We start from the raw sequence: 57,671 nt of genomic DNA on the forward strand, positions 1-57,671 counted from the left end.
TTAAAACGAAGCGCCCCAAATGAGACGCTTCCATTCCCGACTAAATTCCATTTTGGAAATCCAATGAGTGGAACTAATTCCCATATACACAAACCGTCTCCTTATGAAGCAACTGAATACAATAATCGGTATGGGATTCTTCTTCCCCATTATAATAGGTTTTTTTCGTTTTATCCAAAACGATTACATTCATTATAATTCCTAAGATCAAAAAGGCAAAAGAACCTATGATATATATAAACCGAATATCATATAACTCTGCAAGAACACCAATTGCGACTGTGAACATTATTATTAGCAATGATTTGTCTTAGGTATGAGTTTTGTCATATAAACCATAGATGTGGGACCGAATATTGAACTTGCAATATTAGTGATAAATACCCATAGGTAAATTAAAATCAGTGAATTCATAAATGGAAGTAAAAAATATAAGAAACGCTCTGATTAAGTCGACATTCAAACTCGATGCTCGTGAACTCTTCTGCGAAAAATGAGAACTCTATCCAGGTTAGAAATAGCGCTTGGCTATTTTTCACCCGCTATTTTAATCAACGGCGCTAATGTGTCGGAAAGCAAGTGAAGTTCATGCATTGGCCTTGTCATCGCAACATATAACAGCTTTCGATCAATCGGATGGTCACGGAATGGTTCATCAAAAGCGGCAATGATGACGGCGTCAAATTCAAGTCCTTTGGATAAATGACTTGGCACGATTAGCAAGCAATTCCCGTTGATATCGGAGTTCTCGCCAAGCAGTTGGACAGGCATACCTGACTTTTCGAGTTGCTTGTGGATAGCTGCCGCTTCTTTCCGTGTTTTGCAAATCAATGCTATCGATCGGTGCCCTCTGCCGAGGATGGACTTATAGATTTCATTCACATCGGAAGCATTAAGGCGTGGCATCTCATAAAACTCTGGCTCCCTGCCATGACGGACAACCGGCTCGACCAATGGTAAGTCTTCATCCATCTGTGCAAGGACTTTATTCGCGAGTTGCATGATTTCGATTGTCGTTCGGTAGCTTTTTTGCAACGTCGTATACGTGGCTCGCGGGAACATTTCCTGTACCGGCTCCCATGACTTCAACGCCCGGTAGCTATGAATCCCTTGGGCCAGATCCCCGACCATCGTGAACATATCCGTTTCCAAACCGTCTTGAAGGGCCGCCAGCTGGAATTCGCTGTAATCTTGCACTTCATCGATGAAGACGACACGCATTTTCCATTCATCCGCCACACCTTTCAGCTTTGCGTGAAGATAATAAAGGGCTGCCAAGTCCTCCGTTTCCCATAATTCACTAGCGTGCGCGGCAAAAAAAGCATCCCTTTCCGATTCGGACCAGTGGCATGCGAGTTCTATATGTAATTGCGGATTTGTTAGCCAATCCCTATACAAACTTTTAATATTGAACTTTTTGAATCTCTTCATATAAGAAGAAACGGTCTTCTTCCCTTCCTTTTCAATAGAAGGAAGTCGTTCGTCACGCTCATCCATGACCCTTGTAATGCGCGCCCTCCGCTTCTCATCGTCTCGGATACCATACAACGCTTTATCGAGAGCTTCCTCGTATTTATCTGACAGGATTTTATAAAGCTGTTTCCGTTTTCGGTTCACTTCGCTCTGCATAATGAGCTTGATGCGTTCAATCCGTTTTTCAAGCGGCATATAGTTGAAGTCTTCTAGGAATAATTTCTTCAGACGTGATGCGCGCATGATCCGGTATTTTTCGATATAGACATCTTCAAAGAGCGCAGCTGTTTCCTGTTCGAGCTTTTCTACGTATCTTTGCATGATTTCACGGTAGCGAAGCGTCCCTTTCATGCGTGCAATGAAAAGCTGATCTTCATTCACGGAATCCGCTGCCGTTAACAGCTCCAGCTTTTTATTCGGATCAGCCAGTTTCAGCTTAAGACCTGTGGCGTCCAGTACGTATTCCGCGAAAGTCGTTTGGCAAATGCGGCCGACTCCTAGTTCCGGAAGCACGTCTCCGATATATTCCATGAACAGTTTGCTTGGCGCTAAGATCATCAGTTTCTCCGAAGGGAAATCGGTGCCCATCGTATAGAGGAAATAGGAAATCCGGTGAAGGGCGATCGTCGTCTTTCCACTGCCCGCGGCCCCTTGGACGATGATTGGCTGTTTCAGATTTGCGCGGATGATCTCATTCTGCTCCGCTTGGATTGTCGAAACAATTTCCGTTAAACGGACATCTGCTTTTCCAGCGAGCGCATCCTGAAGCAGTTCATCATTCGTCGTTAAGTCAATATCCAGGACGTCCAGCAATTCTCCTTCTTCGATTTTGTACTGTCTCTTCGAGAAAAGATGTCCGCTAATTTCTTCGTCCCGCACTTTATACGTCAAGTCTCCTAATCTTCCATCATAGTAGACATTTGCAACGGGCGAACGCCAATCGACGATGATCGGTTCTTGTGTTTCCTGGTGGAAGACGGACGTTTTTCCGATATAAAGGAATTCGTCCTTTTCCCCTTCTGTTTGAAAATGGATACGGGCGAAATAGGGTTTTTGCTGGATTGCTTCGAGCCCTTCCTTTTGGGTTCGGGCCATTTCAAAAAATCGGGTGTTCGTTAAAATATTGATGTAGCTCAAACTCGAATCTAAATAATCCAAGTCAGCCATCGCATGCCGGATTTCATCTTGCGAGGATTGCACGTCACGCATCGACTCTTCAAGGAGTCTTTGCATGTAATGCTTCGTGTAGTCAAGGCGCTGCAATTCAAACTCAAAATCGGGATGTTTCTGCATAGACAGTCCTCCATTTTGCGTATTTTGCGTCCTGCTTTTAGTGAGAGATGTTGGGAGAAAAATGAAACAGAAATTGATTGTACCATTAGGGAATCATTTAAGCAATATGGTTTATTCAGAATCATTGAAATGAAATAAAATCCTCCATGCCACTCACCCGGCATGGAGGATTTTTTCATACTGTAAAACGTCCCATATCATTTTGCAGTTTTTCTGCGACTTCCGATAGCGTTTGTGCGCTTGCAGCAATTTCTTCGTTTGAAGCCAATTGCTCTTCCGTCGCCGCGCTTGTGGATTGTGCTTCGGCTGAAGCTTGGATCGCAAGTTCTTGCACTTTTTCAGAGCCTTCCGTCACTTGCTCACTCATTGTTCGAATTTGCTCGATAGCTGTGGAAACTGTCTGAACTTTATTGCTCACATCATTCGATGCCAACTCAATTTCAGTGAAGACTTTGTTAGTTCTTTCAGTAATCTTCAATCCTTCTTTGACACGGTCAGTACCAGCTTCCGTGCTGTCCACTGCCAAAGAGACGTTTTGAATAATGGCATCGATCATACGACCGATCTCTTCAGCGGATGTTTTCGATTGTTCGGCTAGGTTCCGTACTTCATTCGCCACTACTGCAAAGCCTTTGCCTTGCTCTCCTGCACGAGCCGCTTCAATTGCTGCATTCAATGCCAATAGATTCGTCTGCTCAGCAATGCCAGTAATAAGTCCCGTTACATTCCGGATATTTTCCGAGTGGATCGACAAATCGGTAATAATATCCGCGGACTGCTGGATGGATGACGATATGCTGGACATCTGATCTGATACGTCCTTCATGAGGTCCGCGCCTTCTCCCACAAGACGGGATACCGCATCCGTAGAAGCAAGCATCATTTCATTGTCATTCGTGATTTGAGTGATGCCGATTGCCATTTCGCCCATCGCCCTGGAAGCATCGTTGACGAGTGTCACTTGCATATCACTCGCAAGTAAATTCTTTTCAGCAATTCCAGCTACCATTTCAGAAGCTGCAAGGCTTTCTTCGGAACTCGCCGTCAATTGTTCAGCTTGGGCAGCCAATTGATGAGATGAATCCCTTGTGTTCATAATGATTCCCCGTAAATCGGAAGTCATTTCGTTAAATGCTGTCGCCATTTCGCCAATTTCATCTCGATTTTTAATATGCAATGGCTCCATTGCAAAATCCCCTTGAGCAAGCTGCTTCAGAGCATCCGTCATTTTGCCGACAGGTCGAGTAATAATTTTGCTGATGACATACGCAATAATGACACTCAAAATTGTTATGAGGGCGAGAACTCCAAGAATGAAAATAGCGGTAGATTGTAATCTATGTTCTAATTCAGATTCGGCTTTTTGCACCTGTTCACGCTGAATTTCGATTAATTTAGTCGCATTTTTCGTTATGAGCGTTTGAAATGGTTCTGCTTCTTCTGCATATTTTAGAGCTTCTTCATCTTGAGCATTTGTAAAGCTGGCAACCGCCGATTCGGTGAGCGAACGGTATTGCTCAGATGCGTCTTTTAATTCATCGAGCAAAGCCCTGCTATCCTCAGATTGAAGAGTCGCATCCAGCTCTTGAACTTTTGCATCGAATGATTCCAGCAATTCACGTCGATCTTTCAAGTAATACACTTGCTTATATAGTAAATAGCCACGCAGTTCATTTGAAAGCATATTTTGATTGGTTGAGAGCTGTTCGAGCAAGATCACTTTTTCCAAACGTTCGTCAATTAATGACTTATATCTATCACTGATGTCCGGTATTGTTAAATAGTTCATGATTCCAGCCACGATCATTAGAACGACTAAAGAAAGAAAACCTGTCCACAACTTTTTTCTCACTGAATACTTCATCATTTCCCTCCTAAACAATAAGCCTGTTTCATTATAAACTACTAACTTATATACGTATAGGTCATAGGAAGATAGAATCCGGGAAACAGTTGATAGGACCTGTAAGACATTTACTTAAATAAACACAATTTAATTCGATAGGTATTTATCACTATTATGATTGTTTCTCATTTCTGAATTCCACTTTCCATAATCCATTCTCTTGTTTCATATTTATACCTACCCAGCCTTCATTCAGTAAAGATTGCTGCCGCGTACTGTCAGACATATCTACAAGGACAGTGTCGTTTCCTGTACTACTTTTCATTGAAAGATCTTTCAACATCGTGTAACGCAGCAGATCGCCATATTTATTTTTCAAAGAAATGATATGCATACCTAATGCAAATTTATCTTTCAAGCTGGCAATGTTGAACGGGGCGACTGTTGTGCAAATATAGCGGTGCCGGCTTACGTCGACGTTTTCGACCAAGATTTTGCCAAGAATTTGCTGCAACCCATTCCCTCTGAAGTCAGGATCGACATTCGACACTTCCGAATAGAGGACACGTGGCAATTCGGATTCTTCCAACCCCGCATCCAATCCTAAATGTTCTTCGTCGATTTCCGGCTCCAACATTGCTCTGAATGCGATTAATAAATCATCGTGGAATGCCCCTATCATGGAACCGTTACCTGCTAAAATGAACAGGAATTCTTCTTTTGACAATGGTTGGAGGAATGAAACGTCTGCCAATGAAGCAATGACTTTCTCTTGTAACTTCATAATTGCCCCAAGGTCACTCAGAGCTAATTCTCTAATCGTCACCTCTTGACCATTTCTTAAGGCTAATCCTTTTTTCATCCGATTACCTTCTCCGAGAATACAGTCAGTTTCTGCAAGACGGCTTCATCCACGTCGACGCCAAGACCCGGTTTTTCCGTCAAGCGAATAAACGGAACGTCATATTTCAGGTTTCCAATATCTTCACTGAATTTTAAAGGCCCCGTTAACTCTACGCTCGTCATGATTTTTTTAGAGAAAGCAACATGGAAGCCTGCCGCCGAACCGATGGACGATTCCACCATTGAGCCTACCTGACATTCGATTCCCGCCATTTCCGCCATATGAGCAAGCTTCATTGCTGGATAAATGCCCCCGCATTTCATCAATTTGATATTCACTTTGTCCGCAGCACGTTTGGCAATGATTTCTCTCATTTCACGGAAGCCGCGCAAGCCTTCGTCAATCATGACAGGCACGGTAGTTTTCGATTTGATTTCCACCATTGCATCGATGTCATCTGCTTTTACTGGTTGCTCGAGCCAGTCGAGTGAGCAATCTTCAAGTTTTTTTAGCGCCTGCAATGTTGTGGAGCTGTTCACCCAGCCTTGATTGACATCGATGCGAATGGCAATCGACTCTCCAATACGTTCGCGGACAGCCTGAATTCGTTTCACGTCCTCGGATACTTCGGTGCCGACTTTCATTTTCAATGAACGATAGCCTTCCTTAACGCGTTGTTCCGCCTCCTCCGCCATATGTGCAGGCGTGCCGATGCTCAGTACATGCGTGATCGGGAATTCATCGTGGTATCTTCCACCTAACAGATCATAGACGGGAACGCCTAATGCTTTTCCGGCGGCATCATAGCAAGCGATGTCAATGGCGGCTTTCGCTGAAGGTACGCCATAGATTTCAGCGTCCATGCGCTCATGGATTTTTTCCATTTGAGCTGGATTCATACCGATGAGCTTCGGCGCAAGTGTATTTTTCAAAACAGCATATGTACTTTCCCAACTTTCACCCGTGACGTGTTCGTCTGCCACAGCCTCTCCGTATCCAACTACACCAGTGTCTGTCGTCAATTTGACGATGATCGATGGCATCGTGTCATATCTGGCGTAGCTAATGATGAAGGGGTCGTGTAAGGGCAAGTTGATGGCGTAGATTTCGATTTCTTTAATTTTCATCTTGATCTTTCCTTTCGGTATGGCAAATGTCTTTTATTATTGTAGCATTGTCGGGAATGCGGGGGAAGAATGGACCTTGAAGCAGGAAGAATGGGCCCTTGTCAGAAAGACAAAAAAAACGGCGGGAATCAATCCTCTGCCGTTTCGTATTTTCTATCACGCTTCGTGGCTAATTTGCCATTCGATGCCGAATTGGTCCTTCAATGAGCCATAGCTTTTACTCCAAAACGTCTCCTGCAAGTCCATCTTCACTGTTCCGCCTTGCTTCAACTTATCGAACACTTTCGTGATAAGATCCATATCCTTGTTTACAAAAGCTAGGGTGACGTTATTCCCTTCGACAAATGGAAAGCCCGGAAAGGTATCGGAGAACATGACTCTGCTTCCGTCGATATCCAACCGTGCATGCATGACTAAGTCCTTCGCCTCTTCTGGCAACTGATAATCAGGACTCTGTGGTGCTTCGCCGAATGTCATGATTTGCGAAATTTCCGTGTTGAATACCTCCGCATAAAACTCCACTACTTGCCTGCAGTTCCCATTGAAATTCAAATATACTTCTACTGCCATTGCTGCAACCCCCCCTCATTTTTCGTTCAATTCAGTCTATCATGGAAATGCCGTCATGCAAATCAGAACGGAAATACGATTGGAATGGCGATCATCATGACGATGAGCATGATGAATTGCAATGGTACGCCGATTTTGACAAAATCTTTGAATTGATAGCCTCCCGCTGTCATAACGAGGGCGTTGGTCGGTGATGCAACAGGCGTCGAGAATGCCATACTTGCACCGACCGCAACAGCCATCAAAAACGGATACGGACTGACGCCGATACTGATAGCTGCGCTTAATCCAATTGGCGCAAACAAGACGGCCGTCGCTGTATTGCTAATAAATTGGCCAAATGTCATCGTCAATAGGAAGATGCCCCCTAACACGCCCAACGGACCAAAGCCCCCGAGCAATTGGATGATCCCTTTCGAAAGCAACACCATCCCGCCCGTGTTTTCAAGTGCCGTGGCCATTGGAAGCATCGCCCCAATGAGAACGATGCTTTCCCAGTTGATCTGCCCGTATGCGTCATCCATATTTCGCACGCAGCCGGTCAAAATCATCAGTGCTGCGCCAATCAATACCGAAATGACTGCCGGGAACACTTCAAACACCATTAGGAGAACCATAAGAATCATGATCGCTCCTGCAATGGACGCCTTCCCGCTCGCGGCTGCCATACTTGCATGTTCTTTCGGCTGTCCGATGACAACGACATTTCCGGTTTCCCTGGAAAGCAATTCAATCGACTCCCATGAGCCTTGTACGAGAAGCGCATCCCCGAATCGGAGCCGTTGCTTTGACATGTCCTTATCGACATACTCCCCTTGGCGGTTGATGCCTAAAATATTCAAATTGTATTTCTCACGGAAGTTAATCGTGCGTAGTGTCTCATTTATAAGCTTTGAATGGGGAGTGAGCAAAACTTCCGCGATGCCAAGTTGCTTCGATACAAGCTCATCTGCCTCAGACGTTCCTTTTTCAATGGATAACCCATACGCTTCAACAAACTTCTCCATGTTTTCGGCTGAGCCTTGTACATAAAGTCTGTCCTTCGGCTGGATGATACTGTTCGGCCCAGCCATCTCCTGATAAGTCATCGGCAATAAATTCAGACCTTCAGTCGATTTTCTGCTTATTTTTAAAATACATAACTGGTATGTCGCAGGTATTTTCAATTGAGCAAGCCGCTTCCCAATCATTTCCGACCCTACCGGCACTTTCACCAAATACAAATTTCCTCCAAGCTGATAATCGAGCGCCAATTGCTTCGTTGCCAGCTTTTGAATCTGATTTGAATTGGATGCCTTCTTCCCTTTTGGCAAAAGTAAATTTCGGACTGAATACAAATAGATGAGGCCAACGATAACTCCGATGATGCCGATTGGTGTGATCTGGAAAAAGCCAAGTTTTTCATATCCATTATCGACAAGCATTTGACTGATGATCAAGTTCGGCGGCGAAGCAATCAACGTAAGCAACCCTGAAAAACTGGCCATATAGGAAAGCGGTATTAAATACTTTGAGGGGCTGCTGTTTATGCTAATCGCGATGCTGACGACAATCGGCAGCATGAGTGCTACCGTTCCCGTATTGCTCATAAATGCGCCAACTGAAGCAACTATGATCAGTAGGAGAATGAACAGCCTTTTCTCACTATCGCCCGAATACCGCAATAATAATGTACCTGCCATCTGGGCAAGCCCTGTCCTTAAAATTCCAGCGCCTATTACGAAAAGCGCGGCAATCATAATGACGACAGAGTTGGAAAAACCGGATAGCGCTTCAACGGGCGTAAGGATTCCCGTCAGCACGAAAGCAAGCAAGGCGAGAATCGCGACGAGATCTGCACGTATTTTATTGGTCATGAATAATACGACCGTAATTCCTAAAATGATGAATGTGAGTGTGAGTTGCACTGGCATCTCGTTCCTTTCTTCATATCATTATATCCATTGTATTATAGATAGAAAAAAAGAACCCGCATGTTACGTACATTTACGTGAACATTCCAACTGTCCCAACTGAAAAACGGCAGATCATGATCGATCCACCGCTTCATTCTTACGCCGGCTTAAAATTAACGAGTGAAATCCCCGTAATCCTGATTTTTTGCCCCTCTGTCAACTCTACACGGCTCTTTGATCCCATCTCATTGCCGCCTATTACTTCATAGAGGACGGGATCTTTCCCCTCTTCGTGAAGTTCCAAATATCCAAGCCCATACTCACTGCCAAATGTATATTCACCAGCTTCAATGTCCAGTCCGACCTCCCAAACACCTGCGTTCAAGTCAGTAGACAGCTGTGTCGGCATCGGTACGAAACTCACGTGATCATATCCGCCGTCCGCAAAAACGGTATACGTATCTTCAATGTCGACTGTTAGACTACCAACACCTCCTGCATACCCTACAATTTCACGGATAATAAGATCGCCGTTTTTATCATATATGAAAATATTTCCCACAGGAGATCCCGAGATTGAATATCTTCCCGACTGAAGCGTTACCTTGACTCCGTCTTGCGTAAATACTTCATTTTCAACCTGCTCGGCGTTTTCATTACTCCGATCTGCTGTATTGAAAATTGCCGGATTCACCTTTCCGATCAATACATCCTTTTCAGAACCGATAACTTCAAAATTCTCTTCATACGGATCAACCTTTACCAAATCCGATTTCTGCATTGGATGACAGCCTGCCAGGATCAACAAACATGAGGCGATTAAAATGGATGAACCTCCTTTTCGGATGTATAGAAGTTTGTTCCGCCCGTATAGAATAGCTGCAGCTATCAGATTGAGTCCGACTAACCAACTATACGAATGCTTGAAATCCATTTTTTCATTCCCAAATTCCAAAGCTGCCTCTCCACTCAACACGGAGCTGATATCGATAAATTTCAATGGATAAAGCCAATTGAATTTCATACCTGCAACACTTATGAGATCAGGCAGTAGCAAAATGACTATCATCGTCAAAATTGTCGCGTATAAATTCTTCGTCACAACATTGATGAGAACAAATACGAGCAAAAGGAATAACGCAATTAACGCAAATGCGATAAACATATACGTAATATACCTTATAGTCGACACTGCAACAAAATCCATATCTTGATAAATAAGGACTGGCGCGATGAAATTTCCCCATTCCGTTTTTTGAGCGACATAATAACCGCCGATAAGTACGCCAAGACCAAGGAACAGCAGGACTTGTACCAAATGGATGGCTACTTTGGCGCTTACCTTTGGCATGAAGGATATTGGGAAGCCCCCTACAACAGACCGATGCTGCTGATCATTTAACAACATGCTGCTACCGATGATTAAGACAAAAAGACAAAATAGCAGACCGCTGATCATGTTCAATGCAACCGGCAAGTAATTGCTTGCTACGAAGGGATCTGGGACAAGTGGCAATTTATGTACTTTGTTATAGCGTAAAATTGCCATTTCTTTTTGAATGACATCCTTTGGAATCACATAATTCGGATGGATTCCTTTATTGCCCAATTCATGCAGTTCAAGCCGCAACTCGTTCAATTTAATACCATCTTCAATATATTTGTCATAATCCTCTTTCTTCCATAAGTAAAACCTTTGCATATTGATCAAAGAAGATTGTTCGGTTAAATTCGTGTACACTGCTTCGCCTTCAGCCGTCTCCCGCAGCTCTTCGGGAAACGCATAGAATACTGTATGGAAATGCTGTGCTTCCTCGTTTTTCAGTTTTTGCATATCTTTAATGTCTATTTGGCTGTATTGGGAATAATACAAAGGGAAAAACAGGATAAGGGCAATTCCGAGCAACCAGTTTTTCCGATTTTGAAGCAATAATTTTGTCTCAAATAATAAATACTTCCAAAACATAATCGTATCCTTCCTCGTTACCTATTTACACAAAATAGAAACCTCGTTTATTAATGATCTTCGAAAGAATGAATAGCATTAGTTCAATCACGGCAATTGTGACGAACAACACGACAATCCCTTTCATATAAGTAATCGTCTCTGTGTTCAATAGAAAGCTCTTATCCCCGTTTACAATCTTCCCGAAATCAAAATACGTTTGAGGAAAGAAACTAATATCTTTTCCAAATATCTCCCTTGTTGTCCTTGAAACGAATAGGCGATCCGAGAAGAGGAGTAAACTGCTGACGAGCAGAACAAGCCATTCATTTTTAAACAGTAGACCTAAAATGACATTCAATCGGATAAAGAGGTAGACTACTAGGGGAACGGCTATCAATGTTTTCCCTAGAAAAGAAGCAATTGACATGACATCGTAATCCTCTAATGTGAACGTCTCTTGTGCAATCATGATTGGCACATGTAAATCGAAATAGCCAAAACCAAATTGCAGGCTCATTACAATTACCCCTACAATCAGTATTCCGATTATAACGAGCAATGAATAGAAGAATGCGGATAGCGATTTCAAATTCAATTGACGATACCAGGATAATGGAACGCCTTGCAGGACTGACTTATTTTTGCGGTCTCTCGATAATATATCACTGCTGAAAAAGATGGCGCAAAATAAGATGAATAGAATTCCATTCGTCTGCAGGAACTTTTGCAACGCTTGCAACCCAGTCTTTTCATACATCAAACCATATGTAATTGGGTAATCATTCGTTAAATAATCCTCATATCGCATCATCGTCTGCTTATATAAATGGGATCGATCCTTCCCGGGGAAAGGAGATAATGCGAATAGATTCTCGTCTGATGTATATTCATATTCATTTCCTAAAAGGGAAAAGTTTCTTAAGTATAAAAAACGTGGATAGTTCTTGTCTTCATACGCTGTAAGCAATGCATGATTCAATCTATAATAGTAAGCGTTCATGGCGTGGACGGGCATACCTGTCATGATATTAATGCCCGTATTCCCCTTTGCCTCCCTAAACTCCTGCTCCACTTCGAGATTGGCTAAATACTCCTTTACCTCTTCGGGATGATATGTTTCTTTTGTTTCTTCGTTTGGCAATAAGATCAGACAATAACTTAGCAGCAATACACTGATGAATAAAATAAAAGGTATGTTACGTCTGCTTCTTGATGTAATGAGAAATTCGTGTTTGAAATAATTTCGATTCATCCAAGCTTCCCCTTTTAATAGTAAAGAAATGATTCTTTACTTTTTTCTCTATGCTTCAAGCATTTTTCGAATAGTATTTATCATAGTATTCCACTGTCCCTAATGGACCTACTGTCATTTCTTTTTCATTGTAGTCTAGCAATCGCTCAATCCACTTCGTTTGTTCCGACTCATTCATCCCGTTAAGCGGAATGCATAGTAAGTGTTTCGCCAAGTAGATGTAACCTTGCGGCAATGCCATCTTTTCTTTCAGTTTTTCGTATTGTTCCGTAGACATTTCTATCTTCAGGAATATATCATTTTCGCTCGTAAACCTATGTTCATGCACAAATTTGCCGTCTTTCAGGAAAAGGACCCGATCGGCGTATAAATCCAAGTTTGATAGTAAATGAGAGGCGACGAAAATGAGCTTATCTTTTTTCATTTCCATTAAGCATTCTGATAATAGAGCCACATTGTCCACATCGAGACCGTTCATCACTTCATCCATAAGCATGACTGGTGTATCTGCGGCCATCATCATCGCAAAGCACAGACGCTGCCGCATTCCTAACGAATATGTGCGAACCTTCCTTTTTACATAATTGCCCATATGAAGGCGCTCGATGACTTCCGGGACCTGCTTTGCCGACCCCTTCCACATATTTGCATAGAGTTTCAGGTGATCCACTCCAGATAGCTCCTCAAAAAGGTCTTGCTGTTCAGGAAAAGAACATAACTGCTTATGAATCAATAACTCTTCCTTTTCATTTCGATATGCATATTTTCCGTCGAATAGCACATGTCCGGAATCGGGTTTTACAAAGTTCGCCATGACATTGAACATTGTCGATTTCCCCGTTCCGTTAGGAGCAGCTACACCGATAATTTCTCCTATATTTGCAGTTAAATCCAGATTATCGAGAACCGCTTTATCATTATACGTAATGGATACATTTGATAATTTCAGCATCTTTCTTTCCGCCTTTCAGTTTGATTTCTATTGAACTTCTTCCCAGCTTCCCAGTTGATCTTTAACTGTTCATTTTCTCTCCATTTTAAATTTATTGATATATCCTACTATAGGCATAAAAACCAGTTAATTCAATAGTATAAACAATTATTATTTTTAAATAGATACACAAAAAAAGCTGCCGCGGAAGTCAAAGCGACCTCCACGACAGCTTTTATTATGAAGCAACTGCTACTTTGTCTTGATCATCTTTCCCTTTTGTTTTCAATTGAATTGCCCAAAGGATAACGAATAATGCCAGTCCGACAATATCTGTAATTGTTTCTGGGAAAATGAGCAATAACCCAGTTCCCACTATAATAATTCGCTCAATCCAATTACACTTCCGATACCAAAAGCCAATCATTCCTGCACCGATCGCAATCATACCCACAATCGCGGTGATGACGACCCATATGATTTCCAAGAATGATGAATCAATCATGAGCAAGGCCGGATTGAAGACGAACATATACGGAATGATGAACGCCGCAATCGCAAGTTTAGCTGACACGACACCCGTTTTGATCGGGTCTCCTCCGGATATGCCTGAGGCAGCAAATGCAGCAAGTGCAACAGGCGGCGTAATATCCGCGATGATACCGAAGTAGAACACGAATAAGTGAGCTGAAATCGCTACAACAAGCGGAACTGTCGTGCCTGGTCCCATCTCACCGCCCATAAGCAATAGGATGATGGCAGGAGCCGCAATCGTAGATGTAATAACATAGTTTGCCGTTGTTGGAGAGCCCATCCCCAAAATTAATGCAGCAAACATTGTAAAGATAAGTGTTAATAAAATATTTCCACCAGCAGCCGAAACGAGTCCATTCGCAAGGCTAAGCCCTAATCCTGTTTTCACAACGACCCCAACGATGATACCAGCACATGCAGTTGCCGCCGCAACGGCCAATGCAGTACGCGCACCATCGACAAGCGCCATAATAATATCTTTGAATCCTAGACGAGTAGATTTATCGAAGAAGCTGACGACTAAAGTAAGAACAATCCCTAGTAACGCCGCTTTCATCGTTGGAATTCCGAGCAATAGGAAAAGGATGATCCCTAAAATCGGCAAAAGTAAGTAAATCTTTTTAAGCGTCGCTTTCCGGTCCGGCATCTGATCTTCGGACATGCCTTGGAGACCGACCCGTTTCGCTTCAAAATGCGTCATAATCCAAATCCCAGTGAAATAGAGCAAGGCTGGAATTGCCGCAGCTTTGGCGATTTCCCAATACGTGACACCGCCGATAAATTCAACCATCAGGAAGGCGGCAGCCCCCATGATTGGCGGCATAATCTGTCCGCCGGTAGAAGCGGCTGCTTCAACACCGCCGGCAAATTCCTTTCGATAGCCGAGCTTTTTCATCATCGGGATTGTATAAGAACCTGATCCGACAACGTTTGCAACAGAACTTCCAGAAATCGTACCTTGCAAGGCACTGGAGAAAATTGCAACTTTCGCAGGTCCGCCAGTCAAGCGGCCGGCAAGAACTACAGCTAAATCATTGAAATAGTTCCCAACCCCGGTTTTTACGAGGAAGGCTCCAAATAGCAGGAACACAAAGATGAATGTTGCGGAAACGCTGATTGGCGTTCCTAGAATGCCGTCTGTCGTGTAAAACATCAGTTGCACAAGACTTTTCACGTCTTGGCCACGGTGCGCAAGGAACCCTGGGAAATACGGTCCGAAAAATGCATACACTAAGAAGATACTAGAAATAATTGTAATCGGTAAACCAACGGCCCGGCGCGCAGCCTCCAATGTTAAAACGATTGCTACGATTCCGATGAACAAATCCATTTCGGAAACCCGTCCAACGCGACCGATAAGATCACCATAGAATAATGGCCAATACAATCCGACAGCAATTGAAAGCAAGGATAAAATAACGTCGTAGAAAGGCACCTTATCTCTCTTAATACCTGGTTTCTTAACTGCTGGGAATAAAATGAAAATTAATGCTAAAGCGAACCCTAAGTGAATAGAACGCTGAATGTAAGCTGTGAATGGTGTTCCAATGGATGTGTATAATTGGAAGAGGGAGAATGCCAGCAGTCCAACGAAAACAATAATCTTGAAAATCCCTTTTACATTACGGGTATTTGACTCCGGATCGTACTTTTGAAGAATTTCTAACTGTTGTTCTTCTGTTAACATTTCATTGTCTTCCAATTTAATTTCCGCTTCTTCTTCCCGTTTTTTATTTTTAGCCATTCATATTTACTCCTTTCATCATTTGATAGAGTGATAGACTTTGCACACTGAACGTGTATGAATTGCCTCTTGTTAAATACTTCTTTAAATCTATTTCACGCCCGCTATACCGAAAGGCTAGATCTGCATTTACATCGCCTACAAAAATGACGAAAGATTGGATAATAGTATGCTTATACGTAAGTGTATATACGCCGTCCTTGACGGATAACGTTTCACCTTCCTCCGCATAGCCAGGTAAACCGATTCCAACATCCTCATATTGCATAGATAATAACCGTATTGTATTTTCTCCAGTGACTCGATATGACTCAAGGACATCAGTCAGAAAGATGGAGTGAACATAACGTATCTGAAAATCCTGTTCGTCTTTCATCTTAATATAGTAGGTTTTCGGATGATCAGTTCGATAGTCAGTAAAAATGAACACCTTATGTATCGGTAGGAAAATGTAAACGAGGACAATTAGCAGTGTAAGAAGCAGAATGACTGGCGGAATTGCTTTCTTCTTTCCCATCCGCCTCTTCCTTTCTCAGTAGCAATGAAGAATGGGACGGATGAAGCACTTTGCTTCACCGCCCCGATTCCCTATTAGCTTCATTCAATTATTACTGTTCGTCGAAATATTTTTGTGCACCTGGGTGTACCGGAATGCCGATACCGTCAAGGCCAGTTTCAGCCTTGATCAACGCCCCTTTAGGATGCGTCAATTTAGATGCATTGTCATAGATCGCTTTCGTAATTTCATATGCCAGATCTTCAGGAACTTCGTTTTGGATGATCAACATTGCACCAACAGAAACTGTCGGAGTGTCTTCTGTGATTCCATAAGTTCCTGCAGGAATAACTTCTTTAGCATAATATTGATACTTAGCAATTAACTCATCAGCTTTGTCATCTTCAACCGGTACGATAAATACTTTTGCAACAGCGTTCAATCCTTCAACAGCACCTGTTGGCGTACCAGCAGTGATAAATGCTGCATCGATTTGGCCGGATTGCAAGCTCTCTTGAGACTCACCGAAGTCCAAATCTTGTGGTTGAATATCGTCCATTGCCAATCCGTGGATTTCAAGAAGTTGCTCGGCATTTGCATACGTACCTGAACCAGGTGCCCCTACAGATACCTTTTTACCTTTAAGATCAGCAAAAGTTTTGATGCCATTCTTTTCAAGTGTAACCAATTGAACTGTTTCCGGGTAAAGTGCCCCGATAGCGGAAACGTTGTCAATAATTTCGCCGTCAAACATCATTTCACCTTTAGAAGCATAATAAGCGATGTCCGTCTGTACGAAAGCGATTTCAGCATTGCCGTCTTTTAGAGCTGTCATGTTTGCAGCAGACGCCTGTGAAACTTCAGCAGTCGTTTTGATATCTGTTTCTTGTCCAATGATATCGGCAAGTGCTCCACCAAGCGCATAATACGTTCCTTGTGTCCCACCAGTCAATATGCTTAGATAATCGTAATCTTCTTTAGTTTTGCCTGAATCAGAACCTGATCCTTTACCTGAGTCCGAGTTACATGCCGATAGGACTAGCAATGCAAACATCGAGATCAATGCAAGAATGCGGGTTACTCTCTTATTCATACAATCTCTCCCCTTTTTGTATAGTTTTAGTTTTGCAACTTATCACCCATTCTAACATGAAAGGTGATTCGCTTGTCAATCCTTCTTTCGAATAATCTGGAAGTTGCAAGCGATTTCATATTAAAAAAATAAAAAAAGGAAGAGAAGAATGTTTATTCATCATCTTCCACCAATCCTTTATTCGCTTTGACTTTCTTCCTTTTCTTTTGCATTTACATCCAAGTATGTGATGCCTGCCTCATCCAAATCCCTTTTTCGGTGCGCAAGTCTGGATGCTGCGCAAGATGCGATGCTTGCAACGAGATCATCGAGAAATGTGTGTACACCTATCCCTTTTTTCGTATCCAAATCATTAATGATTCCAATCTTATTTTTATCCAAATGGCCGAATGTCGTTACCGCGATGGATCCATAAGTGAAAACCGCGCCTAATGCAATTGTTTCATCCACACCGAAGAGACCTTCGTCAGAATCGACAATTTGCTGGAGAGGGGCTGATAGCTTCCCTTGTTCCGCCAGTTCATCCAGCTCGATGCCGACAAGAATCGCATGCTGCAATTCCCTTTTGCGAAGAACTCTTTCTACGGAGTCTACACATTCAGCAAGGTCAAGTCCTTCATTATAAGGCACCTGCATTTCATAAACGATTTTAGCTACATCCTCTAACGTAACCCCTCTGCGAATGAGCGCTTCTTTAGTTGCTTTCGTGACTACGTCGGAATGGACAATGTTTTTACCAGTGAACATAAATCTTTTCCTCCTCACTCTATCCTTTGCCTGTCACGTATAATATGACAGCCGCCTGTCGGATGATTTCATTACCATGATCATTTTATGTCTTCTGAATTAAACAGGCTATCTGTGCATTATACCTGTACAAGCCCTTATGTTACAATCTTCATACATGAACAACAAGGAGTGACCTATCGATGGAATATGGAAAGATAGAAGAAGTCAACTTTTACAGCAAAGCGCTTGATGAGGAAATGCAGCTCCTCATCCATTTGCCACATCAATATTCACCGCTTTACAAGTACTCCGTTCTGATCGCATCCGACGGCAAAGACTATTTCCAGTACGGGCGAATCGGACGCGTGGCAGACGAATTAGTGCATGAAGGCGATATTAATAACATGATCGTCGTTGGCGTGCCGTATAAAAGTGTCAAAGAACGAAGAAGGATGTATCATCCCGACGGCGACCGCCATAAAGATTACATCCGATTCCTTGCACATGAGCTTGTCCCTTATATCGATGAAAATTATCCGACATACCAAGTTGGCGCCGGCAGAGGATTGATTGGCGATTCATTGGCCGCGACGATTTCATTGCTGACGGCTTTGAAATATCCGAACTGTTTCGGCAAAGTGATCCTCCATTCCCCTTATGTTGATGATTATGTGATGAAGCAAGTGGCTTCGGCAGAAGATACGTCCTCATTTTCCATTTATCACGTAATTGGTGAAGAAGAAACCGAAGTGAAAACGACGGTAGATGGAATACAGGATTTCTTAACACCGAACAGGGAATTAAATAATTTAATCAAAAGAAAAGGGTTTTCCTACTTCTATGAAGAATTTAAAGGGAACCATACATGGAAGTATTGGCAAAAGGACGTTCCACGCGCTATCAAAGAATCTTTTCAAAACGACTGATGACAATAAAGGCAAAATACTGTCCACTCTGCTATAATTAGCTATATGGTGTATGTATCAAACATTTTACGAGGAGGTCTTTTACTATGAAATATGGCGTAGTAGCATTTCCATCAAAGAAACTCCAAGATTTAGCAAACGGGTACAGAAAACGGTATGACCCACATTATGCGCTAATCACACCGCACATGACGATTAAAGGCGTGTTCGATGCTGATGACAAGGAAATCGAGCAAGTAGCGAAAGCAATTCAGGAAGTTGCTAGCAAACATAAACCTTTTGAATTGAATGTATCAAAAGTGAGTACGTTTGCACCTATCACGAATACGATTTTCTTCAAAGTAACAGTTAATGATGATATTCTCGCGCTCCATAAAGACCTGAATGAGGACTTTTTCGGCGATCAGCCGGAATATTCCTTCGTCCCGCATATTACAATCGCTCAAAAACTTACTTCCGGTGAGCATGACGATATCATCGGTCAATTGAAAATGGTAGGCGCAGATCATACAGAGATGATTGATCGCATCCACCTACTCTATCAACTTGAAGATGGTTCTTGGACAGTTTATGAAACTTTCCGACTTGACGGGGTAAACTGAAGATTGATTGAAGTAAAGATCGCCTGTTCAGATTTAGAACGGGAAGACGCGTATCAAGTGCGGAAGAAAGTTTTTGTGGAAGAGCAAGGTGTACCTATTAGTCTTGAAATAGACGAATTCGACAAATCGGCCACCCATTTTATCGTCTACGATGAGAACCAGCCGATCGGAGCTGGGCGCATTAGGGAAATCAATAAAGGTATAGGAAAAGTAGAACGGGTTTGCATTTTAAGGGAATTGCGAGGAAAACATCTCGGTAATTTAATCATGCATGAACTTGAAAAACATGCGAAATCCGTAGGAATGACTAAGATTATTCTGAACGCACAATCCTATGCTGTTCCATTTTATGAAAAACTCGGATACATCGTCACGTCTCCTGAGTTCATGGACGCAGATATCCCACATCGCGCGATGGAAAAGGAAATTACTTCTTAAATGGTGAATTGAAAAAAGCAGATCTGATACCGGAAACGGTTATCAGGTCCGCTTTTTTAGTTTAACTTAAACGTATTCATTCACCGCAAGGCCTTTCCCGACAATCGATGCAATATGAGGTGAAAGGTTTGCAGGATTCGGGTAGATGAACCCTTTCAAATAAGCAGGTCGGTTGTTTTTGAAAGTAGGTTTCTCTTCTTCCATTACTTTTTGTTGTTCTTCAAGAAGTGAGTCTTCGAATTTATCCATCAGTTGTGGATCCAATTTCACTTTTTCGACTCGATCGATATATGCAAAATTGTTACGAACCGTATTCATCCGATTTGCGTACATTTCAGATTGTATTGGTTGGACCGGCAGAAGATAGCCCATTTCCCACACCCCATTCCTTTTTTAAATAGTCTCGGTATCTATACCCTTTTTATAGCTTATGAAACATCATTTGTGAAATATACAGAATTGTATTGATTTCTTCTTGCACAAGGCAACTGAAAGAGTCCTTTAAAGTTTGAATTTTAATAGAATACTGTTGATTAACCGGTTAATTGCCCGTGAGAGATTAATTTTCTTTCGAACGGGACATTAAGAGCCGTTTAATTGACCGCGGGGACCTAAATTCCCCTCGAACGGGACTTTAAAAGCTGTTTAATTGACCGCGGGAACCTAAATTTTCCTCCAACGGGACATTAAGAGCTGTTTAATTGACCATAATGGTTGTTTTTCCAATCCATGGGGCAAAAAAAGCTGCCCAGAAATCAGTTTGCACTGACTTTCCGGACAGCTCCCTTCGCTTTTGTTTATCCCATCATTCTTTGAATGTCATTAATATTTACTGAGTTGCCGTTGTTTACGATTGATCTTACTAATTCGTCTTCCATATGTGGTGGGACGTCTTTGTTCGCCAACCTGCCTACTTTCTTGACGATTTTACGGACTTGCCGCTCATCGCTGAAGTCTGCATATTGGATAGCGTTTGCTAATGCAAAAACTTCTTCCATTGGAACACCTGTTTTTGATTCTATCTTCTTGAAGAATGAGTCATTCATACTCTTTTACCTCCCCCTTAGCAAAAGCTACTGCCAACAATGATTAGCAAGATGAAGAGAACTACAATCAGAACGAATGTGGAACCGCCATATGAGCCTCTTCCTCCGCCATATCCTCCGCCGTATCCGCCGCCACAACCGCCGCCGTATCCTCCGCCGAAGCATCCACCGAACATAAAAATCCCTCCTTCCCTTCCGTCTATCCTATGCAGATAGCGGAGGGAAGAAGGGGGCGTTTGCACAGTTCCATTATAGATTGCCCTTTGGTTTGAAAATAAATGAGGCGATGAAGCCAAAAAGGATGGCTGCACTAATGCCCGAGCTTGTCACTTCAAACATTCCTGTCAAAACGCCGATCAACCCATGTTTTTCAGCTTCAGCGAGTGCTCCGTGGGTTAATGCATTACCAAAGGAAGTAATCGGAATCGTAGCACCTGTTCCAGCGAAGTCGATCAGTGGTTCATAAAGCCCGAAGCCATCCAGTATAGATCCCGCGACGACTAATGTACAAAGTGTATGTGCGGGCGTCATCTTTGCTACATCAAACATTAACTGACCAATGACACATATTAAACCGCCGACTATGAAGGACGTAATGTAAATCGAGAACAATCAAACCACTCATTTCATCGTTAATTCGACCGCGTGCGCAATGCACGGAATCGTATCTCCTTGCTGATAGGATAACGGAGATAAAAGCGCACCTGTCGCAATCAGGAGAACCCTTTTGTATTCCTTGTCCATCATCTTCTTATAGATTTCCGAAAAGTAAACAGCCGCAGAACATCCAGATCCGCTTGCGCCTGCCATGAAATCGGGATTATTTCCGTAAAATTCCTCGCCCGCATCACTGAAGTTCTGGAAATCTTTAATGCCTTGATTGCCGATCAGCTCTTTGTAAATGGTAAAGCCAACCTTACTTAAATCACCTGTCATAATCATGTCATAGTCGCTTGCAGAAGTGTTATGACCTGATAAATGCCGCATCAACGTGTCGGCCGCAGCCGGCGCCATAGCAGCCCCCATATTTAACGGGTCTGTCATGCCCATATCGACAGATTTTCCAAAAGTCCCTCGTTCAATAGAAGGAACTCCTTTTTGATAAGGGGTAATTGCCGCGGCTCCAGCAGCTGTCACTGTCCATTGGGACGTGTCGCCCTTCTGGGAACCATACTCGATTGGATATCGGAATTGCCTTTCGATTGCATTATGCTGGCTGGAAGACCCGGCAACGGCCAGTTTTGACAAGCCCGCCTCTGTTAGTAGAGCAGCTAATAATACAGAGGAAATTGAAGTTGCACATGCCGAGAAAAGGCCGATATACGGAATACCAACCGTTGTAGCGCTAAAATTGGAAGGTGTCATTTGATTGACAAGATCTCCGGTCAATAAAAAATCCGCATCGCTTGGAACTTTATCGACCTTGCTTAGAGCAATCATAATGGCATCTTCCATCAATTTTGCATGACCTTGCTCGTTTGTCTTCATGCCGCACCGTTCATCATCAAACATTTTGTCGAAATTGACATGAAATGGGCTTTTCTTCTCAAGAGGACCTGCTGTTACACCGGTTGCTGCAATGGAAGGAGTCGATGGAAAAGTCAATAGGCCTTTCATTACCATGATACGACCCCTAATTTCACAAGAATTGTCTTAACAAGGGCTACAAGGAAAGCTGAAAAGACACCAAAAAGGATAACAGATCCCGCCAGTTTAAATATATTGCCTCCGACACCGAGCACATACCCTTCCGACTTATGTTCAATTGCCGCCGAGACAACTGCATTTCCAAAGCCGGTGATTGGAACAGATGCCCCTGCTCCGCCAATTTGTCCAATTTTCTTATATAAACCAAAGCCGGTCAAAAGCATAGAGATGAAAATCATCGTTGCGACTGTCGGGTTGCTCGCTGTCCTTTCTGTAAAATCGAAGAAGGTCATATAGAAGAGAGCAATGAATTGTGCAACTAGACAAAAGGCTCCACCTACAAGAAACGCCTTGATGCAATTTTTTAGAATGGGCGGTTTTGGAGTGATCCCTTGCTCTAACTTAGCGTATTTTTTTTGATCCATTATGTCTCTTCCTCCGATAGGGAAATCAAATAGTGAATTTTTTTCTTAATTCCTTTTGCATCGTCTTTTAAAATAAGTTTGTTCGTTTCCGTTAGAATTTTGCTATCTGCAGAAACAAACACCGAGAGATCGGGATACGTTTCCTTCAACTTCTTCTCCAGTTCCTTTGCAATCTTTCTTTTGTTGAACCTGTCAAAGGTCTTCACGCGAACACCTACAATAAGATGGTCTTCATAAAATAGCGCCGCAGCCCCTTTGATACGGTCATCTTTCTTCAGTAAATTTTCCGCTTCGTTCGCATCTTCACCGGTTTGATTTTCCACGGTGAACTCATTCGGAACACATCCCGATAGCAGGAGAAGGATGCAAAGTATGGGCAATAATTGACGAATCATCATCATCCCCTTTTTTTTACAGTATGGCGTTTATACGTGTTTTTTATTCATAGCGTGATGTTTGCCCTATCCCCAAACTACGATACGCATAATGTATAAGGAGTTGAGAAAAGGAGGTGGAATGAATGGGATGTGGAAGAAATGAAGATGTCAGAACTGAGAAGCGTCAAGACAATTGTATTTGCGAGGTGGTCCGTGCCATAAAGCGAGTGCAGGATATCCGCGAAGATGTCGACTGTGACGATTGCAGAACTGACTGTTTCCTGACTCCGCTCGGTAGCCTTGTAAGCCCTACGAGACAACGGGCCAATACGCGTGTCTTCATGCTATTGGACGAAAAAGGTAATCCATTCAAAGCAATGTTCAAGAGAACTAGAAGGTTCGCAGATACGACTGATAACACGACCTCCGAACAAGGTCGAAGAGACTGTGCAACCTGCTTCTCAATTTTCTTCAGAGTGCAGAATGTGTTTGACACTTGCTGTGCTACGATTCAAGTACTTGAACCGCGTGACGCAAGAGGTAAAAGAGTCGACTTATTCAAAGGCGGCAAACTTGACCTTGACGCAGTTTGCGAGGTTGAAAGATTCGAAGCGACTGGAACTTGTTTAACTGTAGATCTATCTTGCTTCTGTGGGATCCAATGTGTTAAGGACGTTTATATTGATTGCGACGACGATTGAAGGAATAACCTGTGATGCTGACTCTGCCCGATCGGAACTCCGATCGGGCAGTTTTTTAATTCAAAAGCGGAGGGCGCCCGCTTAGTCCCGACAAGCGCTGGAGGACATGCCGGAAAGGCGTTTTTTGCCTTTTTGGCATGTCTGAAGCGACTCGAGGGACTGGCGCCCGAAGCTAGTCGAACAGGCACAACACAAGTAAAAAAGCAGAGCGGGTGTTGTTCCGCTCTGCTTTATTATTGCCCATCAAATGACTGTCCCCGCCATAGTATGTCATCTATTTTTGCAATTTCAATTTCTGTCGTAACCTCGTCAGATTCAATCCAAAGCATGTCATCTTCCATTTTTAGAATGTTGCCTTTCAAGATATCCCCTTCCACTACAAACTGCAGAGGGTTATATGCCTGCTTCTGAAATGGTCTGCTTAAATAGCGAATTTTATTCTCAATGACGGGGTTGACAACTTTCGTTTCAGTCTGCAAAGATGAATTGATTTCAATCGTTTCTCTTTCCGGACTCTCACTCGGATAAAACACCGATGTACTTTCTTCTTCAATTATAGTCGTCTTTGTCATCTTTACAAACATCGGCGGACCTTGCACAAATAGTAACGGATCTTTGTAGGAAATGTTGATTCCCCCTTTTTCCGTAGTATATGCGCCTACGAACAATGAAGTTCTTTCCACACTTTTAAAGGCTATTAATGAAGGTCGTCGCCAATCCAAGATAGATGATAATACTGATCAAGTCATTCAATGTTGTAATGAATGGACCTGATGCCACAGCTGGATCGATTTTCATCCGATGCATGAACAACGGAATGAAAGAGCCTGAAATGGTTGCAACAAAGATGGAGACCATGATCGCAACACCGACCAATAAGGCAATGATGAATTCATGTTTCCATACGAAAATAAGGCCAACGACAAAAATCGCACAGACGAGCCCGGTGATTAAACCTGTTCCCGCTTCCCGCAATAAGAGCTTGAACTTGCTTTCATCCTCAACATCTCGCGTCGCAATCCCGCGAACCGCTACCGCCAACGCCTGAGTACCGCTATTTCCCGCCGTCCCGGCAATTAACGGAATGAAAGCCGCTAGTAAAGCGACCTGCGAAATCGTGTCTGTAAATAAATCAATCAAATTCGCTGTCAACATGCCAAGTATGAGAAGAATGATCAGCCATGGAATCCTTTTCTTGGCAGCTGATAAGGAAGTCTTATCGAAGGAGTCCATATTCGAAACGGCTGCGAGCTTGGAGTAGTCGTCCGATGCCTCTTCATCGAGGACGTCGATAATATCATCGACTGTTATAATCCCAAGCATATGATATTGGAAGTCAACGACCGGCACTGCCAATAAATTATAGTCCTGTGTTGTACGAGCGACGTCTTCTTGGTCATCCGAGACTAAAACGCTGACGACACGTTCATTCATAATCGAACGGATCAATGTGTCCTCATCCGTTATAATTAAGTCTCGCAGGGATACGACCCCCGTTAAACGGTTGTCTTCATCGACGACGAAGACATAATAAATCGTTTCGGCTGAAGGGGCTTCATTCCGCAAAATCGTCATCGCTGATCGTACCGTCGAATTTTGCGGGATTGAAACGTATTCTGTCGTCATGATTGAACCAGCTGTATATTCCTCGTAATGCAAGAGCGCCTTAATTTGTGCAGCCGCTTCTTTATTCATTAACGTCAAATAACTGGCTATTTGAGTTTTATCAAGTTCTTTCAGGACATCTACCGCGTTATCGACGAACATGTAAGAAATCATGTCCGCGGCATACGTCGTGTCCATCTCCTGAAGGAACTGTCTATACTCATCTTCATCAATTTCACTTGTCTCGAAAATTTCCGCCAACTCTTTTGGAGAAAGGAAAAAATACATTGTTTTTCGATGATCCTCGTCAACCTTCTCATAGAAAACAGCTCGATCATATGGGTGAAGCGTTAAATATTCGTCACGGAAAGATTTGATATCCTGTTTTTCCAGGGCTTCGATCAATTTTCCTTCATCGATGATAATATCATCGCGTACTTCTTCATTTACAGTCATGGCTGCACCTTCCTTTCCGCTCCGACATGCATGTTTGCATTGAATCAAGGTAATAGTAAGACAACGTATAGTTAAGCAAAGGAGAACTGATGATGAAACTGGATATTATTGGCGACATCCATGGATGCTACGATGAACTGCTCTTACTGATTGAGAAGCTCGGCTATTCATTTGACGCAGGATTGCCCGTACATAAAGATGGGAGACAGCTTGCGTTTGTCGGCGATGCGATGGATCGAGGTCCTTCATCGAAAGAGACACTCGAATTGATGTTTACATTACAGGACAACCATAAACTGATCTATTCCCCCGGGAATCACTGCAATAAACTTTATCGCCTTTCCATCGGCAGAAATGTCCAACAAACACATGGGCTGGAAACGACAATGGCTGAATTGAATGCTTTACCGGCGAAAGACAAAAACCGATTTTCAAATCGTTATAAACGATTTTACGAGGCGCTTCCCTTGTACGAAAATCTGGACGGCGGAAGACTCATTATCGCACATGCGGGAATCCGTGAACAGATGATAAGACAACCTTTTTCAAAAAAAATACAGTCATTTGTCCTTTACGGTGACACCACAGGCGAAACACTCCCCGACGGTCGTCCTGTCAGAAGGGACTGGGCAAAGAAATACGGCGGGAATGCATGGATAGTCTATGGTCATACACCGGTTCTAGAAGCAAGGTTCATTCACAAAACGGTCAACATCGACACCGGTTGCGTGTTCGGAGGAAAACTGACTGCGGTCCGCTATCCGGAAATGGAAATCGTATCAGTTCCATCCCTGCAACCATTCAACCCTGAAAAGTTCACTCATTTTGATTGAACTCACTTAAGCCTCAATTGGAGAAGGTCTAGCGGAAGTTCACTAGTAAACATTAGTGGCTCTCCCGTCAGCGGATGTCGAAATCCGATGGAAGCACAATGCAATGCCTGTCTGCCTAGGATTTCCCGCGAACCGCCGTACAGATCATCGCCGATGAGTGGATGTCCAAGCCATTTCATATGCACCCGAATCTGATGGGTTCGACCTGTAAAGAGCTTAAGAAATACCGAAGTGTACTGCATTTCATTCCGCACAAATCGTTCAAGCACTCGCACATCAGTCCTAGCATATTGTCCATCTTCCCGGACCGTCCGCTCAATGATGCTGCCGTCTTTTCGACCGATAGGCTGTTCAACAACGAAAGCATCCTGTTCTATATACCCTTCCACGAACGCCATATAACCCCGATGAAAACCGACTGTCCTCATCTGTTCACTCAGCAGATGATGGATATGGCGGTTTTTTGCAATGCATACAAGACCCGATGTATCTGTATCCAACCTCGTAACAATATGCACGGTCGAAGGAATCTTTTCAGTCGCGAACTTCCCCGCTACATAATTCGCAACCGTTCCATTCGGATGATCCCGCGACGGAATTGTCCCCTGCCCCGCAGGCTTATTAATGATTAAAATCGCATCGTCTTCATAGAGTATTTCAAGCGGCCCTATTTCGGGAACTAACCCTTCACTTGGCTCTTCAGGAGGGAATTCAACAAGAACTAAATCCCCTCTACACAATATATGCCGTACCGACCGTTCCGCTCCGTTCACAAGCAACTTGCCGCCCTCGTATTTCACTGCTGTCAATGTCCGCTTCGAAATGCCCATCGCTTGTAGGAACTCGCGCAAAAGAATTCTTTCACTATCGACGGTGAATTCCAAAGCGAACCGTTTTTCATTCATCACTTGCAATGAACGAATCATGGACTCTTGTCCAAAACGGGAATGGTCGAAATCTGCCGAAACGGACTTTTTCATCCGCCACTTTATATTCAATCGATTTCACGTCTTTATGCAAAAGCTGCAAATGATCGATCGTCACCATGAAATCCGGTCCATTTACAGGTGTTAAAATACAAGTATGATGGGACGGCAAGACGAGCGGAGAACCGACCGTCCTGAACACCCGATTGTTGATGGACGCCATTTCTGTCAGTTGGATAGCCTCCAAGGATGGGTGGATAATCGCGCCTCCGAGGGCTTTATTATATGCAGTCGAGCCCGATGGCGTTGACATACATAGTCCGTCCCCGCGGAATCTTTCGAAATGCACACCGTTCAATTCCACGTCCATAACAAGCGTCACTTCAGGGGATTTGACCGTCGATTCATTTAAAGCTAGATACGTAGCTGCTTTATCGGTATGGCGATAATTGATCGTCACTTCTAACAAAGGGTATTCAATGACGTTGTATTCTTTTCGTGCAATGGACAGGACTAGCTTTTCCATTTCAGCGGGCTTCCAATCAGCATAGAAGCCGAGATGACCTGTATGGATGCCGATGAATGCCGTGTCTTTCAAACGATGAATATATTTATGGAAAGCATGAAGCAATGTGCCGTCTCCTCCGACTGATAGCACGATATCCGGTTCATTCTCATCGTAGACAAGCCCGAAATCGGTCAAATATCCCTTAGCCTCATCTGTCAATCGATCTGATAATGAATCATTTCTAGTCTGGATTGCAAATTTCATACTGTCACTCCCCTTTCCGGCGCTGTTCACTATAATCTCTCTCAGCGGATTCCTTATAGGCACTGAAATACTTTTGCGCATCGTGGATTTCATCGCGGATGAGCGACATCTCTTCGTCCAGGCTAAAGGCGGCTTCTGCCGCGCGTTCCAGGCGATGCCTAATTTCATCCGGCAATTCCCCTTGATACTTATAATTCAAGGAATGCTCAATCGATGCCCAAAAATTCATTGCCAATGTGCGGATTTGGATTTCCGCAAGTATCAACATTTCACCATGGATTGTTTGGACAGGGTATTCAATGATCATATGATAAGATCGATAGCCGCTTGGTTTTTTATTTGAAATATAATCTCTTTCTTCCACTACACGCATATCCGACCGGCTACGCAGCGTATCGACCACTTTTCCAATATCATCGACGAACTGGCACATTATTCGGAGACCCGCTATATCAGGCAATTCTTTTGCAAGCTCTGCCGAAGGTTTGAATGGAATGCCTTTTTCAAGCGTTTTGTCGTAGATGCTGGCAAGCGGTTTTAGTCGTCCGGTTACGAACTCCACTGGCATATGGACACCCTCAAGATGATATTGCGCGCGCAACCCCTTCAATTTCACTTTCAATTCCGCAACAGCTTGTTTATACGGTTCAAGAAATTGTTTCCATTCCTTCATCAGTAGCCCTCCCGACTAGTAGTTGATGCTTTGACTTTGAAGGAAGGCTTCGAACTCATGCTCCACTGCAGTCGTAAATGCCTCTCCGTAATTGTCGTTGCCTTCAATATTATAAACGAGCATTGTTAGCTCTTCTATAAAGCCGGGCAAAGGAATTGATTCGCCGTTCCAGATGAGGGCCGGATCGTCATCACCTTGCAGCACTTGTGCCATAAAAGCCCATGTATCCCTTGGAAAATGTATGTAAGCATAACCTTCCTCGTCATCCAATAAATAGACAAAGGCAATTTCTTCAGAATCTGTTATCATTTTTTCAGATGGTGTTCCGTTCGGACGCTTCGCTTCTGAGTCCAATAAAAATTGAATGGTGTCACCGTTTTTCTGGCCTTTTATCACTTGGTTTTGTACTCGCATATGTCTTCTTCCTTTCAATGATCATACGTTTAGTCTACCATATGAGAGGCTCCTATGCAGTCTGTAGCATGCGTTTTTGCCCAATACTTGATATACTTGATTCAGAAGGAACTTCAGCAAGTAGAAAAGAAAGGAAGTAACAGCATGGATGCGCGGATTATACGCACGTTGATGGATATACAGGCGATGCAGACGTTAGGTTCGGTGCAGTCTTTGACGACCAATGAGCAAACGAGTTCTTCATTGTTCAGCACGATGCTTAATGAGCTGATGGGCGGCACGGAAAGCGAGTCATCTTGGGCCAGTATGCTTCCACAACAGTCATTCGGCATGCTGAGCGGGCTTCAAACAATGGAAGGCTTGCAATATGCCGGAACAAATGGTGTTTACTTGCCAAATGGGATCGAAGCTGCCTTTAGCCAATATGCCGGACAATTTAACAGTGAATCTCCCGTTTCTATGAACGGGAATGGATATAGCGATTTTATAAAGCAAGCGGCGGCGAAATATAGATTACCTGAAAACTTGATAGCATCCGTCATTAAGCAAGAATCCAATTTTAATAGCACCGCTGTCAGCGGCGCTGGAGCGATGGGCTTAATGCAACTCATGCCTGGGACTGCAAGATTATTAGGTGTAAATGATCGTCTAGACCCTGAACAGAATATTATGGGCGGCGCAAAATACTTGCGGCAAATGCTTGACCAGTTCGGCAATGTGGAATTGGCATTAGCAGCTTATAACGCTGGTCCCGGAAATGTTAAAAAATATGGAGGAATCCCTCCTTTTAAAGAAACTGAGCAATACGTTTCCAAAGTGCTAAACTATTATAATCATTTCGAAGTCTGACAGCTTTTCTTTCACACGAAGGCAATTTATTTGTGAAAGAAATGTTTGGTTGATAAAATGTCCATACAGTCAGAGCAAAGGAGATTGACATACATGACTCGAAAACCTTTGATTCCTTATGAGGAAATCGGTGCTGAAAAATTATCTGAGCTCATCGATCGTTTTTATGAAAAAGTGGCTGTCCACCCGGACTTATATCCGATTTTCCCTGAAGACCTGACGGAAACAGCACGAAAGCAGAAACAATTTCAAACACAATATTTAGGCGGACCGAATTTATTCACGGAAGAACACGGACATCCGATGATGAAGGCGCGTCATATGCCTTTCCCGATAACCCCCACACGTGCAAAAGCGTGGCTCGCTTGCATGAAGGAAGCGATGGATGATGTAGAACTCGAAGGACCACTTCGTGAAGTGTATTATCAACGACTCGTTTTAACCGCGAATCATATGGTGAACAGAAACGAGGAGGATGAGCGGTGAACCGGGAAACTATGTTGGAAAACTGTGTCACTTCCACAGCATCCTTGTCAAAGCCGATTGAAGTCTATGCATTCGTCGATCCATTATGCAGCAAAAGCTGGGCACTCCAACCTTTGCTTCGTAAATTGCAGATCGAGTATGAAAAGTATTTCACGTTAAAAATTGTGCTTCGAACTTCATTGCCGAAGATGAACTTAACTTGTTTAAACGATAAAAACGACTTAACAGCATGCGACAAACATCATCCGGCTTTTCCAAGCATCGCAATGAAAGCGGCCGAGTTTCAAGGAAAGCGAGCAGGTTTCCGTTTTCTTTCAAAGTTGTATGAATACACATATGTAAAATCGAGAAACGTCCTTTCCTTTTCAGTGCTCGTCGAGATTGCAGAAAATCTAGGCTTGGACGTCGATGAATTCATCCTCGATTTTTCATCGCACAATGTAGTTCGTTCACTGCAAGTGGACTTGTATTTAGCAAACGAAATGGAAGTCGACGATGCACCGTCTTTCGTATTCTTCAATGAAAACATCGAGGACGAAGGATTGAAGGTGAACGGGCTTCATTCCTATGAAATTTACGTTCAAATTTTAGAAGAAATGGTCGGAAATCCAATTACACCGGATGCTCCCCCATCGCTCGATGACCTGTTCCAACGTTTTGACACACTTGCCACAAAAGAGATCGCCGAAATCTACCATATCCCGGAAAAGTCGGCAGAACGAGAATTGAAAAAGCAACTTCTGATGCAAAAGATCGAAAGACTGCCAATGAACAACATGACCCTTTGGCGCAAACGAATTGTTTAGCAATTAATACGATAGCAGATGCCTGGATTGATCAGGCATCTGTTTTTTTGTTGGAATTGGATGCTGGATGGTCTTCTTTAGACGCGAGACGGATCGCTTTGGACGTGGAGTTGCTCACTTTGGACGGGGCTAATAAGTAGTATGTATAAATACGAAAAGAGCATCCGCTCCTGGGGGAGAGGGATGCTCTTTATCAAAGGGAATGGGAGAAATGTTCACGTTCAAACAAAAGGGGTGTATGTTTGGTTTGTGATTTATTTCACATCTATAATTTATCATGAAATAATAGTTAAAGCAACATTTCACATGAAAATTCACATCTCTGTCACAAACATTTTTCACGACAAAACCTATACCTAAAGAATCAGAGGGCGATAGAACAATCGTATTTACATAAAAACCAATAATGTAAGCGCTTCATCTTTTGTTATATGGATATAACTGGCTGCACAAAAAAAGTCCGACCTAATTGCAGTCGGACTTCTTTCCATTATTGTTTATTCAACAACGCTTCTAATTCATTCAGTCTTTCTTCGAACACTTTGCACGCCTCTTCGATTGGTGTTGTGCTCGTCATATCGACGCCCGCTTTTTTAAGAACTTCAATCGGATAGTCGGATGAGCCGGCTTTCAAGAAATTGTTGATATAACGGTCGACAGCTGGCTGCCCTTCCGTCAGGATTTGGTTGCTCAATGCAACTGCTGCACTGAAACCTGTCGCATATTGGTAAACATAATAATTGTAGTAGAAGTGAGGAATACGTGCCCATTCAAGAGCAATTTCCGCGTCAGTTTCAACAGCTTCTCCGAAATACTTCGCGTTTAACGCAGCATATTCTTCGGATAGTTTATCGGCCGTTAAAGCAACGCCCTCCTGGTCAAGCTGATAGATCCGATGCTCGAATTCCGCAAACATCGTCTGACGGAATACAGTGCCACGGAATCCTTCTAGCCAATGATTCAGCAGATAAATGCGTTTTTGCTCATCATCGATCGTTTTCAATAAATGATCATTCAAAATCGCCTCGTTCACAGTGGAAGCGACTTCCGCAACAAAGATGGAGTAACCGCTATAATTATACGGTTGCGTCTTGCGGGAATAATAACTATGGACACTATGACCGAATTCATGTGCCAGTGTGAATAAATTATTGACATTATCATGCCAGTTCATAAGAATGTATGGGTTCGTTCCATATGAACCAGATGAATAAGCGCCTGAACGCTTCCCTTTATTCTCGCGTACGTCTACCCAACGGTTTTCAAGTCCTTCTTGAACGATGGATTTATATTCTTCCCCTAGTGGATGGAAGCTATCCAGCATCGTTCCAGTCGCTTCCTCGTAAGGTACTTTCATTTCCACGTCTTTAACCATCGGCGCGAACATGTCCCACATATGAAGCTCGTTTAACTCAAGCACTTTTTTGCGCAACGCAACGTAACGGTGGTGCAAGCCAAGATTTTTATTAATGGTGTTGACGAGGTTATCGTAAACCTGTTCAGGAATATGATTTGCAGCTAATGCCGCTTCACGCGCAGAAGAGTACTTCCGAATACGAGCGTACACATTATTCTTTTTCACGTTCCCGCTCAATGTCGATGCGAATGTATTCTTGAATTCGCCGTACTTGCTGTACATCGCTTTGAACGCCTCTTCCCGCACTTTAGGGTCTTTACTTTCAAGGAAACGGATATAACGTCCGTGTGAGAGCTCAGACTCCTCGCCATCTTCGTCCTTCACCATCGGGAATGTCAAATCAGCATTGTTCAGCATGCTGAACGTTTCGGACGAACTGCCTGTCACCTCGCCCATTTGCGCAAGGATTGCTTCCTGTTCAGCCGGAAGGATATGAGCGCGATAAGCATTCACTTCCTCGAACTCATGCTTGTACACATTCAAGTTTTCATTGTTCTCGGCAAGGCTAGTCAGTTCCGCCTCAGAGATTGTCAACAATTCCGGAGTGAAATAAGAAAGCGCTGTCGAAACTTTAACGTACAAAGATTTCGCACGGCTTTCCATCGCCTGGTAGAAGCTGTTTGTCGTGTCTTGATCGCCTTTCAAATGAGCATACGTATACAGCTTGCCCATCCGCTGATATAACGCATCGCGGTAGGAAAGCGCTTCGAACAATGCATCGGCGCCATTGCTCAGCGTTCCTTTATAGGATTCAGCCTTCACTAAAAGTTCTTCAATCCCTTTGAATTCCTGTTCCCAAGCGTCATCTGTCGCAAAAATATCTTCAAGACGCCAAGTCTCTTCTACATTCACTTGATCACGTGTTAATACTTTGTTTTTCACTTCAGTTGTCATCCAAAATCCTCCCTATCCTCTTTCTTCGTAAAACGAATCATTTTCATTCTCTCAATTCCTTCCTTCATTTGCAAGAAATCTTTCTGAAATTAAATACAAAATCCCCTTTTCACTGAAGTCTGTTTTATTCCAAAGGGAATCAAACCCATACCGCTTAAGAAATGAAATATATTTTTGGCAAGCAATGATTTTTTTCTCTGTCGGATTTTCAAAACCGTACACAAATCGCCAAAGGATCCTCACTGTCATATCCTGCGTTTGCAACCGATTCCGCTTCATAAAATAAATGAGTCGCATCTGCCACTCAACATCGGCTTCACGGAACGTACGGTTTTCCGATAGAGGCACCCCAATATATGGCGGCAGTTTGGATGGCGAAATTCTCATTTCATAGCAGCTTCTTAAGAATGGATCATTAATGCCTTTTCGATTCAATAAAATCCATCTTTCAAGTTTTTCTCTGCGTTTTAAACGATACAGTCTGGCATACTGCTTCACCTCTTCCTCGGAAGGTATTTTCGGGCGGACAAACGGGAAAAATTGAAAACCGATTGGCAAAATATGATGCATGCCAATATACCGCTGGCCTGCTATATGTAACAAACTAGTAAAGTAGTGAAATGTTTTCATGTAGGGATTAAAGGTAAGGAGCACTTCTCCTTCAGGCGGGGTGTTGACGATAAACCATTCCTGAAACTTAGAAAAATGGAATAGGCCTACACCTTGGGGGATTGCTGCGAATTTTGCCGGGGTATGCAAAATCCAAATAGGCGTCATACCGGTCTTCCGGTATCCATCCGTCCGTTCCTCTAATAGGGGGATAGGAACGGTGCTGCATTGAAACTCAATCGGAACGTTAGCTGTTTTCGACGTAACAATGAGATCGGGGCGTTGCGAAATCTCTTTTAAAAACGGTTCCAACCTGACGTTTTGTGAACGCGCTGTCAGCAATTGATGCAATAACAGTTTGCCTTTTAAATGTTGCGGTGATTCTCCTTCTGAAAAAGAGGCACTGCAAGATGAATCCTTTTGATGTGCAAAATGAGGAACGACGATGTCGCCGACTTTCAACAAGAGAGGGCTTTTACATTGCGGACAATAAAACCGACGCTTCCCTCTCCACTTCCGAATTTCCTCTTTATCCAAATCTGAAGACAAAATAATCATCTGGCCATCTTCCGTGCTGGCTGTTAAAATTTTCATCCCACTCCTTTCAACGTAATTGTAAGAATTTTAAATTAAAATTGCAAACAATATGAAGTTGGAATTATATTTATGTGAATGGCAGTGATATATTTTGCACAAAAAAAGCTGTCCCCGAATTAAAAGGGACAGCTTTGATTACTCATTCACCAAAATATTTATGAACGGTTTCCAAAACATCGGATTCCATAATGATTTTGCCATATTCCTCTAGCCGATGGATCGTAACTTGGGACAAGGAACCATATTCTGAAATGATACTGCAGAAATCGGATTTATCTTCATCATCCATTTCAGCTTCATCATAAATGACATGCATATAGAACTTATTTTCGAATGAATAGAGAGATGATTTTACTGAGTATGGGGGAATTTTTTTCGATAATGGAATCAGATTCTCGAACTCCTCAAACACGAACATATCGGAAGTCCATACAACAGGTTCGTCGTTTAATTCATTCATAAGTTGTTCGGGATTCGTGAACATACTAGGATCCGGCTCATAATGTTTTCTCGGATCATCCATTCCAAAATGAGCATCAGCATTATCGTCATCCGAAACTTGTGCGCGTGTTACGGTTACTTCGATCCCATTATTCATCGCATGGACTTGGATCCACAATGGACCTTCAATTTCAAATTCGGTCTCATCATTGATTTCATCCATCATCTCCCAGAAGAGCTCTTCGCTTTTGTCGCGATTATACCATACCTCTTCACGCGTAAAACCCCGTTCTTCAATGTCTATATACGATAAATAAAACTTTACGGTATTATCATTGATACGCTCTATTTCCATCCCTTTTCTCTCCCTTCCTTACAAATAGGCTCGCGCCTACTTTTTTATTTTCGCAATAAACCTGCAATGCTTATTCTTACTATATGACCGTCTGCAAGATTTTGAAAGGGTTTCCTCTTGGGAGTTCCAATAATGATAGCAGATGAAATGAACACGAGCAAATAAAGCGTAGTAATTAAAAAGCTGATAGGGTTCTGACATATTTGCCTGTCAACTCCCTATCAGCTGTACTATGTCTTAAATTAGTTTACCATACGCCGCGCTTCAAGCAGCTGATAGGCCCTTACTTTTCTTGGTAGGAAGCGTCTGATTTCATCTTCATTATACCCTACCTGAAGTCTTTTTTCATCAAGAATGATTGGTCTTCTTAATAGGCCTGGATGTTCTTGAATCAATTCATATAAACGCTGTAGTGGAAGGCTTTCCACATCTACATTCAATTTTTGGAAGATCTTCGAACGTGTTGAAATGATTTCATCCGTTCCATCTTCAGTCATACGTAGGATTTGTTTAATTTCATCGATATTCAAAGGCTCTGAAAAAATATTGCGTTCAGAGTATGGAATTTCATGTTCTTCCAACCATGCCTTCGCTTTTCTACATGATGTGCAACTAGGTGAGGTAAATAATGTAACTCCCATTCGCTGACACTTCCTTTCAGTCGGCTTGCTCGTTTTTATTTATAAACCAAATTAGAATCATTTTAAAGTAATGAACTTACCTATCATTATACACGTATTCATTCTCAATGAATACACTTTTTCAAAAAAAAGTGATACAGCTCTTTCCTTTGTCACATTTCCGCAATAATATAAGGTTTGCAGCTCCTTTGGTTATGTACTTTTACACTTCTCTACTGTTATACCCGGTGAATGGAACGTTTAAACATTTCCATATCAAAAAAGTCATTTTCTCATTTAGAAATCACTGAGTGAAAACAAAGCAAAGGAAAGCACTTTGTGCGACACATTGGTTCGTTCCTTATACATATTAGTACGAAACAGTAATCAAAAAAGTTTCACGCGAATATGTAAAAAGTTCCGGAAACTTTATTCTCAGCTTCCGGAACTTTTGTTTAAGGCGTATAATCTACACCTTCTGTATAATTATTACCAGCATTCCATAAAAGATACTCGTCAATGCCGTTATCTTTCAATGCTTTTATTTGTGCTTCAACTTCTTTTTTACCATAGTGTAGATAATTTCCAGAACCTAGCCATGGGGCACTAAAATCTTGGAGCCACGGACGCGAAGTCGGCGGTGTTTCCAGTTCGCCAAGTTTCGTGTTTTCCACTTTTGCATATTCTGTTATAAGTCGGTATGGTTCAAGATCGGGTTTCGGAATACCGAAATAGGAAGTCCAATGGCTCGGGTAAATCATGGATGAAATGACATCAACATTCTCTGATATCTTGGAGAAATTCTGGCCAATTCCAGGAGCTTCCGGCAACGTCGCCGAATAGCCGAATATGTCAACGGAAACATCGACATCATATGGCTTCAATTGTTCTCTTGCATACGCAACAAAATCGGTCACTGCCTCCACTCGGCGCTGTATTGGATCAAGTTCTGACTCCTTGTAATCTTCCATCGTATAGCCTAATGTTTCTGCCCGTTTTTCAAAACCTTCGGGGAACCGGACATAATCGAATTGAATTTCCTGGAACCCCATTTTTGCTGCTTCAATTGCAATCTCCACGTTATGATCCCAAACTTCTTTCATGAATGGGTTGACGAACGATTCACCCCGTCCGTTTTTCCATACTTCTTCGCCATCCATGAATGACAGGTCGGGACGTTTTTCAGCAAGCACACTATCTTTGAAAACTACCACTCGCGCAATCGGATAAACGCCCTCAGCCTCAAGTGTCTTAAGCATCTTTTGCGGATCTTTAATATAAGGCTTCCCGATTTCCATAGGGAATAACGGCGAATCCTCTTGTGGTTTATACGTCAAATTTCCGTAATCATCTTTAATATCAATGACCATCGCATTCAAATCGGTTGAATCGAGTAATTTCAGCAATCGTTCGAAACGGGAACCTCCTGCCGAATGCCCTGTTACGTATATCCCCCTCACTGCATCCGGGTATTCGAAAACAAGTCCAGAATCGTAACGGTATAACTTAGAGCTAGCTACAATTGTATCGTCGATCGTTTCAAATCCATATGTACGTTCAGTAAATTCGATTCCGTTTTTTGATTCATCAGCTTGTACGGTCGCTGGCACGGCAACTGCTGCCGCAAGCAATACCGAACTTAGTAATTTCACGGTTTTCATATGACACTTCCTTCCTATCACTTATTCTATCAAAGCAAAAATGCAAAGAATAGGCTAAGTAGTCTTTTCCCTAATTTCCTTGTCGAAAAACATCATTTCTTGTTTTTCATTCATGCGAATAGAATCTTTCAGTTGCTTTCTTTCAAAGACCGTATTATACTTTTTACAACTATTAGCGAAAAGCAGAGACGGAAAGAGTATTCTTGTTGCGACATATCAGAGAGCCTGTGGTCGGTGTGAACAGGCATGACGAACAAGAGGAATTGGATTCCCGAGCTTGATCGGTGAAAATGGGATTTTACAACGAAGTCCCAGTAGCCCATCACGTATCCCGCGTTAAGGGATTAGAGTGGCCTGCACGCAGGCTAATTCGGGTGGTACCACGGTTGATAAAACATCAGTCGTCCCTTTCATTAGGGATGACTGGTGTTTTTTTGTTTTGCTTTTATCATTTTTTAGTGGCTCCGTTGATTGGAGTGGAAGGCGGCGACTCCGGCGGGAATAGCATGAGCTGAAGACCCCGCAACGCAGCGAAGCGAAGTGAGGAGGCTGAAGCCATGCCCGCGGAAAGCGTCCGCCTGGAACGGAAATCAACATTTTCAAGTAATAATTATTAGGAGGAATTAGAATGAAGACGATTTTTTCAGGAGTACAGCCAACAGGTACAGTAACGTTAGGGAACTATATCGGGGCTTTCAAACAATTTACAGAACTTCAACATGAATATGACTGCCGGTTTTGCATCGTCGACCAACACGCAATAACCGTCCAACAAGACCCAGCCGAATTGGCCAAAACAATCCGCTCGCTAGCAGCTATCTATATCGCAAGCGGAATCGATCCGGAAAAATCCACCCTGTTCATCCAATCAGAAGTACCTGCACATGCCCAAGCGGGATGGATGATGCAATGCATTTCATACATCGGAGAACTCGAACGGATGACCCAATTCAAAGATAAATCCGAAGGGAAAGAAGGCGTTTCAGCAGCATTGCTCACTTACCCACCATTAATGGCTGCGGACATCCTCATCTACAATACGGATATCGTACCTGTCGGTGAAGACCAGAAGCAGCACGTCGAATTGACACGCGACTTGGCGGAGCGATTCAATAAACGTTACGGTGAAGTGCTCACCATTCCTGAAGTACGTATTCCGAAGAACGGCGCGCGCATCAAATCACTCCAAGACCCATTGAAAAAAATGAGCAAATCGGACCCAAATAAAAAAGGGACGATCACGTTTTTGGATACGTCGAAGGAAATTGAAAAGAAAGTGAAGAGCGCTGTGACGGACTCAGAAGGCATTGTGAAATTCGACGTCGCGAATAAGCCTGGTGTCTCGAATTTATTGACGATCGAATCGGCTTTAAACGGCAATTCGATTTCCGACCTGGAAGCAAAATACGAAGGACTCGGCTACGGCGCTTTCAAAGCGGGTGTTGCGGAAGCCATCATCGAACACTTATCACCTCTTCAAGAAAGATATGAAGAACTTCTCAACTCATCCGAATTGGACGCTCATCTTGATAAAGGCGCAGAAAGAGCGCAGAAAATCGCATCTGCCACACTTAAGAAGATGGAAGCTGCGATGGGAATCGGAAGAAGACGGTAAGAAGCAATAAAATGACCGCCATTACAAAAAGAGTAAAATCGGCTGTTTGGATAATGAAAAAAAATATTTGCTTCCAACTATAACCAAGCGAAATATAGTTAAAATAGAAAATCATATGGGAAACTGTGACAACTATTAGTCCATAGCTAATAAGAAATAAGAATATACGTGTCATGAACATCGCCCTTTTGCTTTTCTACTACCATATGAAAACAAGCTCCCCTTTTAGAAGAAGACCTCTAAAAGGGGAGCTTTTATGCCATTAAATCTTTTTAAAGACGAGTGAAGCGTTATGACCACCAAAGCCGAGCGAGTTGCTCATCGCATATTGGATGTCCGCTTTACGCGCTTGATTTGGAACATAATCAAGATCACATTCAGGATCTTCATTTACATAGTTCATCGTTGGTGGCAAGATGCCTTCCTCGAGCGCTTTTACTGTGAAAATTGCTTCAAGTCCCCCAGCTGCCCCAAGCAGATGGCCCGTCATTGATTTCGTCGAGCTTATCGCAAGCTTATAGGCATGTTCACCAAATACAGTTTTTGCCGCAATCGTTTCGAACAGGTCGTTATACGGCGTGCTCGTACCATGTGCATTGATGTAATCGATTTTATCCGGGCTGATTTTGGCTTCTTCAAGCGCTTGTTTCATCGCGCGTGCTCCGCCTTCTCCTTCAGGTGCTGGTGCCGTAATGTGATGTGCGTCGCCTGTCGAACCGTAACCGACGAGTTCCGCATAGATTTTCGCACCGCGTTTTACTGCATGCTCGTATTCTTCAAGGATGAGAATTCCGGCACCTTCACCGATGACGAAACCGTCTCTTTCCTTATCGAATGGACGAGATGCAGTTGCTGGATCTGGATTTAAAGACAATGCGGTATTCGAGCAAAATCCTGCAACGGACATTGTCGTGATCGGTGCTTCCGCTCCGCCAGTGATCATTACATCCGCATCTCCGCGTTTAATGACTTCAAATGCGTCACCGATTGAGTTTGTACCGGATGCACATGCCGTGACTGTACATGAGTTGATGCCTTTCGCTCCGAAATGAATCGATACTTGGCCCGAAGCCATATCCGGAATCATCATCGGTACGAAGAAGGGACTTACACGACGATAGCCTTTTTCCAGGAATGTCTTGAATTGCTGTTCATGTGTTTCCATGCCGCCAATTCCGGATCCAATCCAGACACCGGTACGCAAAGCTGTTTCTTCATCCAATTCGATATTTGCATCTTTCATTGCCATGATGGAGGCGGCCATTGCATAGTGCGTGAAGCGGTCCATCTTTCTTGCGTCTTTTCGTGAGATATATTCTTCAATATCGAAGTCTTTTACTTCTGCAGCGACTTTCACTGGAAATTGATCACTGTCCAATCTTGTGAGAGGACCGATTCCGGATTTTCCGTTCAATACGGCTTCCCATGAGGTTTCCGCGGAATTCCCCACTGGAGAAACAGCTCCAATTCCCGTTACAACAACTCGACGTTTTTCCATTCTTGAAAACTCCCCTTTTCTTTTGCAAATAAAATTAATCATTTATTAATACTCATTCATTATCCATTGTATAGTAATTCGATATTATTTTCCCCATTTTATACATAGGGCGCCCCATGTGAGGCCTCCGCCGAAGCCGACCATTACGATGATGTCGTCATCTTTGACGCGGCCTTCCGCTAGGTCGTCGACTAATGAAATTGGTATTGATGCTGCTGATGTATTCCCGTATTTATGGACTGATTTAGACATTTTTTCGATTGGTAAGCCTAATCGTTCACGCGAAGCTTCCATGATGCGGATATTGGCTTGATGCGGGATGAGGTAGTCTACGTCATCTGTAGTAAACCCAGCTTTTTTAGTCACATTGACGGCGGATTCGCCCATTTGCCTTACAGCAAATTTGAACACTTCCCGTCCGTTCATGTAAATGTATTTGTCTTGGTACAGATGCTTGCCTCCTGTGCCATCAGCACCTAATTCAAACGATAGGATTCCGCGGCCTTCACTAACCTTGCCGACGACCGCAGCACCCGCACCATCTCCAAACAGGACAGCTGTGTTGCGATCTTCCCAATCTGTGATCTTTGATAATTTTTCGACACCAATGACTAAAACGTGTTCATATGTGCCGGCTTCTACAAAATGCTTTGCCGTTACAATTCCATACATGAACCCTGCGCATGCAGCGGAAATGTCCATGGCTGCCGCCTTTTTTGCACCTAACCGTTCTTGCAGCATCGTCGCTACTGAAGGGAATGGGCGATCCGGAGTCACTGTAGCGACGATGATCATATCGATTTGTTCAGGTTTCAAATCGGCGTTTTCCAACGCGTTCAATGCCGCTTCGTAAGCCATGTCAGAAGTGTTTGTATTGTCGTCTGCTATGCGTCTTTCTTCAATGCCTGTACGTGTGCGAATCCATTCGTCCGTTGTGTCCATTCGGGCTTCCAAGTCCTGATTTGTCACTACATTTGAAGGAACAAATTTCCCTATGCCAATCAACCCTGCATTCATTTCACATACCCCGTTCCTTATCATCTATTATTAGTACCTGGTATTAATTATAGAAGAAACGGAGTTGCTTTTCAATATATCGACACGATTTCGCCAAAGAAAAAAAGTAATGTCACAATTTTTGTTTGATGATTGTATGTACTATGGTATGATGAACGATGAAATAGTTATGTAGAGGTGATTTCGATGAAATATATTATGACTTTTATCGTGTCTTTTGCTTTAGTGACGATGTTGAACTATGTAGCCGGGTCAATTGCCGGTATCGGATCTTTTGACTTCGCGGGCGGTATCATCGCTTCAGTAATCCTATCTATAGTTGTCCTAGCGATTACTGCGATCATTCCGGACGAGCAAGTTGCAGATCATTGATTCATCAGTCAAGCCGTTCCTATAGGAGGAGCGGTTTTTTATTTTGGAATGAGAATGAGAACTTTTCATCTGTTAATGAGAACTTTTCTGCCGTTAATGAGAACTCTGAACGTTCAATGAGAACTCCTCTCCTGTAAACGAGAACTCCTATACGATCAATGAGAACTTCTCTCCTGTAAAAGAGAACTTCTAAACGAGTAATGAGAACTCCTCTCCTGTAAACGAGAACTCCTAAACGATCAATGAGAACTCCTCTCCCGTAAACGAGAACTCCTATACGATCAATGAGAACTCCTCTCCTGTAAACGAGAACTGCTAAACGATCAATGAGAACTTCTCCTTGATTTCATTCAAAAAAGCCTTGGACGCTGAATCGATTGGCGTCCAAGGCTTTTTTCACTTTTTCTCAACTTTTAATGTTCCATCATCCATCGTCAATACTAGTTTTTGGCCTTCCCCTACATCGCCTTTGATGATCTCTTTGGCGACAACGGTTTCGACATAGCGTTGAATGAACCGCTTCAACGGACGTGCACCAAAATCGGCGTCTGTTCCCTCGCGAACAATCCAATCGAGTACATCATCGCTGTACTCCAAGTCCACTTCCTGCTCCTCTAACCGTTTGACGAGATCCTCAAGCATTTTACGAGCAATCAAACGGAACGAGTCTCCTGACAAGGAATGGAAAATGATAATATCATCCATCCGATTCAACAGTTCCGGTTTGAAATGGCGGCGCAATTCCGCCATGACCAAGTCTTCCACCGCATGTTCATCCGATTCGAACTGTCCTTCGAGTAAATAAGCGGATCCGATGTTGGACGTCATGATGACGACTGAATTCGTGAAATTGACGAGCCGCCCTTGACTGTCCGTAATCCGGCCATCATCCAAAATTTGCAACAAGATGTTAGAGACGTCTGGGTGTGCTTTTTCGATTTCATCAAGCAGGACGACTGAATACGGATTGCGACGGACCGCCTCCGTCAATTGGCCGCCTTCTTCGTAACCAATATAACCAGGAGGTGCTCCGACAAGTCGGGATACACTATGCTTTTCCATATACTCGGACATATCTATTCGGATGAAATGATCTTCCGAGTCGAATAACGTGGCTGCTAGCGTTTTCGCAAGCTCTGTCTTTCCGACACCTGTAGGGCCGAGGAAGAGGAATGATCCGATCGGCTTGTTTGGGTCCTTGATGCCTGCACGGGCACGCCAAACGGCTTCTGTGACGAGTTGTACGGCATCCTCCTGGCCGATGACCCTTTCTTCCAAAGTTTCACGAAGACGGAGCAGCTTTTCCCGTTCCCCCTCAACAAGTTTCGTTACTGGGATTCCAGTCCAGCGTGCAACAATCATCGCTATTTCATCCTCCGTCACTTCTTCGCGCAACAGGCGGTTTTCGGAGCTGTTTGCAAGCGGGCCTTCCAATGCCTGCAATTCCTTTTCCAAGTTCGGGATTTTGCCGTATTGGAGTTCTGCGGCTTTATTCAGATCAAAACGGTTTTGCGCATCTTCCAGTTCTCTTCGATACTTATCGAGCTCTTCACGCTTCGATTGGATTTCACGCAATGCACCTTTTTCCTTGCCCCACTGCGCTCGCATATCAGCAGAGGAGTCCTTTAATTCCTGCAGCTCATTGCGCAACGTTTCAAGCCGCGTCTGACTGATGGCATCCTTCTCTTTCCGTAAGGCCTGTTCCTCGATTTCAAGTTGCATAATCCGCCGTGTGACTGAATCAAGTTCCTGAGGCATCGAGTCGATTTCCGTACGAATCATGGCGCTCGCTTCGTCAATCAAGTCAATCGCTTTGTCCGGCATGAACCGTTCCGTCAAATAACGGTCCGATAAAGTTGCCGCTGCGACAATTGCACGGTCATGGATGCGTACGCCGTGGTGAAGTTCAAAACGTTCCTTCAGGCCGCGTAAAATTGAAATCGTGTCTTCCACGGAAGGTTCGCGGACGAGCACTTGCTGGAAACGGCGTTCCAAAGCAGGGTCTTTTTCAATATACATCCGGTACTCGTCAAGAGTTGTCGCTCCGATGCAATACAATTCCCCTCTCGCAAGCATCGGCTTCAGCATATTCCCCGCATCCATTGCGCCTTCCGTCTTTCCTGCGCCTACAATTGTATGGATTTCATCGATGAAAAGAATGATTTCCCCGTCGCTGTCCTTCACTTGTTTCAAGACGCCTTTCAACCGTTCCTCGAACTCCCCGCGGTATTTAGCCCCTGCAATAAGTGAGCTCATATCCAATTCGAAAATTTGACGGTCCTTCAATCCTTCCGGCACGTCGCCTTTGACAATCCTTTGGGCGAGCCCTTCGACAATCGCCGTCTTCCCGACACCCGGCTCTCCAATAAGAACTGGATTATTTTTTGTTTTTCGGGATAAAATCCGAATGACATTCCGGATCTCTTCGTCACGCCCGATAACCGGATCCATTTTTCCATTTTTCACATCTTCTACGAGATTGCGCCCAAATTGTTCGAGCGGTGTACGTTGGTCTTCTTGTACGCCATCCATTCTCATAAACATCCACCTCTTTTTTGACTTTGACTATCTTTGATTAATTAAATTATATGCTTTTTCTTCCTGTAAGTAAAGCATTCTGCACCTTTCTTTTCCCTATGCCATTCGGAATAAACTCCAAACAAAAAGGCTGCTTGACGAGTAGTCAAACAACCTTTTTTAACTGTTCTATTATCGTACGCCGAGCGCCATTTTAGCGTAGCGTGACATATTATCTCGTGACCATGGCGGGTTCCAGATAATGTTAACGTCTACATCTTTCACTTCTGGAAGTTCCGTTAGTTCCTGTTTGATGTTGGCAACAATTTGCGGCCCCATCGGACAACCCATTGATGTCAATGTCATCGTCACTTTAGCAGTTCCTTCTTCATCCAGCTCCGCGTCATAGACAAGACCCAAGTTGACGATATCAATGCCGAGCTCGGGATCGATCACATTTTCAAGAGCACCCATCAAGCTGCCCTTCATATCCTCATTCATTGCAATTCCCCTCTCCGTATCTGACTTAACCTCATCATAGCAAGGTTGGACTATTCATTCAAATAAGATGCAAACCAATCGACGGAGCGCAGCATGCCTGCTCTGGATACAGCATGCCCTGCTGTCGGATCCGTAAAGAATTCGAACCGTTCAGGCTGCTCGATATAATCTTTTTTAGCGGCCTTGTAAAAGTTGTAAGTCGGTTCAAACGGGACGGTCGTATCGTGTTCACCATGCCAAAAGAAAACAGGCCGTTGATTGAGCTTTTGCCTTTGTTTCGTCATATCGAATAAAGCAAGCGCTTCAAGCAATGATTTCCTCTCTTCATCCGTAATGGGCAATTTGAAACCGCGCCGTTCAAACTGCGCCATCTGCGCCTTGGCAAGTTCCACAAACCCGGGAGCTCCCATCATGACCGCAGCAACGTCAATCCATGGATAAGCCGTCAAACAGCCAAGCGTCGTAATGCCTCCCATAGACGTCCCGCCCATACCGATTTTAGGAACGCCTCTTTTAATCAATTCAGCATGTAAACTGGCCATTTCCTCAATCGAAGTAAGAACGATTTCCCAGAAGCGAAGACTTAACTGAACTTCATCAAGTCCTTCACTACGGACTCCATGGAGATGGGCGTCCGGCAAGAGGACACGGTATCCTTGCTTTGCGATATTATATGCATAATGCAAGTTATGTTCCTTCGCACTAGTGAATCCGTGTAAGAAAATGACAGCAGGAATGTTGCTATTCTCCAATGTTTCATCCACAATATGCAATAATGGTATATTGCTCCAATTTTCTTCTTTAACTATCATGCAAACACCTTCTGTATCTTTTTTTAAATCGTATCAAAGTTTTAGTAGAAAAACAAAAAGTACGAGTGTCTTGCAGAACTTTTTGACTTGCTTACATTAATAACGATAAACTGGGCTATATAGATATAAAAGGGGGCGGCTCAATGAAACCGCATTTAATAGTCCTCGATCTGGACGGGACATTATTGACGGACGAAAAAATCATATCGAAAAAAACTGCACAAACATTGAAGCAGGCGGAAGAACAAGGCCATCAAATCATGATCGCGACAGGTCGTCCGTACCGGGCGAGTGCCATGTATTATCGCGAACTCGGCCTAAAAACGCCAATCGTCAACTTCAACGGTGCATTCGTCCACCATCCGACCGACCGCTCGTGGAAAACGATTCACGAAACGATTTCCCTTCCAATCGTCAAGGATGTAGTTGACGCAATGCAGGATTTTAAACTCCATAACATCGTCGCCGAAGTAATGGATGACGTGTACATGCAGTATCATGATACAAAGTTATTAGATATATTCAGCTTCGGAGATCCCATCATAAAGGAAGGCGACATTCGAACATCGCTGCAAGTCGATCCGACAAGCGTACTCATCCAAGCCGATTCCAAAACGGTAGAACCGATACGTAAACATCTTGCTGATGTCCATGCTGAAGTCATCGACCATAGAAGATGGGGAGCGCCATGGGACGTCATCGAAATCGTCCGCCATGGGTTGAATAAAGCAGTCGGTATTTCACATGTTTCCAAGTGGCTGGACATCCCCCGTGAACGCATCATCGCTTTCGGGGATGAAGACAACGATCTGGAAATGATCGATTACGCAGGCGTCGGCGTCGCAATGGGGAATGGCATCGACCGCCTAAAATCAATCGCCAACGAAGTGACACTAACGAATAACGAAGACGGCATTGCTGAAGTGTTGAAAGATCGTTTGCTAATGAAATGAAATATAAAAGAAAATAAGAGGGGGTTTCACAATGAGAATTTTTGCCGATAGTGCTTCAGATTTACCAAAATCATTTTACGACGAAAATGATGTCACATTAATTCCGTTAAGTGTCCTAATCGATGACAAAGAATACGAAGATATTATCGAAATCGACTCAAAAGAAGTATTCGATGCCATCCGTAATGGAAAACAACCAAAGACGTCGCAAGCATCGCCCGAGCTGCTGCTATCCACTTGGAAAGAGCTTTCACAGTCCGGAGAAGACGGCCTATATATCGCTTTTTCCTCCGAACTGTCCGGCACCTATAACACCGCCGTCATGATGAGGGATCAAGTGAAAGAAGGCAATCCGAACTTTAACCTTGTCATAATCGACACCCGTTGCGCTTCCCTGGGATACGGCCTATTAGTGAAAGAGGCAGTCCGGTTGCGCAATGCGGGAGAGGATGTCCGAGCAATCGAACGAAAAATCCGTCATATGGCTGCAAATATGGAGCATCTTTTCACAGTAGAAGACCTTGATTATTTAGCAAAGGGCGGACGCGTATCGAAGGCGAGCGCATTCATCGGCGGTTTATTGAACATTAAACCATTGCTTCATGTTGAAGGCGGGAAGCTTGTCCCGATTGAAAAACATCGTGGGCGTAAAAAGGTGTTCCGCCGCATGATGGAGCTGATGGATGAACGCGGCACTAATTTGTCGGAGCAGACAATCGCAATCAGCCATGGAGACGATGAAGCAACGGCTCTCGAAGTGAAGGCGATGATTGAAAAGCAGTTCAAGCCGAAAAATGTGGAAATCCATATGATCGGTTCCGTGATCGGATCGCATGCCGGTCCGGGAACAATTGCACTTTTCTTTCTCAGTAAATTAAATTAAATTAATGCAAAATGCCTTTTCAAACACGGTTGCGGCCGTGTTATGAAAAGGCATTTTTTATATGGCGTAAAGCTTATTTAGTTTCAGATTTTCTTCTTTCCCGGCCTTTTTTGATGATCATGAATAGGAAGCCGAGGAAAATCACATAGACAAGAATTGTAGCAATGAGGTAAGGTGTGTTAAACCCTTTATCATCATCGGCGATATACACTTCTGCCATTTCCCGATCGAGAACGACACGGAAAACGCCATCATCCGATTCACGGATAAGATCGCCGTCCAATACACCACGCAATTTTTTATTGTCCCCGATCTTCTCAATCGGAATTTCCACGCTGGCTGTCTCCGACGTATTGTTTACAGCGATTAGCCACGTTTCATCCTCCGAAGTTCGCGTGTAGACGATGAACCCATCTTCATTATGCAGCATTTCGAAATCACCATTCCGCAGTGTTTCCGACTGATTGCGCAAGAGATTCAAGTTCCCAATCAGCTCTTTGAACTCCATATCCGTCTTGAAATTGAAGAGCGGATGGCTTTCAGGCGCTTCTTTTCCGTTCACCGCAATTTCTGTGCCATATGTCATGAGTGGCACACCCGGAAGCGTGAATAACGCTGTTGCCGCCACTTTCCATCGGGTTGGCGGGAACATTCTTGCTTCAACCATGTCATACGTCAAACGCGGTCCTGTCAAATCGTCAAATTGAATCACTTTCGTTTCATCGTTATCGTCGAAAAGAGCGATTGACGACGAGTCTGGATTTGACTTCATGAATGTCTGTCGAAGCGCGTCCATCTTCGTATCACTCGGTGTGGAATCAAATTCCGCTCCACTTTCCACATTCGTCAATACATAGGAGCCTTCCTGTGCATCATGGATGGCCGCAATCAGTTCATTCAAATAAGCGTCATCAAATCCATCCAGCTGCGTAAGGCGAATTCCATCCAAATTATACGCTGTGACAAAATCGACAACGGTTTGCTTTAAGGCTTCCTGAACGTTGGAATCGTTCGGATCCCAATCGACTGTGCCGTCTGCAGAATGAGTGAATTTATAGGTCCGATTTTTTGCCCATTCGTGATCCTCGCTTACCTTGCCGAGTGGAAAATCGGCAATCACTTTCATTTTCTGCTTATGGATTTCCTTCACTAACGCTTGCAACTCATCCTCTGTTCCGAAATGAGGTTCCAATTCAGTATAGGAAAGTGCTCTTCGACCATCGTATGTCTCTGTTTTGAAAATCGGGCCAAGCGAAACGATTGTAAAGCCCATATCGATAATATGCTGCAAACGGGCATGTACACCGATAAAGTCCCCACCGTTGAATGCAAGTCCGTCTTGAGCATTTACATCGATATCATTTTTACCGTCCCCGTTATTAAAACGGTCCACCAATAAATCATATATACTCTCATCCGCAAAACTGCGATCTGTCTTAGCTGAAACAGCTGCCGGCATGACCGTCGATATGAATAATAAAAACATGGCAACAAAGCCAATCAGTCGTTTTCCTTTCACAAAAAAGCCTCCTCAAACGAGCGTCTTTAGCCATTTTAACAAAATGGATCTTCATCTGCCATGTAATGTGTTGAAAAAGTATGATGCCTGCGGTAAATGAGTCTATTGTGTGAAATTCCGCAAATAAAAACCCGCCGGCAAATTCACCAGCGGGATAATCTTTTTATTCTTCTGTTGTATCCTCATCTGCAAGTCTTTTGGATTTCCGGAAAGTGATGAAGACCGATACTGCAAATAACACCATGATGAAAAACAATATGGCTAACACTAGGATGCCTGGACCGACTGCCATCTACCATTCCCACCTTCCGACTTGCGGTTCATTTCAATTAAAAGAATTCAAACCCCATTGGCAGTTTGAAACCGAAGAACATTGTTGCGAAAAGGAAAACGAAGAACAAAACCCAAAACATTGTAACGGATTTGCCTTTTTCAGAACGGACCAATACCATTTCCATCATTCCGATCGTCAACAAGCCTAGAAGGAATTTAATGCCGTATTCCATCCCTCGGCCGTAGTCCATTCCTTTGATGAAAAGCATAATGCCTGAGAAAAGGATCAGCACGTAGAATAGACGTGAAATCATATGTGTAATTTTTTTGCCTTTCGTCCCTTTTGCCATCACAGCAGAGACGAGAAAGATGATAATGCCAACTACCCATGTGAAAATATGAAAATGGGTTGTATTCGTCAAAAAGTCCAAACTATTCACCTCATCAATAATAAATTCCTTTACATCCTACCATAGAAAAGCAAATGTTAGTAGAAAATGACCTTACACGAAGCGGTTTACAAGCGTTCCGATTCCTTCAATTGAAATTTTTACCGTGTCTCCCGCCTTCAGGAATTTCGGTGGATTCATCCCCTTGCCTACTCCCGCCGGCGTGCCCGTCAAAATGACGTCGCCCGGCTCAAGTGTAACGAACTTCGAGATTTCCGCAATCAATTCGTCAATTTTAAAAATCATATCTGCTGTATTTCCGTTTTGTCGTACTTCGTCATTCACTTTCGTCGCAATCGACAATTGGTGCGCATTTGGAATCTCGTCTTTTGTGACAATATAAGGACCCATCGGACATGATCCGTTCAAACTTTTTCCGAGGAAGAACTGCTTATGGCCGTACTGAATGTCCCTGGCTGTCACATCGTTCGCAATCGTGTAGCCGAATACATGATCATAAGCTAACTGTTTCGGGATTTTATGCCCTTTCTTACTGATGATTACGGCTAATTCGCCTTCATAATCCAAGTTGTCTGTGAGATCCGCGTGAATCGGAAGATCCTGTTCATCTGCAGCGATGGCAGTTGGTGATTTCGTGAAGATCATTAGTTTTTCAGGTGGTGCATCCGATCCCATTTCCATAGCGTGTTCGGCGTAATTTTTGCCGACGCATAGGACATTTTTCGGTGTGCGCGGAATGGGTGACAGCCACTCGATCTCCGAAAATGCATATTTGAATTGTTCCGGGTTTTCGCTGTTCCGGGCTTGTTCCGCGAGTTTTCTCACCTTTTCAACAAACTCCAGACCTTCTGCAATGCCCTCGATGATCGTTGAAGGGAAATCATTGACGCCAAATGCTTCGGCGATTGATTTCACATCCCAGACCGCTTCCTCTTTTTTTACTTTTGGTCCAAATAATGTTTTTCCTTCAAACCGGAACGATAATAGTTTCATTTACTAACCCTTCCCTTCTTGTATAATAGTTGCTTAATTCTACAAGACTTGCTGTTTCTCCTCTTTTTTCGGCATACTTTTCCCATAGGTCCCTTTTCGCCATAACCATTCAAATGGGCCCATCCTGAATTTCAATAGCCATAGCTCGGCAAAGATGACTTGGATGACAAAGATGCCGACCGCTATCAAACTGCCTGTTTCAATGTCGACTTTACCGTACAGTCCAAATCCATATCCGTAGAAAAGAAGCGTTGCGACAATCGATTGAGTCAAATACGTTGTCAAAGACATGCGTCCCGCCTTGGAAATCGGCCGGAAAATCGTCATGAAAATAGGCAATTGGCAAAGGAGGATAATAACACATGCATATCCAATCGCCAAAATCGGTCCCCCGATCAGCTGCTGGATCAATGTATTGTAGTAATTATGGCCATCGATATAAGGCCATGATTTGATAAATACCCCTGCCACTAGCGCAATCAATCCAACAACGGCAATTCTGCCCTTCCATTCAGCAGCTCTTTCAAATAGCTTCCTTTTCGAAAAAGCCGCACCAATCATGATTAATGGCAATATCATAAAAACGCCTAAGAGGGAATTCGCAAAGCCTACTAATAGCCATTCGGTCATACGGAATACGAGTGCTTCGCCATATGATCCATGTGCGTACGCCGTGATTGCCAATTCAATCTGCTGTATATCGACAAATCCATCCATGAGCTGATTTGGATCCAATTTGTACAATGCATAGATGAGACCGATAAACAACAGGGTAGGTATTAAATAGACAATAGCAGCAATCCACATAAGCCATCTTTTAGGTATTCGCACGGCAGCGAGCATGATGAACCCCATCAATGCGTAAGAGAATAATACATCCCCCGACCACACGAATAGCGCATGAATCAACCCGATCCCCATGAGAATACCAAGTCGTCGCGCCATCATCGGCACATAAGACGTCCTATTCGCAATCGCTTTTTCATATTGCATATTCAATCCATACCCGAACAGCATCGCAAATATCGGATAAAAACTTGCTTCTACAAAAATATTAATGATCTTATAGGACGCCATATCCCCCGGTGTACTGAAATAAGAATGTGGATCAATGTAAAAATAAGGCGAATGGAACGTGAGCATATTCGCGATGAGTATCCCGAGAAGCGCAAAGCCCCTTAGCATATCCAAAGCGTCAATCCGATTTCCAATCGTTGTCGGTGTAACTCTCAAACAGATTCCTCCTGAACATGCACAATCCTCTCCCCGTCGAACAAATAGAGGACCATTTCTTTTATTTGTATATGGGCAATCGCTTCGACTGCTTTCTTATAAAGACTTAACTGAATGCCATATCGTTTCTGCATTTCACTATCCAGCTCTTCATTCGAACTGAAACGGCCCCGAACCCGGTCCGTCTTATAATCGAGCAGCACCCAACCGTCCTTTTCCTTGAATAAACAATCGGCGATCCCTTGCAAAATTTGATGATCTCCGTCATTTCCGTCGAAGGCATATGTGAACGGAACCTCCCGAAGCATGCGCTCCGATTGGGACAACCTTTTGAACATCGATGACTCAAAGAAACGGACGACCGACTTCACATCGACAGCATTCGCTTCTTCCTGCGTCAGCAACTGCCGTGTCGTCAGCTCGGTCACGAACCGATCGACGTCCTGGACGGAATGCGCTGTTGTCATATCAATATGCTGCATGATCGTATGCATCGCTGTTCCGATTTCCGCCCCTGACAGAGCCCTTGTTTGCATGAACGACGGTCGATCATGCAAATAAGGTGTACTTACTTCATCATCCTTCGACGTGAAGAAGTCATCGAACTCAGACTCCTGTTCAAGCTGTGACACCCTCTTCAAATCGCTCACAGTCTGCTTGGAACGCTTGCCGACAGACGCCATATGCGGATAAACGAAATCGAATCTCCGCTTAACTTCGAGAGACCAGTCCTGATCGACAATGTCATCGTGAAGTACTGGCTCTGGCCTTTCCACGATCTCCTCTTCCAGCTCTTCCGTTTCAATGAAAGAAGAGATCGGATAAGCAGCAACTTCCCATCTTGACGGATCTTCTACCGATTGGCCGCCATACATCACGCCGAACTTTTCAAAATCGGGATGTCTGGCAATCGACGGTCCAATCCAATCCAAATAACCGTTCGCGCGTGACCTCGTATATTCAGGAAGCATTTCTCCTTGCCCGATCAGCTGGGCATCTTGCCATTTGCCGATCGACTTTTCAATATCCTTCACCGTGGCAATCAATTCTAAATGCTCCTTCGCCCTCGTCATCGCTACATAGAGAACGCGCATCTCCTCCGCACGCATTTCCAGTTCCTTCTTCTCTTTCATCGCAAGAAACGGCAAAGATGTGTATGTGATTCTTAATTCCGGATCGATTGCTTTGACCGCAAGTCCGAAATGCTGATCGAATAAGTATGGTTCATTGAAATCCATTTTATTGAACTGTCTTCCAGCCCCTGCAACGAAAACATACGGAAATTCAAGTCCTTTTGAAGAGTGGATCGTCATCATACGGACGACATCTTCCGTCTCGCTTACGAAACGGGCAGCGCCTAAATCGTCCCCACGCTTTTGCATCCTGTCGATGAAACGGAGGAAGCGGAAAAGGCCGCGGAAAGACGTCTTCTCATAATCGATAGCCCGGTCATGCAGGGCACGTAAATTCGCTTGGCGCTGCTTTCCGTTCGGCATTGCGCCGACCATTTCATAATAATGGGTATCCGAATAGACTTGCCAAATGAGTTCTGATAAAGAGCCGCGTCGCGCCAAGTTGCGCCAATCTTCGAACATAAGGAAGAACCGTTGCAGCTTCACTTGCGTTTCGGGTGCTATCCCTGCTCCGCCAGTCGATATGAACAGCTTCAACGCTTCATAGAATGGCTTGTTTTTCGCCGCAAGCCGCACTTGTGCCAATTCGTTTTCCGTCATACCGACGAACGGTGAACGGAGCACAGAAGCAAGAGGGATGTCCTGATAGGGATTGTCAATCGTTCGCAACGTGTTCAACATGATCATCACTTCTATCGCGTCAAAATAGCCGCGGGACAGCTCCGCGTAAACTGGAATGCCCGCAAGCTTGAATTCCTCAGCAATTTCCCCGGACCATGTCATCGATCGCATAAGGATGACAATGTCGCTGTATTGAAGAGGGCGTCTTCTGTCGGTGAAAGCGTCGGTCACTTCAGCTCCGGAAGCCATCAGCTCTTTGATTCTGCGGATCATATAGCGTGCTTCCGCCTGTGAGCTTTTTAAACTTTGACCCGTCAACTCCGTTGCTTCCTCCACTACATCCTCTTCATCCGCCTCGTATAATAAAGTGAGCGCCGCGGCAGTTTCCTTTTCCGGGTAACGAGCGCCATATTTCAACGCGGCGGCTTCATCGTATTCAACTTCGCCGACACGCTTCCCCATCACTTGGGAGAAGATGAAATTCGTCGCATCCAACACTTCTTTCCGGCTTCTGAAATTCGCGTTCAAATCGATTTTAAGCCCAGATTCGCCATCATCCGACGTGAATCGATTATATTTCCCAAGAAATAACCCTGGCTCCGCCAATCTGAATCGGTAAATCGACTGCTTCACATCTCCGACCATGAATAAATTCCCATCCGCATCACTGCCGCGCTTCACCAATTGAATGATTGCTTCTTGCAATAAATTGACGTCCTGGTACTCATCGACGAGCACTTCCGCGAATCTATTTAAATAATCGGAAGCGATATCGGACGGTACAAGCTCCCCGTCCTGTTCCTGCGCGAGAATTTGCAATGCAAAATGCTCCAGATCCGAGAAATCGACTAGCCCTCTGTCCATCTTTACTTGGCCGTAACGTTCCCCGAAGTCTATAACAAGTCCGACAAGTGTATGCATCATCGGCGCCATTAACCGTATTTCATCCAATAGGCGGCTCGGTTTACGGGTAAAGTATGATTCCTTCAATGAATTAATGATTTTCTTCACCGAATCCCGAATTGTCTTCGCCCGCTTCGCCAATTCTTCATCACAGGTGTTTTTCCGGATCGTTCCCGCCTTCACCCATGTTAACGAACCGAAAAAGGCATACGTTTCTTCCCATGATCCCTCTTCAATCCGATGCTTCGCCTCACGAATCCACTGCAAATCGGCAGTGGCTGTTGCAATGAGAGGCTCGGGGCCATCAGGCATTTCGGCAATCCGTTTCATATCTTCCGTCAACGCAATCGCTTCTTCAAGCGTATGGCGGATAGCCGTTTTCAACGGACTGATGAAGTCGAGTTCATCAATGGTCACGTCTTCATCGATTTCATATTGCATCGGAATCATCCGGAGCCATCGTTCAGGATTCGGATGCACACGCGAATAATCGTAAAGCCTGTCGATAAGCGTTTCAATCGACTGGTCGTTCCGGTCGGAAGTAAAGCTGTCCGCCAGACGGTACATCGCTTCTGGATTTTCCGCGTTATATGCATCTTCAAGGACATCGCCGATCGTATCATCGCGCAGCAATGCCGCTTCAGTCGTATCCGCGATGCGGAAGCCCGGATCGATATCGATGAGATAAGCGTATTGGCGCACTACGTTCAAACAGAAGGAATGCAATGTGGAAATTTGCGCTTTATTCAATAAACTCAACTGCCTGCGCAAATGAATGGAATTCGGATTGACAGCAATTGCCTCTTCCAACGCTTCAGCCATCCGATGGCGCATTTCAGCGGCAGCCGCATTCGTGAACGTGACGACGAGCAGTTCATCCACATCGATCGGATTTTTCTCGCTTAGTACCTTCTCGATCATCCGTGTAATGAGGACCTTTGTTTTCCCGGATCCCGCAGCAGCCGATACGAGTACGTCTTTCCCCGTCGCCCAAATCGCCATCCATTGCGCATCTGTAAATGTCACGTCGGCAGGCTTAATTGGAATGTCCATCGCCATTACTATCCACATCCTTCCGCATTTTTTCAAGCGACTCTTCGGGATTCATGCCTTCATATTGCCGATACTTTTGCTCGGGGTTCGTCGGGTCGAATTGACAAACCGAACGATAGGAACAAAACTGGCACGGCATCTTATCCTTCAATTTGTAAGGATACACCCGGGTGTCGCCGGCAAGCATTCCGTCTCCTGCCTGGCGGTGACGATGCCTGACGAATTTGCGCACGACTTGCAAATCATCCGTCGACAGCACTTTCGACGCTTTTGTAAATGAGCCATCCGTCTTCAGTGCGGCCGGTATGACAGTCGACGTCTTGCCGAGCTGTGCATCCATCCCCATGACAACTTCAGGATCATCAAGCAAATAGCCTCTCATTCGATATGATTTCAATATTTCCTCTTCAATCAAATTCTCCGTTAACTCCAGTTCCGTCCGGATCATTGGATTATGGATATGCAAGTACAGGACACCCGCGGGATCCGCCTTGAACCCGATCCACTCCTCCGCATGTTCGACAGCGACATCCAAATACGTCAACATCTGCAATGAAATGCCATAGTAGACGTCCGTCAAATCCAACTGCTTCGCGGATGACTTATAATCGACGATCCTTAAATAATTCTTCCCTTCGATTTCGGTCGCGTCAACTCGGTCGATCCTGCCGCGCAAATTCATTTGATTGCCCCGGCGAAGAGGAATTTCAAGAGGGGGCAGCTGTTCCCCGGGTCCGAAAGCCGCTTCGATGGCGACTGGATGGAATGCACTTTTCGTCGCCTGCTTGCCGAGCGCAAAAATCGTCCGCGTCAAAATATGCGTCAATTTCCGCCTTATATAATGGTACCGGCTCGTCGACAGCAAAATCCGGTTAAAGAACATCGGGGTAATATACTCCATTGCGTCCCGTGACAATTGCCAGCACTGCTCCTTGGAAAGCTCCGTCCAAGACTTGCCCGTCCGATTCATTTCATCCGAAATCCACTTCAAAGCCGCGTGGAATAAATCACCGA

At 43.9% G+C, this 57,671-nt stretch carries 56 protein-coding genes and 1 other annotated feature (1 of these 57 running past the window's edge); of the genes, 12 read left to right on the forward strand and 44 right to left on the reverse strand.

Annotated features, from left to right (window positions below; genetic code table 11):
• Window positions 1-528: 528 nt before the first annotated feature.
• From helD to SLU01_RS06075, 13 genes are all read right to left on the reverse strand, one after another.
• A complete protein-coding gene (gene helD, locus SLU01_RS06015) occupies window positions 529-2,766 on the reverse strand; it encodes an RNA polymerase recycling motor HelD (RefSeq protein WP_147056309.1) in 2,238 nt (745 codons plus the stop codon).
• 175 nt (window positions 2,767-2,941) lie between these two features.
• A complete protein-coding gene (locus SLU01_RS06020; protein ID WP_170232611.1) occupies window positions 2,942-4,630 on the reverse strand; it encodes a methyl-accepting chemotaxis protein in 1,689 nt (562 codons plus the stop codon).
• A gap of 154 nt (window positions 4,631-4,784) precedes the next feature.
• Entirely contained in the window at window positions 4,785-5,474 is a 690-nt protein-coding gene (locus tag SLU01_RS06025; protein ID WP_147056313.1) for a GNAT family N-acetyltransferase, read from the reverse strand.
• Window positions 5,471-6,583 carry a mandelate racemase/muconate lactonizing enzyme family protein gene (locus SLU01_RS06030; RefSeq protein ID WP_147056315.1) on the reverse strand — a complete coding sequence of 371 codons (1,113 nt, stop codon included), beginning with the start codon at window positions 6,581-6,583 and terminating at the stop codon, window positions 5,471-5,473. Before SLU01_RS06030 ends, SLU01_RS06025 begins: the two co-directional genes overlap by 4 nt.
• Window positions 6,584-6,739: 156 nt before the next feature.
• Window positions 6,740-7,153 carry a VOC family protein gene (locus SLU01_RS06035; RefSeq protein WP_147056317.1) on the reverse strand — a complete coding sequence of 138 codons (414 nt, stop codon included), beginning with the start codon at window positions 7,151-7,153 and terminating at the stop codon, window positions 6,740-6,742.
• A gap of 62 nt (window positions 7,154-7,215) precedes the next feature.
• Window positions 7,216-9,066 (reverse strand): SLC13 family permease, encoded by a 1,851-nt coding sequence (locus SLU01_RS06040; protein WP_147056319.1) that lies wholly within the window; start codon window positions 9,064-9,066, stop codon window positions 7,216-7,218.
• 139 nt (window positions 9,067-9,205) lie between these two features.
• Window positions 9,206-11,014: a hypothetical protein gene (locus SLU01_RS06045; RefSeq protein WP_147056321.1), complete on the reverse strand. Its 1,809-nt coding sequence runs from the start codon at window positions 11,012-11,014 to the stop codon at window positions 9,206-9,208.
• Window positions 11,015-11,039: 25 nt separating this feature from the next.
• The gene (locus tag SLU01_RS06050) at window positions 11,040-12,248 is read right to left on the reverse strand and encodes a hypothetical protein (RefSeq protein WP_147056324.1); all 1,209 of its coding nucleotides are present in this window, start codon (window positions 12,246-12,248) and stop codon (window positions 11,040-11,042) included.
• A gap of 55 nt (window positions 12,249-12,303) precedes the next feature.
• The gene (locus tag SLU01_RS06055; RefSeq protein ID WP_147056326.1) at window positions 12,304-13,200 is read right to left on the reverse strand and encodes an ATP-binding cassette domain-containing protein; all 897 of its coding nucleotides are present in this window, start codon (window positions 13,198-13,200) and stop codon (window positions 12,304-12,306) included.
• A gap of 217 nt (window positions 13,201-13,417) precedes the next feature.
• Window positions 13,418-15,457, reverse strand: a complete 2,040-nt coding sequence (locus tag SLU01_RS06060) for a TRAP transporter permease (protein ID WP_147056328.1) — start codon at window positions 15,455-15,457, stop codon at window positions 13,418-13,420.
• The gene (locus SLU01_RS06065; RefSeq protein WP_147056330.1) at window positions 15,450-15,974 is read right to left on the reverse strand and encodes a DUF1850 domain-containing protein; all 525 of its coding nucleotides are present in this window, start codon (window positions 15,972-15,974) and stop codon (window positions 15,450-15,452) included. Before SLU01_RS06065 ends, SLU01_RS06060 begins: the two co-directional genes overlap by 8 nt.
• A 91-nt stretch (window positions 15,975-16,065) precedes the next feature.
• Window positions 16,066-17,046, reverse strand: a complete 981-nt coding sequence (locus SLU01_RS06070; protein ID WP_147056332.1) for a TAXI family TRAP transporter solute-binding subunit — start codon at window positions 17,044-17,046, stop codon at window positions 16,066-16,068.
• Between the two features lie 177 nt (window positions 17,047-17,223).
• The gene (locus SLU01_RS06075) at window positions 17,224-17,793 is read right to left on the reverse strand and encodes a phosphatidylglycerophosphatase A family protein (RefSeq protein WP_147056334.1); all 570 of its coding nucleotides are present in this window, start codon (window positions 17,791-17,793) and stop codon (window positions 17,224-17,226) included.
• 182 nt (window positions 17,794-17,975) lie between these two features.
• Between SLU01_RS06075 and SLU01_RS06080 the strand changes: the two genes are divergently transcribed.
• The 3 genes from SLU01_RS06080 to SLU01_RS06090 all read left to right on the forward strand — a co-directional run bounded on the left by SLU01_RS06080 (window position 17,976) and on the right by SLU01_RS06090 (window position 19,741).
• Window positions 17,976-18,701: an alpha/beta hydrolase gene (locus SLU01_RS06080; RefSeq protein WP_147056336.1), complete on the forward strand. Its 726-nt coding sequence runs from the start codon at window positions 17,976-17,978 to the stop codon at window positions 18,699-18,701.
• 86 nt (window positions 18,702-18,787) lie between these two features.
• A complete protein-coding gene (locus SLU01_RS06085; RefSeq protein WP_147056338.1) occupies window positions 18,788-19,303 on the forward strand; it encodes a YjcG family protein in 516 nt (171 codons plus the stop codon).
• A gap of 3 nt (window positions 19,304-19,306) precedes the next feature.
• Window positions 19,307-19,741 (forward strand): GNAT family N-acetyltransferase, encoded by a 435-nt coding sequence (locus SLU01_RS06090; protein ID WP_147056340.1) that lies wholly within the window; start codon window positions 19,307-19,309, stop codon window positions 19,739-19,741.
• 66 nt (window positions 19,742-19,807) lie between these two features.
• Here the strand turns inward: SLU01_RS06090 and SLU01_RS06095 are convergent, their stop codons facing one another.
• From SLU01_RS06095 to SLU01_RS06125, 7 genes are all read right to left on the reverse strand, one after another.
• A complete protein-coding gene (locus SLU01_RS06095; RefSeq protein ID WP_147056342.1) occupies window positions 19,808-20,113 on the reverse strand; it encodes a hypothetical protein in 306 nt (101 codons plus the stop codon).
• 425 nt (window positions 20,114-20,538) lie between these two features.
• Window positions 20,539-20,787: a stage VI sporulation protein F gene (locus tag SLU01_RS06100; protein ID WP_147056344.1), complete on the reverse strand. Its 249-nt coding sequence runs from the start codon at window positions 20,785-20,787 to the stop codon at window positions 20,539-20,541.
• A gap of 17 nt (window positions 20,788-20,804) precedes the next feature.
• A complete protein-coding gene (locus SLU01_RS06105) occupies window positions 20,805-20,963 on the reverse strand; it encodes a YjcZ family sporulation protein (RefSeq protein ID WP_147056346.1) in 159 nt (52 codons plus the stop codon).
• A 73-nt stretch (window positions 20,964-21,036) separates the two neighbouring features.
• Window positions 21,037-21,390 (reverse strand): stage V sporulation protein AE, encoded by a 354-nt coding sequence (spoVAE, locus tag SLU01_RS06110; protein WP_373866397.1) that lies wholly within the window; start codon window positions 21,388-21,390, stop codon window positions 21,037-21,039.
• 18 nt (window positions 21,391-21,408) lie between these two features.
• Window positions 21,409-22,410 (reverse strand): beta-ketoacyl-[acyl-carrier-protein] synthase family protein, encoded by a 1,002-nt coding sequence (locus tag SLU01_RS06115; protein ID WP_147056352.1) that lies wholly within the window; start codon window positions 22,408-22,410, stop codon window positions 21,409-21,411.
• Window positions 22,404-22,859 carry a stage V sporulation protein AC gene (spoVAC, locus tag SLU01_RS06120; protein ID WP_147056354.1) on the reverse strand — a complete coding sequence of 152 codons (456 nt, stop codon included), beginning with the start codon at window positions 22,857-22,859 and terminating at the stop codon, window positions 22,404-22,406. Before spoVAC ends, SLU01_RS06115 begins: the two co-directional genes overlap by 7 nt.
• Window positions 22,859-23,254 carry a YhcN/YlaJ family sporulation lipoprotein gene (locus tag SLU01_RS06125; protein WP_147056356.1) on the reverse strand — a complete coding sequence of 132 codons (396 nt, stop codon included), beginning with the start codon at window positions 23,252-23,254 and terminating at the stop codon, window positions 22,859-22,861. The genes spoVAC and SLU01_RS06125 overlap by 1 nt, the downstream gene beginning before the upstream one ends.
• A gap of 125 nt (window positions 23,255-23,379) precedes the next feature.
• On the opposite strand from SLU01_RS06125, the gene SLU01_RS06130 reads away from it, so the two are divergent.
• A complete protein-coding gene (locus tag SLU01_RS06130) occupies window positions 23,380-23,937 on the forward strand; it encodes a CotY/CotZ family spore coat protein (protein WP_147056358.1) in 558 nt (185 codons plus the stop codon).
• A gap of 233 nt (window positions 23,938-24,170) precedes the next feature.
• On the opposite strand, the gene SLU01_RS06135 is transcribed toward SLU01_RS06130, so the two are convergent.
• Entirely contained in the window at window positions 24,171-24,605 is a 435-nt protein-coding gene (locus tag SLU01_RS06135; protein WP_147056360.1) for a hypothetical protein, read from the reverse strand.
• Window positions 24,606-24,624: 19 nt separating this feature from the next.
• Window positions 24,625-25,998: a magnesium transporter gene (gene mgtE, locus SLU01_RS06140; protein ID WP_147056362.1), complete on the reverse strand. Its 1,374-nt coding sequence runs from the start codon at window positions 25,996-25,998 to the stop codon at window positions 24,625-24,627.
• 92 nt (window positions 25,999-26,090) lie between these two features.
• On the opposite strand from mgtE, the gene prpE reads away from it, so the two are divergent.
• Window positions 26,091-26,831: a bis(5'-nucleosyl)-tetraphosphatase PrpE gene (prpE, locus tag SLU01_RS06145; protein ID WP_147056364.1), complete on the forward strand. Its 741-nt coding sequence runs from the start codon at window positions 26,091-26,093 to the stop codon at window positions 26,829-26,831.
• 2 nt (window positions 26,832-26,833) lie between these two features.
• Here prpE and SLU01_RS06150 read toward each other — a convergent pair whose 3' ends face one another.
• The 4 genes from SLU01_RS06150 to SLU01_RS06165 are packed head-to-tail and all read right to left on the reverse strand — an operon-like array spanning window position 26,834 to window position 29,616.
• Complete coding sequence (locus SLU01_RS06150; protein ID WP_147056366.1) at window positions 26,834-27,757, reverse strand: RluA family pseudouridine synthase; 924 nt, start codon at window positions 27,755-27,757, stop codon at window positions 26,834-26,836.
• Window positions 27,729-28,622, reverse strand: coding sequence for an NAD kinase (locus SLU01_RS06155; RefSeq protein WP_373866395.1), 894 nt, complete (start codon window positions 28,620-28,622; stop codon window positions 27,729-27,731). Before SLU01_RS06155 ends, SLU01_RS06150 begins: the two co-directional genes overlap by 29 nt.
• Window positions 28,534-29,202: a GTP diphosphokinase gene (gene yjbM, locus SLU01_RS06160; RefSeq protein WP_147056370.1), complete on the reverse strand. Its 669-nt coding sequence runs from the start codon at window positions 29,200-29,202 to the stop codon at window positions 28,534-28,536. Before yjbM ends, SLU01_RS06155 begins: the two co-directional genes overlap by 89 nt.
• A 15-nt stretch (window positions 29,203-29,217) precedes the next feature.
• The gene (locus SLU01_RS06165; RefSeq protein WP_147056372.1) at window positions 29,218-29,616 is read right to left on the reverse strand and encodes a UPF0738 family protein; all 399 of its coding nucleotides are present in this window, start codon (window positions 29,614-29,616) and stop codon (window positions 29,218-29,220) included.
• Between the two features lie 144 nt (window positions 29,617-29,760).
• On the opposite strand from SLU01_RS06165, the gene SLU01_RS06170 reads away from it, so the two are divergent.
• From SLU01_RS06170 to SLU01_RS06180, 3 genes are all read left to right on the forward strand, one after another.
• Window positions 29,761-30,465, forward strand: coding sequence for a lytic transglycosylase domain-containing protein (locus SLU01_RS06170; RefSeq protein ID WP_147056374.1), 705 nt, complete (start codon window positions 29,761-29,763; stop codon window positions 30,463-30,465).
• 93 nt (window positions 30,466-30,558) lie between these two features.
• Window positions 30,559-30,951: a globin domain-containing protein gene (locus tag SLU01_RS06175; RefSeq protein WP_147056376.1), complete on the forward strand. Its 393-nt coding sequence runs from the start codon at window positions 30,559-30,561 to the stop codon at window positions 30,949-30,951.
• On the forward strand, window positions 30,948-31,757 hold the full coding sequence (locus tag SLU01_RS06180) for a DsbA family protein (RefSeq protein ID WP_246110901.1): 810 nt from the start codon (window positions 30,948-30,950) through the stop codon (window positions 31,755-31,757). Before SLU01_RS06175 ends, SLU01_RS06180 begins: the two co-directional genes overlap by 4 nt.
• 490 nt (window positions 31,758-32,247) lie before the next feature.
• On the opposite strand, the gene pepF is transcribed toward SLU01_RS06180, so the two are convergent.
• The 5 genes from pepF to SLU01_RS06205 all read right to left on the reverse strand — a co-directional run bounded on the left by pepF (window position 32,248) and on the right by SLU01_RS06205 (window position 38,351).
• A complete protein-coding gene (gene pepF / locus SLU01_RS06185) occupies window positions 32,248-34,068 on the reverse strand; it encodes an oligoendopeptidase F (RefSeq protein WP_174842618.1) in 1,821 nt (606 codons plus the stop codon).
• Between the two features lie 51 nt (window positions 34,069-34,119).
• Window positions 34,120-35,271 carry a competence protein CoiA gene (locus tag SLU01_RS06190; protein WP_147056378.1) on the reverse strand — a complete coding sequence of 384 codons (1,152 nt, stop codon included), beginning with the start codon at window positions 35,269-35,271 and terminating at the stop codon, window positions 34,120-34,122.
• A gap of 142 nt (window positions 35,272-35,413) precedes the next feature.
• Window positions 35,414-36,070 carry an adaptor protein MecA gene (gene mecA, locus SLU01_RS06195; RefSeq protein WP_147056380.1) on the reverse strand — a complete coding sequence of 219 codons (657 nt, stop codon included), beginning with the start codon at window positions 36,068-36,070 and terminating at the stop codon, window positions 35,414-35,416.
• A 242-nt stretch (window positions 36,071-36,312) separates the two neighbouring features.
• Entirely contained in the window at window positions 36,313-36,711 is a 399-nt protein-coding gene (gene spxA, locus SLU01_RS06200) for a transcriptional regulator SpxA (RefSeq protein ID WP_060206922.1), read from the reverse strand.
• Between the two features lie 434 nt (window positions 36,712-37,145).
• Window positions 37,146-38,351, reverse strand: a complete 1,206-nt coding sequence (locus SLU01_RS06205) for a putative glycoside hydrolase (RefSeq protein WP_147056382.1) — start codon at window positions 38,349-38,351, stop codon at window positions 37,146-37,148.
• A 176-nt stretch (window positions 38,352-38,527) separates the two neighbouring features.
• Window positions 38,528-38,763: a binding site (T-box leader), on the forward strand.
• A gap of 216 nt (window positions 38,764-38,979) precedes the next feature.
• Here SLU01_RS06205 and trpS point away from each other — a divergent pair.
• Entirely contained in the window at window positions 38,980-39,966 is a 987-nt protein-coding gene (trpS, locus tag SLU01_RS06210) for a tryptophan--tRNA ligase (RefSeq protein WP_147056384.1), read from the forward strand.
• Here trpS and SLU01_RS18530 read toward each other — a convergent pair.
• From SLU01_RS18530 to SLU01_RS06225, 3 genes are all read right to left on the reverse strand, one after another.
• On the reverse strand, window positions 39,923-40,147 hold the full coding sequence (locus tag SLU01_RS18530; RefSeq protein WP_507772824.1) for a YuzI family membrane protein: 225 nt from the start codon (window positions 40,145-40,147) through the stop codon (window positions 39,923-39,925). The two genes, trpS and SLU01_RS18530, sit on opposite strands and share 44 nt — an antisense overlap.
• 81 nt (window positions 40,148-40,228) lie before the next feature.
• A complete protein-coding gene (gene fabF / locus SLU01_RS06220) occupies window positions 40,229-41,464 on the reverse strand; it encodes a beta-ketoacyl-ACP synthase II (RefSeq protein ID WP_147056388.1) in 1,236 nt (411 codons plus the stop codon).
• A gap of 84 nt (window positions 41,465-41,548) precedes the next feature.
• On the reverse strand, window positions 41,549-42,481 hold the full coding sequence (locus SLU01_RS06225; protein ID WP_147056390.1) for a beta-ketoacyl-ACP synthase III: 933 nt from the start codon (window positions 42,479-42,481) through the stop codon (window positions 41,549-41,551).
• Between the two features lie 186 nt (window positions 42,482-42,667).
• Between SLU01_RS06225 and SLU01_RS06230 the strand changes: the two genes are divergently transcribed.
• The gene (locus SLU01_RS06230) at window positions 42,668-42,853 is read left to right on the forward strand and encodes a DUF2929 family protein (RefSeq protein ID WP_147056392.1); all 186 of its coding nucleotides are present in this window, start codon (window positions 42,668-42,670) and stop codon (window positions 42,851-42,853) included.
• Between the two features lie 396 nt (window positions 42,854-43,249).
• Here the strand turns inward: SLU01_RS06230 and SLU01_RS06235 are convergent, their stop codons facing one another.
• From SLU01_RS06235 to SLU01_RS06245, 3 genes are all read right to left on the reverse strand, one after another.
• The gene (locus tag SLU01_RS06235; RefSeq protein WP_147056394.1) at window positions 43,250-45,397 is read right to left on the reverse strand and encodes an ATP-dependent Clp protease ATP-binding subunit; all 2,148 of its coding nucleotides are present in this window, start codon (window positions 45,395-45,397) and stop codon (window positions 43,250-43,252) included.
• 165 nt (window positions 45,398-45,562) lie between these two features.
• A complete protein-coding gene (locus tag SLU01_RS06240) occupies window positions 45,563-45,871 on the reverse strand; it encodes a metal-sulfur cluster assembly factor (protein WP_147056396.1) in 309 nt (102 codons plus the stop codon).
• 50 nt (window positions 45,872-45,921) lie between these two features.
• A complete protein-coding gene (locus tag SLU01_RS06245) occupies window positions 45,922-46,683 on the reverse strand; it encodes a prolyl oligopeptidase family serine peptidase (RefSeq protein ID WP_147056398.1) in 762 nt (253 codons plus the stop codon).
• Between the two features lie 143 nt (window positions 46,684-46,826).
• On the opposite strand from SLU01_RS06245, the gene SLU01_RS06250 reads away from it, so the two are divergent.
• Entirely contained in the window at window positions 46,827-47,636 is an 810-nt protein-coding gene (locus tag SLU01_RS06250; protein ID WP_147056400.1) for a Cof-type HAD-IIB family hydrolase, read from the forward strand.
• Window positions 47,637-47,667: 31 nt separating this feature from the next.
• Window positions 47,668-48,519 carry a DegV family protein gene (gene fakB / locus SLU01_RS06255; RefSeq protein WP_147056402.1) on the forward strand — a complete coding sequence of 284 codons (852 nt, stop codon included), beginning with the start codon at window positions 47,668-47,670 and terminating at the stop codon, window positions 48,517-48,519.
• 73 nt (window positions 48,520-48,592) lie between these two features.
• Here fakB and SLU01_RS06260 read toward each other — a convergent pair whose 3' ends face one another.
• The 7 genes from SLU01_RS06260 to addB form a co-directional block, all read right to left on the reverse strand.
• The gene (locus tag SLU01_RS06260) at window positions 48,593-50,038 is read right to left on the reverse strand and encodes an alpha-amylase family glycosyl hydrolase (protein WP_147056404.1); all 1,446 of its coding nucleotides are present in this window, start codon (window positions 50,036-50,038) and stop codon (window positions 48,593-48,595) included.
• A 163-nt stretch (window positions 50,039-50,201) separates the two neighbouring features.
• Window positions 50,202-50,330 carry a hypothetical protein gene (locus SLU01_RS18345; RefSeq protein ID WP_281288371.1) on the reverse strand — a complete coding sequence of 43 codons (129 nt, stop codon included), beginning with the start codon at window positions 50,328-50,330 and terminating at the stop codon, window positions 50,202-50,204.
• Window positions 50,331-50,367: 37 nt separating this feature from the next.
• Window positions 50,368-50,742 carry a YisL family protein gene (locus tag SLU01_RS06265; RefSeq protein ID WP_147056406.1) on the reverse strand — a complete coding sequence of 125 codons (375 nt, stop codon included), beginning with the start codon at window positions 50,740-50,742 and terminating at the stop codon, window positions 50,368-50,370.
• A gap of 72 nt (window positions 50,743-50,814) precedes the next feature.
• Entirely contained in the window at window positions 50,815-51,714 is a 900-nt protein-coding gene (locus tag SLU01_RS06270) for a fumarylacetoacetate hydrolase family protein (RefSeq protein ID WP_147056408.1), read from the reverse strand.
• A gap of 39 nt (window positions 51,715-51,753) precedes the next feature.
• Window positions 51,754-52,947 carry a DUF418 domain-containing protein gene (locus SLU01_RS06275; RefSeq protein WP_147056410.1) on the reverse strand — a complete coding sequence of 398 codons (1,194 nt, stop codon included), beginning with the start codon at window positions 52,945-52,947 and terminating at the stop codon, window positions 51,754-51,756.
• Window positions 52,944-56,663 (reverse strand): helicase-exonuclease AddAB subunit AddA, encoded by a 3,720-nt coding sequence (gene addA / locus SLU01_RS06280; protein ID WP_147056413.1) that lies wholly within the window; start codon window positions 56,661-56,663, stop codon window positions 52,944-52,946. Before addA ends, SLU01_RS06275 begins: the two co-directional genes overlap by 4 nt.
• A protein-coding gene (gene addB / locus SLU01_RS06285) for a helicase-exonuclease AddAB subunit AddB (protein WP_147056415.1) crosses the window boundary here: on the reverse strand, window positions 56,641-57,671 show its final stretch. 2,467 nt of this gene lie beyond the right edge of the window; only the last 1,031 of its 3,498 coding nucleotides appear in the window; the start codon falls outside the window, past its right edge — the gene reads right to left on this strand; the stop codon is at window positions 56,641-56,643. Before addB ends, addA begins: the two co-directional genes overlap by 23 nt.

The sequence above is a fragment of the Sporosarcina luteola genome, from assembly GCF_007991495.1.
GTDB lineage: Bacteria > Bacillota > Bacilli > Bacillales_A > Planococcaceae > Sporosarcina > Sporosarcina luteola.

Coding starts and splice junctions, on each gene's coding strand:
- helD (WP_147056309.1), bottom strand. CDS start 2,766: ATGCAGAAACATCCCGATTTTGAGTTTGAATTGCAGCGCCTTGACTAC.
- SLU01_RS06020 (WP_170232611.1), bottom strand. CDS start 4,630: ATGAAGTATTCAGTGAGAAAAAAGTTGTGGACAGGTTTTCTTTCTTTA.
- SLU01_RS06025 (WP_147056313.1), bottom strand. CDS start 5,474: ATGAAAAAAGGATTAGCCTTAAGAAATGGTCAAGAGGTGACGATTAGA.
- SLU01_RS06030 (WP_147056315.1), bottom strand. CDS start 6,583: ATGAAAATTAAAGAAATCGAAATCTACGCCATCAACTTGCCCTTACAC.
- SLU01_RS06035 (WP_147056317.1), bottom strand. CDS start 7,153: ATGGCAGTAGAAGTATATTTGAATTTCAATGGGAACTGCAGGCAAGTA.
- SLU01_RS06040 (WP_147056319.1), bottom strand. CDS start 9,066: ATGCCAGTGCAACTCACACTCACATTCATCATTTTAGGAATTACGGTC.
- SLU01_RS06045 (WP_147056321.1), bottom strand. CDS start 11,014: ATGTTTTGGAAGTATTTATTATTTGAGACAAAATTATTGCTTCAAAAT.
- SLU01_RS06050 (WP_147056324.1), bottom strand. CDS start 12,248: ATGAATCGAAATTATTTCAAACACGAATTTCTCATTACATCAAGAAGC.
- SLU01_RS06055 (WP_147056326.1), bottom strand. CDS start 13,200: ATGCTGAAATTATCAAATGTATCCATTACGTATAATGATAAAGCGGTT.
- SLU01_RS06060 (WP_147056328.1), bottom strand. CDS start 15,457: ATGGCTAAAAATAAAAAACGGGAAGAAGAAGCGGAAATTAAATTGGAA.
- SLU01_RS06065 (WP_147056330.1), bottom strand. CDS start 15,974: ATGGGAAAGAAGAAAGCAATTCCGCCAGTCATTCTGCTTCTTACACTG.
- SLU01_RS06070 (WP_147056332.1), bottom strand. CDS start 17,046: ATGAATAAGAGAGTAACCCGCATTCTTGCATTGATCTCGATGTTTGCA.
- SLU01_RS06075 (WP_147056334.1), bottom strand. CDS start 17,793: ATGTTCACTGGTAAAAACATTGTCCATTCCGACGTAGTCACGAAAGCA.
- SLU01_RS06080 (WP_147056336.1), top strand. CDS start 17,976: ATGGAATATGGAAAGATAGAAGAAGTCAACTTTTACAGCAAAGCGCTT.
- SLU01_RS06085 (WP_147056338.1), top strand. CDS start 18,788: ATGAAATATGGCGTAGTAGCATTTCCATCAAAGAAACTCCAAGATTTA.
- SLU01_RS06095 (WP_147056342.1), bottom strand. CDS start 20,113: ATGGGCTATCTTCTGCCGGTCCAACCAATACAATCTGAAATGTACGCA.
- SLU01_RS06100 (WP_147056344.1), bottom strand. CDS start 20,787: ATGAATGACTCATTCTTCAAGAAGATAGAATCAAAAACAGGTGTTCCA.
- SLU01_RS06105 (WP_147056346.1), bottom strand. CDS start 20,963: ATGTTCGGTGGATGCTTCGGCGGAGGATACGGCGGCGGTTGTGGCGGC.
- SLU01_RS06115 (WP_147056352.1), bottom strand. CDS start 22,410: ATGGTAATGAAAGGCCTATTGACTTTTCCATCGACTCCTTCCATTGCA.
- spoVAC (WP_147056354.1), bottom strand. CDS start 22,859: ATGGATCAAAAAAAATACGCTAAGTTAGAGCAAGGGATCACTCCAAAA.
- SLU01_RS06125 (WP_147056356.1), bottom strand. CDS start 23,254: ATGATTCGTCAATTATTGCCCATACTTTGCATCCTTCTCCTGCTATCG.
- SLU01_RS06130 (WP_147056358.1), top strand. CDS start 23,380: ATGGGATGTGGAAGAAATGAAGATGTCAGAACTGAGAAGCGTCAAGAC.
- mgtE (WP_147056362.1), bottom strand. CDS start 25,998: ATGACTGTAAATGAAGAAGTACGCGATGATATTATCATCGATGAAGGA.
- prpE (WP_147056364.1), top strand. CDS start 26,091: ATGAAACTGGATATTATTGGCGACATCCATGGATGCTACGATGAACTG.
- SLU01_RS06150 (WP_147056366.1), bottom strand. CDS start 27,757: ATGATTCGTTCATTGCAAGTGATGAATGAAAAACGGTTCGCTTTGGAA.
- SLU01_RS06155 (WP_373866395.1), bottom strand. CDS start 28,622: ATGAAATCCACGATGCGCAAAAGTATTTCAGTGCCTATAAGGAATCCG.
- yjbM (WP_147056370.1), bottom strand. CDS start 29,202: ATGAAGGAATGGAAACAATTTCTTGAACCGTATAAACAAGCTGTTGCG.
- SLU01_RS06165 (WP_147056372.1), bottom strand. CDS start 29,616: ATGCGAGTACAAAACCAAGTGATAAAAGGCCAGAAAAACGGTGACACC.
- SLU01_RS06170 (WP_147056374.1), top strand. CDS start 29,761: ATGGATGCGCGGATTATACGCACGTTGATGGATATACAGGCGATGCAG.
- SLU01_RS06175 (WP_147056376.1), top strand. CDS start 30,559: ATGACTCGAAAACCTTTGATTCCTTATGAGGAAATCGGTGCTGAAAAA.
- pepF (WP_174842618.1), bottom strand. CDS start 34,068: ATGACAACTGAAGTGAAAAACAAAGTATTAACACGTGATCAAGTGAAT.
- SLU01_RS06190 (WP_147056378.1), bottom strand. CDS start 35,271: ATGAAAATTTTAACAGCCAGCACGGAAGATGGCCAGATGATTATTTTG.
- mecA (WP_147056380.1), bottom strand. CDS start 36,070: ATGGAAATAGAGCGTATCAATGATAATACCGTAAAGTTTTATTTATCG.
- spxA (WP_060206922.1), bottom strand. CDS start 36,711: ATGGGAGTTACATTATTTACCTCACCTAGTTGCACATCATGTAGAAAA.
- SLU01_RS06205 (WP_147056382.1), bottom strand. CDS start 38,351: ATGAAAACCGTGAAATTACTAAGTTCGGTATTGCTTGCGGCAGCAGTT.
- trpS (WP_147056384.1), top strand. CDS start 38,980: ATGAAGACGATTTTTTCAGGAGTACAGCCAACAGGTACAGTAACGTTA.
- SLU01_RS18530 (WP_507772824.1), bottom strand. CDS start 40,147: ATGTTCATGACACGTATATTCTTATTTCTTATTAGCTATGGACTAATA.
- fabF (WP_147056388.1), bottom strand. CDS start 41,464: ATGGAAAAACGTCGAGTTGTTGTAACGGGAATTGGAGCTGTTTCTCCA.
- SLU01_RS06225 (WP_147056390.1), bottom strand. CDS start 42,481: ATGAATGCAGGGTTGATTGGCATAGGGAAATTTGTTCCTTCAAATGTA.
- SLU01_RS06230 (WP_147056392.1), top strand. CDS start 42,668: ATGAAATATATTATGACTTTTATCGTGTCTTTTGCTTTAGTGACGATG.
- SLU01_RS06235 (WP_147056394.1), bottom strand. CDS start 45,397: ATGTTTATGAGAATGGATGGCGTACAAGAAGACCAACGTACACCGCTC.
- SLU01_RS06240 (WP_147056396.1), bottom strand. CDS start 45,871: ATGAATGAGGATATGAAGGGCAGCTTGATGGGTGCTCTTGAAAATGTG.
- SLU01_RS06245 (WP_147056398.1), bottom strand. CDS start 46,683: ATGATAGTTAAAGAAGAAAATTGGAGCAATATACCATTATTGCATATT.
- SLU01_RS06250 (WP_147056400.1), top strand. CDS start 46,827: ATGAAACCGCATTTAATAGTCCTCGATCTGGACGGGACATTATTGACG.
- fakB (WP_147056402.1), top strand. CDS start 47,668: ATGAGAATTTTTGCCGATAGTGCTTCAGATTTACCAAAATCATTTTAC.
- SLU01_RS18345 (WP_281288371.1), bottom strand. CDS start 50,330: ATGGCAGTCGGTCCAGGCATCCTAGTGTTAGCCATATTGTTTTTCATC.
- SLU01_RS06270 (WP_147056408.1), bottom strand. CDS start 51,714: ATGAAACTATTATCGTTCCGGTTTGAAGGAAAAACATTATTTGGACCA.
- addA (WP_147056413.1), bottom strand. CDS start 56,663: ATGGCGATGGACATTCCAATTAAGCCTGCCGACGTGACATTTACAGAT.